Genomic DNA, 56489 nt, shown 5'->3' with positions numbered 1-56489 from the left:
AAAGGGGCCTGGGGCGTGGTGGATGTGGCGGACTGCATTGCCGCCTGCCAGCATATGGTCAAAACCGGACGGATTGATCCGGCCCGAATCGCTATTCGGGGTTCCAGTGCTGGTGGCATGACGGTGCTGGTGGCGCTGGCATCCTCGTCTCTCTTTGCCGCCGGGGTCAGCCTGTATGGCGTGACAGACCTGCGTGCACTGGCGCAGGAGACCCATAAATTTGAAGCACGCTATCTGGATGGACTGATTGGACCGTGGCCAGAGGCCGAATCGGTCTATCTGGCGCGCTCTCCTCTTTCCGTGGCGGCGCGCATCCGGGCCCCCGTTCTGCTGTTGCAGGGTGCGGAAGATCAGGTGGTTCCCCCTGCTCAGGCATACGCTATGGCCGATGCCCTGAAGGCAGCAGGCACACCTTGCATTTTGCACGAATTCCCTGGTGAGGGGCACGGTTTTCGGCAGGAAAGCACCATTCGTAAGGCGTGGAAGGAAGAGCTGGCGTTTTATGGCCAGGTGTTTGGTTTTCAGCCTCAGGGCTAAGCGGCGGGGTGACCTGTCTTAAATGTGATCACCGGTTGTCTCTTCATCTGGAGCCGGAGGGCGTGGTACCCGTTGAAGCAAGAAAAAAGGCCGGTTCCCCTTTCAGGGAATCGGCCTTTCTTGTGTCTCAGGCAATGGAGGTGTGACGCCTGAAAGCCCTTAGAATTCCGCGTAACGCGGAGAATAGGTCAGGCTCTCAATCCATGCCCGGATATCTGTTGGGCGGTCCACCGTGGCGGCCCCTTTTTCAAAAATGAACTCCGCAATACGGGCTGCGGAGGTGATGGACACTTCCAGAATATCGCTCTGCGGTGGGAACAACCGTCCACGTTCCTGAGAAATGGGGCTGACCTGATCGGCCAGAGCGCGGGCCGCTTCAATGACCATTTCGTTGGTAATCACGTCCGGACAGGTTGCGTAGACTGCCAGCGCCAGCGCGGGGAAAATATAAAAATTGTTGGCCTGGCCGGGGTAGAAGGTCTTGTCGTTCAGCGTGACTTCCGGGAACTGGATGCCTGCCGCAAAAAGCGCGCGCCCGTTGGACCATGTATAAGCCTGCTCGGCCGTGCATTCCGCGTTGGTGCCCGGCAGGGAAAGGGCAAAGATTACGGGGCGTTCATTCAGGGCAGACATGGCTTCCACCACGTCCTGCGTAAATGCGCCGCCTGCGGTTGAAACCCCAACCAGAACCGTTGGCTTCACGGTTTTCACCATCGCCAGCAGATCTTTCGATGCAGGCATGGTCTTGGCGTAGCGGGCCTGCTGTGGGGAGAGATCCGTGCGGGATGTTTCCAGCAGTCCGTTCACGTCCATCAGCGTAATGCGGGAAATGGCATCTTCTTCCGAGACACCTTCCAGCTTCATGGCGGAGACGAGCATATCTGCCGTGCCCAGCCCTGAAGAGCCAGCACCAAGGAACAGGATGCGTTGCTCAGCCAGCGATTCGCCCTTGATTTTGAGGGCCGTGATCAGCCCGGCCAGCGTAACGGCTGCCGTGCCCTGAATGTCATCATTATAGCAGCGAATCCGATCCTGATATTTTTCCAGATACCGGATGGCGTCCGTGCCTTTCCAGTCCTCAAAGTGGATCACGCAGCGCGGGAACACGGCGCGCACCGCCTGAATGAATTCTTCCACAAATTCATCCAGAACCTCTTCAGACGGCGGCTCACGCCGCAGACCCAGATAAAGCGGATCAGCGCGAAGCGCCGTGTTGGTCGTGCCAATATCAAGCTGAATGGGCAGCAGCACATCAGGCGGCACGGCACCGCAGGCGGTGTACAGATGCAGCTTGCCAATGGGGATACCCATGCCGTTTACGCCGATATCGCCCAACCCCAGAATGCGGCCGCCGGTGGTCACGCAGATGGCGCGTACATCCGTGACCGGCCAGTTGCGCAGCACCTCTTCAATCCGGCCCTTCATTTCCAGGCTGATATACATGCCACGTGGGCGCCGATAGATGTGGCTGAACTGCTTGCACACTGTTGCCAGCGTGGGAGCGTACACAATCGGCACAAACTTGGCCGGGTTGGACATCAATACGCGGAAGAACAGGGTTTCGTTCTGGTCACGCAGGCCGCTCAGATAAATATAGCGTTCCAGATCATTGGGCTTGGCATCCAGATGCCGTTGCACCCGCTCCACCTGCCTGTCCAGACTTTCCACATGCGTTGGCAGGAGACCTTCCAGACCATAAAGGCGGCGTTCTTCCGTTGTAAACGCCGTGCCTTTGTTAAGGCGTGCGTCATTGAGGAGGGACATTCCCCGGGCAGGAGGCGGTGTGGTGCTGGGCATGGAAGACCTTTGAAAAATGGAACACAAGGCCCGCTTTATAACGCTCAAAAGCGCGTGACGGGCAGCGGCTTTGTCTCAGGGAACGTATCAAATATCTGAAAGCTGCCGGTTGAGTTTTTCAAGATAGAGCTATGCTTTTACAGGAACAGTAAAATCGGTTTTCAAAACGGGCACCGGCAGCAAAGTCTTGGCGGCTCAGATGGCCTGCTGGCAGAAAGGGAGGACCGAAAACAAAAAAAGTGGCCACAAGGGCCACTTTTTCAGGAAATCCAGAAACTGGAACAATACCAAATCAGAGCTTTTCAACCTGATTATATTCCAGATCAACCGGCGTAGACCGCCCGAAGATGGAGACGCTGACTTTCAGGCGACCCTTTTCTTCGTCAATTTCTTCAATCACGCCATTGAAGGAGGTGAACGGACCATCCGCCACGCGAATCTGTTCACCAACTTCGAACGTAACAGCCGAACGCGGATGCTGAATGCCTTCCTGCGTCTGCTTGATAATCCGTTCAGCTTCTGCTGCAGAAATGGGGGTCGGCCGATTTCTGGTGCCCAGAAACCCCGTAACCTTGGGCGTATCCTTGACCAGATGCCAGGATTCGTCCGTCATTTCCATTTTCACCAGCACATAGCCGGGGAAAAACTTGCGTTCAGCGTTAACTTTCTGGCCGCGGCGCACTTCAATGACTTCTTCTGAAGGAACCAGAATCTCGTCAATGTGGTCTGCCAGACCCTTCTGCTCAGCCTGTTCGCGAATATGCTGCGCAATTTTCTTTTCGAAGCCCGAATAGACGTGGACCACGTACCAACGTTTGGCCATGTCGTTTCCTCAGCCTCCCAGTCCGAACAATTGACGCACGCCAAGACCAATCAACTGGTCAACGACGAAAAAGAACACCGATGCCATGCCTGCCATGGCAAGAACGGCACCTGTTGTAATGAGAGTGGCGCGGCGTGTGGGCCATGTAACCCGTTCGGCCTCGGCACGCACATCACGCAGAAACTTACCGGGACTGACCGACACGAACCATCCTCTCTCCGCTGACTGGCCCGACGCAATGCGGGCAGACAGTGCAGCCTGAAAAACTCTTCAATTCTGTCAGGAAACGCCGCATGCGCAGCAAACTTTTCCAGCCAGCATAAACTGGCAGGGGTGGAGGGTCTCGAACCCACAACCTCCGGTTTTGGAGACCGGCGCTCTAGCCAATTGAGCTACACCCCTGCAATGCGACTGCCGTCACTACAGGCCGAGCATAACGGAAACCCGTCAGCCTGACCAGCCGTGCGCGGCCCTTGCAGGAGGCGGAACAAAATATGTTGTGAGGATAAAGTCAAGAGGCAGAAGACGATAACCTGCAAGATGGTGCAGATCAGGCACAAAAAACCGCATGAACGGGGGCTTGCAGGACAGACGGATTTTAGCGTAAAAGCATCGCCACGGAGTGCGGGCATAGCATAGTGGTAATGCAGTAGCCTTCCAAGCTACCGAGGAGGGTTCGATTCCCTCTGTCCGCTCCAAGCTTTCCCCTACATGTTATAAAAACTGCCATTTCAGCCCTCTTAAAAGCGGCATGAGAATGGAACAGTTTTCTTGCGTCTCGCCAGTGGGCGATATGGGGCAGAAATTTTTTTCAAAAATATGAAATTCTAACGTCACGCTGTTTTTGTGCTCCTTCCGGTGTGCCGTTTTGTGGATTCGGGGCGCGTCGTTTATTTTCTAGAAAGAGTGGGCCGGCTCTGATGTCAGGTGTGTGCGGTATTACGGATAGGGTCTCCGTGCCTCAAAACGTGCGCCATATTTCTGCATCGCTCATTCCGCTTTTTTCTCGGGCTTTGCGATGAGAGGATTCGTTTTTCCTCCCTTGGGAGCCAGAAAACGGCCCCGATCTTAAAATTAGAGTTAAGCTGCCAGTTGCGTGGTGTGTTTCAGCATGCTAGAGGCCGCGCCGACGCATGCTTGTGGTTCCTGACGGACCAGAGGCGGAGTCATGACGTGGAATGCCGGCGCGCACAGAAGGAAAGAGCCTAAAAAGTGGTGGCCTCGGGCGTAACGACAGCACAACCGGTTGCTTTTGCTGCCAACGGTCTTGAAGGCCGTTATGCAACTGCGCTTTATGAACTCGCAGCAGATCAGCAGCAGCTTGACGCAGTGCTTGATGAAGGGGCGGCTCTTGCCCGCCTGATTGATGAAAGCGCGCCGCTGCGCACTGTTCTGGCTGACACACGGCTGGATATCCTCGTATCGCGCAAAGCTGTTCTGGCAGCTCTTGAAGCGCAGGGATTCAGCCAGATCATCAGAAATTTTGTTGGCGTTGTGGCTGATAACCGCCGCCTGCCTGTGCTGCGGCGCATTCTGGCCTCGCTGGATGCGCTGGCGGCGTCGCGCCGTGGTGAAGTGGTGGCCGAGGTGGTAAGCGCCCAGCCCCTTTCCACACCGCAGCGCGCCCAGCTTCAGGTTCGCCTGGCAGAGGCTGGTTATTCCCGCGTTACAATCCGTGAGCGTGTCGACGCTTCCCTCCTCGGCGGTCTCGTCGTGCGTGTGGGGGCTAAACTTTATGACGCCAGTCTTCAGACCCGCCTGTTTCGTTTGCATTACGCCATGAAGGGAGCCGCGTGATGGAAATCCGTCCCGCAGAGATTTCGGATATCCTCAAGCAGCAGATTGCTTCGTTCGACAAGGAATCCGATGTTGTCGAAACCGGCACTGTCCTGTCCGTAGGGGATGGTATTGCCCGTGTGTTCGGCCTGCAGAATGTCATGGCGGGTGAGCTCGTTGAGTTCCCGTCCGCTGGCCAGAAAGGCATGGCGCTGAACCTCGAAAGCGATAACGTTGGTATCGTGATTTTCGGGGATGACACCAACATCCGTGAAGGCGACACCGTCAGCCGTTCCGGTGTTGTGGTGGAAGTGCCCACCGGCAAAGGCCTGCTGGGCCGCGTTGTGGACGGTCTGGGTAACCCGATCGACGGCAAGGGTCCGCTGACCAACGTTGAAATGCGTCGCGCTGAAGTCAAGGCTCCCGGCATCATGCCGCGTCAGTCTGTTAGCGAACCGATGCAGACCGGCATTAAGGCCATTGACGCACTGGTGCCCGTTGGCCGTGGCCAGCGTGAACTGGTGATTGGTGACCGTCAGACTGGTAAAACAACCATTCTGACCGACACCATCCTGGCGCAGAAGACCGTCAATGATGAAGGCGACGACAAGAAGTCCCTTTACTGCATTTACGTAGCAGTTGGTCAGAAGCGTTCCACAGTGGCGCAGCTTGTGCGTCTGCTGGAAGAAAAGGGTGCGCTGCAGTACTCCATCGTTGTGGCTGCCACGGCGTCTGATCCGGCTCCGCTTCAGTATCTGGCACCGTATTCTGCCTGCGCCATGGGCGAATATTTCCGTGACAACGGCATGCATGCCCTGATCTGCTACGATGATCTGTCCAAGCAGGCTGTGGCTTACCGTCAGATGTCCCTGCTGCTGCGTCGTCCGCCGGGCCGTGAAGCTTATCCGGGTGACGTGTTCTACCTGCACTCCCGTCTGCTGGAACGCGCTGCAAAGATGTCCGACGCCCACGGCGGAGGTTCTCTTACCGCTCTGCCGGTGATTGAAACCCAGGCTGGTGACGTTTCCGCTTATATCCCGACCAACGTGATTTCCATCACCGATGGTCAGATCTTCCTGGAAACCGATCTGTTCTACCGTGGTATCCGCCCGGCCGTAAACGTTGGTGGCTCTGTGTCCCGCGTTGGTTCCGCCGCGCAGATCAAGGCCATGAAGCAGGTTGCAGGCAAGATCAAACTGGAACTGGCCCAGTATCGTGAAATGGCAGCGTTCTCTCAGTTCGCGTCAGATCTTGATCCGGCTACCCAGAAGCAGCTGGCACGTGGTGCCCGTCTGGTGGAACTGCTGAAGCAGCCGCAGTCTTCTCCCCTTACGGTGGAAGAGCAGGTTGTGGTGCTGTATGCCGGAACCCGTGGCTTTATTGATGGTATCGCCGTTGATAAGGTTGTGGCATGGGAACGCGCTCTGCTGGGTGACCTGCAGAATGCGGGCAAGGATATTCTTGAAGCCATTGGCAAGGATCGCCAGTTGACCAAGGATACCGAAGCGCGTCTGACGGAATATCTGACCACCTTCAACCGTAATTTCGGCTGAGGGAGCAGGAGCATTCATGGCTTCCCTCAAGGAACTCCGCGCCCGGATCGGAAGTATCAAGTCGACACGGAAGATCACCAGCGCGATGAAAATGGTCGCGGCCGCAAAACTGCGCCGCGCTCAGGCTAGTGCTGAAGCTGCCCGTCCGTACGCAGCGGCCATGCGCCGTATGCTGGCCGAACTGGCAGGCGCTGCGAAGGGGGAAGAAGGCGGTCCACGTCTTCTGGCCGGAACAGGGCGTGATCAGATCCATCTGCTTATTCCGATCACCAGTGATCGTGGGCTGTGCGGTGGCTTCAACGCCAACGTGCACCGCCTGACACAGCAGACCATCCGTCGGCTCCAGTCCGAAGGCAAAACTGTCAAGCTGCTGCCTGTTGGCCGTCGCGCTCTGAACTATTTCTCGCGTGAATACAGTGATCTCATCATTGATAAGGTCAGTGGCGTCAGCGGGAAGGACGTGCCGTTCTCAGCCGCAACTGATCTTGGGAACAAGATTAATGCGCTGCTGGAAGCAGGCGAGATTGATGTCTGCACGCTTGTTTATAACAAGTTCCGCAATGCCATGACGCAGGTTCCAGCCTGCCAGCAGCTTGTGCCGCTGGTGATGGACGATGCCGCAACCGCAGCAACTGCTCCGGAAGCTGCAGGTGACGTGGCCCAGTACGAATTTGAACCGGATGAAGCAACGCTTCTGGCAATGCTGCTTCCGAAAAATCTGCAGGTTCAGATCTACGCATCGCTGCTGGAAACAGCCGCAGGCGAGAACGGAGCCCGTATGACGGCCATGGACAACGCCACGCGGAATGCAGGCCGGTCCATTGACAGTCTGAGCAAAGTCTATAACCGGACCCGCCAGACAAACATTACTAACGAACTGATCGAAATCATCTCGGGCGCACAGGCTGTCTGAGCCCGCTCGTTTGCCCCGCAGGAGCTGACCCATGTCGGATACCACAACCCAGACCCAGGCCCCTGCGGCCACGAAGACCAATGCTGTTGGCCGCATTACCGAGATCAAAGGGCCGGTTGTTGATGTGCAGTTCGAAGGTGAACTGCCGAAAATCCTCAACGCCCTTCACGTAAAGCTGGGTGATCAGACACTGGTGCTTGAAGTGGCCCAGGAAATTGGCGAGCACGAAGTGCGCTGCATTGCCATGGACACCACCGATGGCTTGGTGCGTGGTGCCGAAGTGCTGGACACCGGCTCTCAGATCTCCGTGCCGGTTGGCCCGGAAACGCTTGGTCGTATCCTGAACGTCACCGGTGACCCGATTGATGAAAAGGGCCCGATCAAAACGGCTCGTCGCGCCCCCATCCATCGTGATGCGCCCTCTTTTGAAGAACAGGCTGCTGCTTCTGAAATCCTGATGACCGGGATCAAGGTGGTTGATCTGCTCTGCCCGTATCTGAAGGGTGGTAAGGTTGGTCTGTTCGGCGGTGCCGGTGTAGGCAAGACCGTTATCATTCAGGAACTGATCAACAATATCGCCAAGGCGCACGGTGGTGTGTCCGTGTTTGCTGGTGTTGGTGAACGTACCCGTGAAGGGAACGACCTGTATTACGAAATGCAGGACGCTGGCGTTATCAAGCTGGGCGAAGACAACGCAACCGATGGCTCCAAAGTGGCGCTGGTGTTCGGTCAGATGAACGAACCGCCGGGTGCACGTGCTCGCGTGGCGCTGACGGGTCTGACGCTGGCTGAATATTTCCGTGACGAAGAAAACCAGGACGTTCTCTTCTTCGTGGATAACATCTTCCGCTTTACGCAGGCTGGTTCTGAAGTGTCCGCTCTGCTGGGCCGTATTCCGTCTGCAGTGGGGTATCAGCCCACGCTGGCCACGGAAATGGGTGCGCTGCAGGAACGTATTACGTCCACCAAAAAGGGTTCCATTACGTCCGTTCAGGCCGTGTATGTCCCTGCCGATGACTTGACCGATCCGGCTCCCGCAGCAACCTTTGCCCACTTGGATGCTACAACGGTGCTGAACCGTTCCATCGCTGAAATGGGCATCTACCCGGCTGTTGATCCGCTGGATTCCACGTCCCGTTCTCTGGACCCCGCCATTGTGGGTGAAGAGCACTACAACGTGGCGCGTGAAGTGCAGCGTATTCTGCAGACCTACAAGTCCTTGCAGGATATCATCGCCATCCTTGGTATGGATGAACTGTCTGAAGACGATAAGCTGATCGTGGCGCGTGCTCGCCGCATCCAGCGCTTCCTGTCTCAGCCGTTCCACGTGGCTGAAGTGTTCACAGGCGCACCGGGCAAGCTGGTTTCTGTGGCTGATACGGTTCGTTCCTTCAAAGCCATCTGTGCCGGTGAATATGATGACCTGCCGGAAGCCGCCTTCTACATGGTTGGCACTATTGAAGAAGCCGTCGCTAAGGCAGAAAAACTGAGAGAATCGGCCTGATAGCCGATTTCGGGAAGGAGCACATCCATGCCGATCCAGGTCGAGATTATCAGCCCTGAAAAGGTTCTGGTGTCGCGTGAAGTAGATATGGTGGTAATGCCGGGTGCGGAAGGTGATATTGCCGCCATGCCCGATCATGCCCCCATGATGCTTCTGCTCCGTGGTGGTGTTGTGTCACTGTATGAAAATGATACGGTGACAGACCGCTTTTTTGTAGGCGGTGGCTTTGCTGACATGACAGCAACCCGCTGCACCATTCTGGCAGACAAAGCTGAGCCGGTAAGCGCAATCTCTATTGATAACGCAACTGCTCAGTTGGAAGCTCTGACGGAAGCATGGGACAAAGCGGACAAGAGTGATATGTCCCGGTTGGACGTGCTTCAGGATAAAATCCTGGCGGTCCGTGCTGAAATTGAAGCAGGCTCTTCCCACTCTGCCTGATATGTTGGTCAATAGGGTCTGTTGAAGTCCAAAATAAAAAGCCACCTGCTATCAGGTGGCTTTTTTTATGCGCAGACTTTTCTACCAGAGAACAAAATGAGGGAGCAGTGCCTGCTGCTCCGCCCCGCCTCACAAAAAGATCTTCCGCGATATCCTTTTGTGAGCCTCTTTTAGAAGGGGGGGATAGAGGCTCAAAAGCAGGCAGGCCTGCTGGGCCTGCACCTGAAGGTGCTAGCATATCGCTGAGATACTACCGGTATCGAGCACACAAATGTGCCTTTCAGCGATAAAACTTCTCCACTGCCATCCTTCTTTCAGGTCCTTCCTCTGCGGATATTTCAGATTGTCTTCTGTGGGTAGATCTAGCCGCGACCGCGATAGGTGGGAACATCCTGCGAGGGAATCCAGACATCTGCCGGGGGTGCGCCTGTCTGCCAGAAGACATCAATGGGAATACCACCACGGGGGTACCAATAGGCCCCAATGCGCAACCAGACGGGCGAGAGCAGATCAACCAGTGTTGTTGCAATCTGCACAGAGCAGGCCTCATGAAACGCGCCGTGGTTTCGGAAGCTGGTCAGGAACAGCTTGAGGGATTTGCTCTCCACAATCCACTGATCTGGCACATAATCAATGACCAGATGCGCAAAATCAGGCTGGCCCGTCACGGGGCAGAGGGACGTGAATTCCGGTGCGGTGAAGCGCACCAGGTAGCGTTTGTCAGGGTAAGGGGCTGGCACACGTTCTAATACAGCCTCTTCCGGGCTGGTGGGGGCGGGAGTGTGGCGTCCCAACTGGGTGAGGGCGGCGCTGCCGTCGTCTGGGCGGGTCATGATAACTCTTCCTTGTGTCTCAGATAGCTCTGGATGTCGAAGCTGTAAGCCGTTTCGTCAAGCTTTTCAGGCATGGCAGCCGTGGGTCTGCTTCTTTTTCTTCTCAGGTTGTGTATGAAGGTCTTATGGCCAAATCTTCAGCTCCTTCCTTCCCACAGCCCCGCCTTGTTTCCACAACACAGGATCTGGCAGACTCACTCATCCGTTTACGGGAAGAGCGGTTTCTGACCATTGATACCGAGTTCATGCGGGAACGCACATATTGGCCGGAATTATGTCTGGTTCAGATTGGCGGCGCCAATGATGTTGTCCTGATTGATACGTTGGCGGAAGGGCTTGATCTCGCGCCGCTGGCGGATCTGCTGGCAGATGAAAGTGTGCTGAAGGTTTTCCACGCTGCACGGCAGGATCTGGAGATTTTCCTGTATCTGTTTGATGCCTTGCCAACGCCTGTGTTTGATACACAGGTGGCTGCCATGGTGGCAGGTTATGGAGATCAGGTGGGGTATGACAGCCTTGTAGGCTCCCTGACTGGCCACGCCATTGATAAAAGTCACCGGTTTACGGACTGGTCCGTCAGGCCCCTAACGCCCGCGCAACTGACCTACGCAGCCGGTGATGTCACCTGGCTGCGTCTTGTTTACGAGCGGTTGGTGAAAAAGCTGGAGCAGGAAAAGCGGCTGGAATGGGTTTCTGCCGAAATGGCGGAACTGGCTGACCCAGCGACATTTCGCGCTGACCCTGAAAAACAGTGGGAACGGCTGCGTGCCCGTACTGGTAACCGGCGGATGCTTGGTATTCTCCGGGCCGTGGCGGCGCTTCGTGAGCGGGAAGCCCAACGCGTAAACGTACCACGTCAGCGTTTGCTGAAAGATGAAAGCCTGCTGGAAATTGCGGCAACCGCACCTGCTACGGTGGACGCTCTGGCGCGTGTCAGGGGTATTTCGCGTGGGTTGGCTGAAGGCCGAACCGGTCAGGGACTATTGGAAGCCGTAAAGGCCGCGCAGGCATTGCCTGATTCAGAACTGCCCCGCCTGCCAAAAGGCCGAAGCAAGGATGCGCCGCGTCCGTCCGCTGCTCTTATGGCTTTGCTGAAAGTGCTGTTGACCACCTGCTGTGAAGATCATGATGTTGCGCCTAAACTTGTGGCATCCATGGATGATCTTGAAGCGCTGGCACTTGATCCGTCCGTGCCCAACCCTTTGCTGTCAGGCTGGCGGAAGCGCGTGTTTGGTGATGCCGCTCTGGCCCTGCGCAATGGAGATATTGCTCTGGCCGTGAAAAAGGGAAAAGTAGACCTTATTCCGTGCGAGTCTTCAGCGAAGTAAAGAACGCCTTAAACGGCCTCTCCGTGCTGTCAGGCTAGCTTGGTGAAGACCCAAAATTGGTTTTGCCGTAAGCAGGCTGGCCTGCTTACGTGCCACACGACAAATGGTGTGTAAGCAGTCGGACTGGTGCCCCCGTTTGTCACTGAATGTATTGGATTTTCGTCTCTCAGGGCAACGCAGCGCGCTGTTAAGCCCCACGCTTGTCAGCGTCTGAAATTTTTCAGTAGCCGTCACCTGTCGATACGTTGAACAGTCTCTCTGATTTTTTCAGAAAGTCTCTTGGGGTGCTGGTTCTGGCGATGTGACACTGTTCTCAGAGACTGTCCACAAAAGCAGTCTCTGAGAACCAAAGGGAAAGGGTTTTTAGAAACCCATTTCCTGCCAGATGTTGGAGAGCGGGCGCGCGCCAACGTGTGAAATGATTTCAGATGCGGCAACGGATGCCAGTCGGCCACATTCGGGCAGTGTCCGCCCAGATGTCAGCCCGGCCAGAAAGCCTGCTGCATAGGCATCACCAGCGCCAGTTGTATCGACCACCTGGGTGGGGACAGGATCAACTTTGGTGCGCTGGCCGTCATGAATGATCACGCTGCCAAGGCCGGAGCGGGTCAGGGCGGCGAAGGTTGTGTCCTGCTCGGTGTGGCGGGCGGCTGTATCAAAATCTTCCGTTTCATACAGAGCACAGATTTCATCTTCATTGGCGAAGAGAATATCAATGTGCCCGCGCACCAGATCCAGAAAAGCTTGACGGTGGCGGCCAACGCAGAACGGATCGGAAAGAGTGAGCGCAACCTGACGGCCATTCTGGTGGGCGAGGGTTGCTGCGCGGCGGAAGGCTTCCTGCGCATGGGGCGGATCAAACAGATACCCTTCAAGATACACAATGCTGGAGGCAGCAATGGTTTCCTGAATGACGTCATCGGGTGTGAAGTAAGTGCAGGCGCCAAGGTAGGTTGCCATGGTGCGCTGGCCATCAGGCGTTACCATCACAATGCAGCGTGCCGTCGGCAGGTTTTCGTAAGTGTGGCCATCCAGCGGGGCCGAAGGAAATGTAATGCCGTTTTCACGCAGATCCTGCGCAAACGTATCTCCCGCCTGGTCCCGTGCTACTTTACCCAGATAGGCAACGCGTGCGCCAAACTGGGCGGCGACCACACAGGTATTGGCAGCCGAGCCTCCGCCCATAACACGTTCCGTTTTTAGCGTGGCTGTCAGGGCATTTGCACGGTCCACGTCAATCAGCGTCATGCTGCCCGGTGTCAGACCTTGCTGTTGCAGAAAGGAAGGTTCAACATTGGCAAGGATGTCCGTAATGGCATTGCCAATGCCCAGAATGTCGTATTTCGTTTCAGAAACGGTCATGAGCGTGTGTGTTTTCCTGAAAAAAATGAATGAGTCGGCTTTTTCGGTAGCCCGCTGCCATAAAAAGGGCAACAGGCAGCCTTAAGGGATGCTTGCCGCTCGGCCTGTCGGCTGTATAACAATTTGGAATGCCAGCTAGACGGATCGATGCGGGCAGTTACACGATCAGTAAAACCGCTGTCATAAAATGGCAGCCAGCATGGCGGGGGTGTTCTTGTTCAGAAGACGCAAACCTGAAGAAACCAAACCAGCAGCACCCGGCGCGGGTCAGAATGCCAGTTCGTCTGACAAGGCACGTCCGACCAGTGCGTTTGGTACCATTTTTCCTCCCACTTCTCCAGCCGGCTCACCCACACCTGCTTCCGGCAGCGGTGCGGCTCCGGCTTCCCGTCCTGATACAGCAAAGGAGACCCCTATGGGTCGTGCGCCACTTCCTCCCGGTTCCCCGCTTTCCCCCGGTTCTTCCGTGCCTCCCATTCCGGGTGCTGCCGCGCGCGGCCTGCCGCAGCAGGTACAGCCTAAAAAAGACGTGCCCGAACAGAGAACCCTTGTGGTTGGTCGCGGCATCAGCGTTCAGGGCACTGTGCAGGATGCTGAACGTCTGGTGGTTGAAGGCACTGTTGAATCCAGCATGATCACCGCCAAGGAACTGAGCGTCATGCCTGGTGGCCTGTTCCGCGGTGGTGTGGAAGTGGAAAACGCAGAGATCGCCGGTACGGTTGATGGGTCTCTGACAGCCCGTGGCAGCCTGACGCTGCGCGCAACTGGCCGCCTGCTGGGCAAAGCCGCTTGCCGACGCCTGAAAGTGGAAGATGGTGGTCAGATTACCGGTCAGCTTGAAATGCTGAGCGATGATGCAGCATCCAAGCCTTCTGTCTCCGCGCCAGAAAAGAGCGCCAGCGCAGAAAGCTGAGTGGTCTGAAAAGACCAAGCCCTCATCTACCGGAGTAGTCTGCCGGTAGATGAGGGGGCGCTACCCGTTGATCAGGCCGGGCGCGCCAGAGAGCAGACATGCTCCCGAAAGATCAGGCGACGTTATCGCGCCGGTCGCGTAGTTTGACATACGCAATCTGTGCGTGTTCCGCACAGTAAGGTTTGCCCGGCAGCGGCACTGCTCCACAAAAATGAAAACCCGGTGTTCCCGGATCGCCAATCGGCCAGCAGCAGGACGGACCACGCCGTTTCTGGGGCTCAGGGTCGGAAATACGCTGAGGAACCGGCTTGGGTTTTGCCGGAGCACGCGGAGCCACAGGTTTTTCAACTTTGACCGGTTTCGGCTGAACAGCCGCCGGAGCCGGCGTGACGGGTGCGGGTGTTGGCGTAGGGGCTGCGGGCTCCGGTTTGGCGGCAATCGGTGCAGCTTCTGGGGTAGCGTCCACAGCATCTGTTTTTGCAGCAGGTTCTGCTGCGGGAGCAGATGTTGCCACGGACGGTTTGGCACCCTCGGCTTCCGGCTTCTTGACACCACGCCGAATGGGAGACGGGCGCGGGGGCAGCCCCAGCCGGTGTGCTTTGCCCACCACCGCGTTTTTAGTGATGGAGAGCCGACGGCCTATTTCTGCCGTTGAAAGACCTTCCGCCCAGAGCTCTTTGAGCCGGGAGATTGTTTCCTCGGTCCACTCCATTCACAGGCACCTTTTTTACATTGTCATCGTACAAGGAAGCAGCCTGCTTCCAATTCGGCGCATATTAGGGCGAGCGCAGGGGTATCTCAAGGACAAAGCCGTATAATCTTGCGCTTACCTGCCGAAATGCGTTTGAAAAAGAAGGTCTTCTCTCTTTTGCCGCATCTCTATTGATGGGCGGCTACAACCCGGCAGGCTGCCAGATCCCATGCCGCACACCCTACAGATTTGAAAAAGACCGGCTTGCTGGTGGGGGGCGGGTTGCCAAAGGCCGCCGCAAGAGGGGTCACATCCTGCCAGTTGACGCCTGCCTGAATAAGGTCTCCGGCTTCCGTTGGCGCGCCAATGGGGTCATCCACATAGAGCAGGCTATTTTGAACAATGTTCGGACCCACCTCAATCATCTCCGGTCTATAGGCCCCTACGCCTATTACCAGACATTTCGGGTCAGCGGGCGCATCATACAAAATGGCGGTGCTGGAGGTCAGGGTCAGAACCACGTCAAACGGTCCATCATGCGCGTCTTCCGGTATAAGCGGGAAGGACGGCGTGCTGTGCTGTCGGCAGAAGGCTTCTGTCCGCTCGGGCGAGCGGCCGCGCACGGCTACGGTGGCGTGCGGGTAGAGTGCTGCCAGAGCGTCCGCATGGGCAATGGCCTGAGCACCCGTGCCAATCATCAACACATGTCTGACAGGCCCGCGGGCCAGAAGCCTGATACCCAGCATGCTGATGGCGGATGTGCGGCGCATGGTGACCGTCGGACCATCCAGAGAAAACAGGAAGGTTCCTGTTCTGGCGTCTGCGCAGGTGACAACACCCTGAATGGTCGGGCGGTCCGTGCCCGCGTTCTCCGGGCAGATGGTCAGTATTTTGGTGACGAGAAGATCCCTGCTGGCGGTCGGCATGCTCATCAGCAGTCCCGTGCCATCTGGTGCAGGCACGCTTAGCCGTTCCGGGCAGCGGATCAGCCCTTCAGCATAGTCCTGAACCGTCTGGGCAAGAGTGTCCACCAAAGCGGGATAAGGGAGGAGAGCGCGTGTTTGCGGAGCGGAATATTGCTTCATGCAGGGAACTTTCGGTCAGGAACGCCAGAAGAGTGTACACTTGGTGGCGGAGAGGAAGGATCACTTCTGTTGCGAGTCCGATATGTCTTGCTGTGGTGTTGTCAGCATTTGTAACCCATGGGGTAATGGTTCTGCCAGTATCTGAAGCCAGTGGTAACGGCAGCGCGACATGACGGTCCGGACCGGGTCTGGTAGGGATTAGTGTCTGGTAATGATGGGCACCAAAGGGAGCACGCAGCATGGATGTAAGAGCGGCGGTCGCGTTTGCGGCAGGCAAGCCTCTGGAGATTGAAACGGTTCAACTGGAAGGCCCGCATGCGGGTGAGGTGCTGGTTGAAATCAAGGCCACTGGCCTGTGCCACACGGATAAATACACCCTCTCCGGCGCGGACCCTGAAGGTCTGTTCCCTGCCATTCTGGGGCATGAAGGCGCTGGCATTGTGCGCGAAGTTGGGGCCGGTGTGCGGCATCTCAAACCGGGCGATCATGTTATCCCGCTCTACACTCCCGAATGCCGGGAATGTAAATCCTGCCTGTCCCGCAAGACGAACCTGTGCACGGCCATCCGGTCCACGCAGGGCAAGGGGCTGATGCCGGATGGCACGTCCCGTTTTTCCTTCAAGGGTCAGCCTATCCATCATTATATGGGCTGCTCCACGTTTGCGAACTACACTGTTCTGCCTGAAATTGCGCTGGCCAAAATCCGGCCTGATGCCCCGTTTGACAAGGTCTGCTACATTGGCTGTGGCGTTACCACGGGTATTGGTGCTGTGCTGTTTACCGCCAAGGTTGAAACAGGCTCCACAGTGGTGGTGTTCGGCCTTGGGGGCATCGGGCTGAATGTGATTCAGGGTGCCAAAATGGTGGGCGCGGACCGCATTGTGGGGGTGGATATCAACCCTGAGCGTGAAGCCATTGCCCGCAAGTTCGGCATGACCGACTTCGTAAACCCGAACGATCTTGGACCGAACGGCGACATTGTCGGTCACTTGATTGAACTGACAGATGGCGGTGCGGACTATACGTTTGAATGTGTGGGTAACCCCACCTTGATGCGTCAGGCGCTGGAATGTGCGCACCGTGGCTGGGGTGTTTCCACCATTATTGGGGTGGCGGGTGCCGGGCAGGAAATCAGCACGCGGCCGTTCCAGCTTGTTACCGGTCGGCGGTGGATCGGCTCGGCTTTTGGCGGTGCGCGTGGCCGAACGGATGTGCCGAAAATTGTTGATTGGTATATGGAACACAAGATCAACATTGATGATCTGATTACCCACAAACTGCCATTGGAACAGATTAACGAGGGGTTCGATATGATGGCAAAGGGCGAAAGCATTCGCACCGTTGTGGAATATTGAACGTTATAGGAAAGAAAAAGAATTTTCCGGGAGAGGACAGGCACCAGATACGGTGTCTGTCCTTTTTTATTGTCAGACCTCGTTTTCTTAAATCAGAGAGTGTCAGAAGAGCGAAGCCTCAGTTGGGGCAATGTGTGTCTGAAAATGGAGTGTGCCATACCTCTTCCGCGTCACAAGCTGCTCAAACGTTGAGGTGAGGCACGTTCTGAAAACAAAAATGTGAAGAATGCGGTTTTCAGGGCTTTGGCAGAATCTCCAGAACTAGCTCTTTCGGGCGGCATAAGCATGCCCCAAGGGGAGTGACAACAATAGGCCGATTGATCAGTTCCGGGTGGGCGGCCATGGCGTCCAGAATGGCTTCATCGGAAATGTCTTCATTGGCCAGACCAAGCTCTTCATACAAAGCGCCTTTCTGGCGGAGAAGCCCGCGCGGGGTCAGGCCTGTCTGCTTGACCAGTTCTTCCAGCTTTTCCCGGCTGGGGGGCGTTTTCAGATAAAGCACAATCTCCGGGGTGATCCCGGCATCCTGTATCATGCCCAGCACAGTGCGGGAGGTGCCACAGGCGGGGTTGTGGTATATGGTTACAGTCATGTCGATATATCCTGTTCTGACAAGGTAAGTTTGGAAAAAGGGAAAGTTTTTACAACGGTAGGGGGCGGTTATCGGCAATGGCTTCCATGGCCATGTAGGATGTCACGGTATCAATATCTATTTTCTCAATAATCTTGCGGTAAATGGCATCAAAGGCATTCATGTCTCGGGCAACAATTTTCAGCATGTAATCATATTCCCCGGCAATACGGTAAAAATCGATAATATTAGGGATAGATAGAACAATTTTCTTAAAGTCATCCAACCAGCTTTGTGCGTGATGCCGTGTTTTGATCAGCACAAAAACGGTTAGCCCTAGTTCTGTCGCGGCCCGATTGATACGCGCTGTCTCGCCTTGCAGAACATTGGTGGCCCGCAGATGCTGTAACCGCCGCCAGCAGGCGTTTTGAGACATACCGGCCCGTTCCGCCAGATCCCGTTGGGAGAGCGAGGCATCCTGCTGGAGCAGCCGCAACAGGGTGCGATCAAGATGATCTAGTTTCTGGTCCATAAGCGATCATATGATCTGATTTTCAGCGCATCAAGCATGAAAAAGAGGAATTTTCCTGAGGCCCGCCATTCTATTCTGGGGCTACACCGTTCCCCAGAAAAAGGCAGAGAAAGCACCATGATGTCTGGCCCAGAGTTTCTTTTCTCCCGTTTTGCCGAAAATTTACGTGGGGCAGATGTCGTCACCCGTTTGCGGGAGGATGTGATCGGTGATGGTCTGCCTATTTCCGGCCCATTTGGGGTAAGGCCACTGGTTTATGCGGATTACGTGGCTTCTGGCCGGGCGCTTGGAATTATTGAAAAAACCATCGCGACAGACGTTCTGCCCTATTACGCCAACAGCCATACGGAGGCTTCTTTCTGCGGGCAGGTCATGAATCGTCTGCGTCTGGCTGCCCGCCAGACAATCGCCCGCCTGTGCGGTGCCGAGCATGGGTACGCCACCATTTTTGCGGGGAACGGCGCAACGGCCGGGCTGAACCGTCTTGTGCATTTGCTGGGGGTAAACCGCGCAGTACAGGCAGGTGAAAGGCCGTTGGTTGTGCTCGGCCCGTATGAACACCATTCCAATATTCTGCCATGGCGAGAAAGTGGTGCGGAACTGGTGGAACTTCAGGAGGCGCCGAATGGCGGCCCAGATTTGCAGCAGCTTGAAGCGTGTCTGGCAAAAGCGGGGCCTCACCGTCTGAAAATAGGCGCATTTTCAGCCGCATCAAACGTAACAGGTATTATAACAGATGTAGATGCTGTCACGGAAATATTTAAACGCCACGGTGCTCGGTCTGTATGGGATTATGCCGGAGGCGGCCCTTATATGCCAATAGACATGAAGGCCGGTACACGGTGGGAGAAAGACGCCGTAGTGGTTTCGGCCCATAAATTTCTTGGTGGTCCCGGCGCATCAGGCGTGTTGATTGTGCGGGAGGCTGCCGTGGATGCAACAAATCCGTCATTACCGGGTGGCGGCACGGTCAGATTTGTCTCGCCGTGGGGGCACGACTATTCGGGCAGCATCGTCGCGCGGGAGGAAGCAGGCACACCCGATACGATCGGAGATATTCGGGCAGCACTCTGCTTTCTGGTGAAAGACGCAATTGGTGATGCCTATATGGCCAGCCGCAATGCAGCCTTATATCAGCGTGCCCGTGAAAGCTGGCAGGCGAACCCGCATCTGCAACTCCTGGGCAATCCGGATGCCAGCAAGCATCTGCCCATTTTCTCATTCCGGGTAAAAGATGATGCTGGCAGGGTTGTGCATCATCAACTGTTCACACGCATGTTGTCTGATCTGTATGGCATTCAGGCACGTGGGGGGTGTGCTTGCGCGGGACCATACGCGCACAGAGTGCTCGGGATTGGACAGGAACAGTCCCGCGCGTTGCTGCAGGCCATTCAGGCCGGGCAGGAGCTTGAAAAACCCGGCTGGGTGCGCCTGAACTTCAGCGTGCTGATGGATGATGCCAAAGTGGCGTATATTATCAATGCCGTAAATGAACTTTGCATACAGGATGATACGGTGGCAGCCAGTTATCGCTGTGATCCCGCAACAGCCCGCTTCCGGTATCAGGCAGCGGTTGCGGCTGAATAGGCTGATGGTGGCAGCCATGCGTCATTGGTATTGAACTCCATGCGCCTTATGTTGTTGTGATAGCAGACACGCCTCACTCCATCCGTTGTGTCGTGTGATGGATGGCGTGATGGTACCTGTAAAGATCACAAGATTTAAGGGAGAAGCTGGCATGCAGTTTGATCTGTCAGGCCTTAAGGCCATTGTTACCGGGTCTACCGCAGGGATTGGTTTTGCCACAGCGCGCGGTTTGGCTGTTGCCGGGGCGGAGGTTGTTATCAATGGGCGTAAGCAGGATGCGTGTGAAAAAGCAGCAGCAGCGCTTCGCAAAGTAGCACCCAAGGCGAAAATAGAAGCGTTTGTAGGGGATTTGAGCACGTCGGAAGGGTGTGATGCGCTGGTCTCTGCTCATCCCGCCTGTGATATTCTTGTCAATAATGTGGGTATTTTCGGCCCGAAGGATTTCTTTGAAACCCCGGATGATATCTGGGAGCAGTATTTTCATATCAATGTCATGTCCGGGGTGCGGCTGTCTCGCGCTTATCTGAAGGGTATGGAAAACAAGAAATGGGGACGTGTAATTTTCATTTCCTCTGAATCCGCGCAAAATATTCCCCAAGACATGATTCATTACGGGTTTTCCAAAACAGCGCAGCTTGCTGTCTCTCGTGGGCTTGCAAAGCGCATGGCTGGCACGGGGGTTACGGTCAATTCCGTTCTGCCCGGTCCTACCATGTCAGAAGGTGTGAAAACCATGCTGGAGCAGGAAGCGGAAAAGACCGGAAAATCTGTTGATGAAATCAGCCATGGTTTTGTCATGCAGAACCGGCCTTCTTCTCTCATCCAACGTTTTGCGACGGTTGAGGAAGTGGCGAACATGGTCCTGTATGTGGCATCGCGGGAATCGTCCGCTACCAGTGGCGCAGCCCTGCGGGTTGAAGGCGGAATTCTGGAAACAATCTTCTAATTTTTCTGGATAAAAATTTCAGAATATTCCTGAAAATTGAAGCCTGTTTTTCTGTTGCTCAGATCAATGAAAACAGAATTCATAAAAATCTGTGCAACAGATGCCGCTGTTGATCGTTGGAAATACCGAACCGCTATGAAACGGACCACCCGGCACACTGGCCGGGGTCTGCCTGGAGCTCATTTCAGAGGCTCTGTTGGGCAGAATGTCCGTCCCACCTTATCAGGGAGGAACGATATGACCGCCTCAACAACGGAACAGCTGAACTCTGTCATGACCAAAGCTGCGGATACCCTTACCGCGGCCACAACGGATACCTCTGGCCTGTTTTCGGCTCTCGTGCAGTATCTGGAGCATAATGGAAACACTGGGGAACACGAACTGCGCCAGAATGCGCAGATCCACGGCCTGCATGATCAGGTAAAGCAGTGGGAACAGGAACGTCGCCCGGCAGCTACAACGGAAGACGTGGTGACAAAACTCCTGCCAGCGCATGCGATTGAAACACTGGCAAAACAGAGTGGCTTGTCAGAGAAAGCCACCATCAAGGCGCTGACAGGTGTGCTGCCCGCTGCATGCCATAAGGATCACGCAGACGGAAAAAGCGCATAAATCTGCTAAACGCCTGACCCCGACGGGAGAGGGGGTCTTCCCTCCTGTCTCTCACATCAAAACGGAGTTCTGATGGCAAGCACCTCTACCGGGTGTTTTCCCTCAGGCTCCGTTTTTTTGTGATGATGGGGAGGTCGCTAAAGGCGAGCAAGAGTTGTTAGGCCAAAGGCACCATGCGCAAGGATGATGAACAAAAGGTGACGAATGCACGGAATAACGGCACAACCTCCTGAGGGGCTGTTTGAAAAATCGGCAGATGACGGTTGGAGGCGAGAAGGCCAGCAGATCCGCATGACAGATTTTTCAAATAGCCTCCTATGCAATGATGACGCATGAGGATGATGTGCAATGTGGTGGCCCGGATTAAAGCAATGGTGCAATCGGTTTAAAACTGCGGATGGTGTGCGCGGCTGGGTGAGGGATGGCTTTGCCGGGCTTTCTCTGGCTTCCATGAATATTCCTCAGGTGTTGGGGTATGCGCGCATCGCGGGCATGCCTGCGGTCACCGGGCTTTATACCGTTTTGCTGCCACTGGTGGCATTTGCTGTGTTCGGATCATCGCGGCATCTGGTGGTGGCGGCAGATTCCGCCACAGCAGCTATTTTTTCCAGTGCGCTGTCTGAAATGGCACAGCCGGGGTCCGCCCATTACAGTGCGCTTGTCAGCATGGTTGCCTTGCTGTGTGCCGGGTTTCTTCTGGTGGCGCGGTTGTTCCGGCTGGGGTTTCTGGCTGATTTTCTGTCCCGCACGGTTCTGGTGGGTTTTATGGCGGGGGTCGGCGTTCAGGTTGGTATTGTCATGCTTTTTGACATGCTCGGCCTGACTGCGCACACCCACCATCCCCTCTATCAGATCGGGGAGCTTCTGCGTGGCCTTCCCCACGCTGTGCCACAGGCTCTCCTGTTTTCAGGTGTGGTGAGCCTCGGCCTCTTTCTCGTTAACCGCTTTGTGCCACACCTGCCATGGGCTCTGCTGGTTGTGGGGGGCAGCATCTGTGCAAGCTGGTTCTATCACCTGCAGGCGTATGGGTTTGAGGTGGTCGGGCCTGTGTCTGGTGGTCTGCCAGCCCTGAGTCTGCCCTGGGTCGGGTGGGATGACGTGCTGGCCCTGCTGCCGGTGGCAACATCCTGCGTGTTTGTAATGATCGCGCAAAGTGCTGCAACATCCCGTGCCATTGCAGATCAGTTCAATGAAACGGTTGATGAAAATGCTGACATTCTTGGCCTGAGTGCCGCGAATGCAGCGGCTGCTGTAAGTGGAGCTTTTGCCGTAAATGGTAGCCCCACACAAACGGCCATGGCGGTCAGGGCAGGGGCACGGAGCCAGAGGGCGCAACTTGTGTTTGCTGCCATAACAGTATGCGTTTTACTGTTTCTGACCAAACCGCTGCAATTTTTGCCGCGCTGTGTGCTGGGGGCGATTGTTTTCAATATTGCCATGGGCATGATCCAGTTGCGCACGTTGGGGCACATCCGGCGGGAAAGCCCCGGCGAGTTCGGTCTGGCCGTGATTACGGGGTTGACGGTTGTGGGGTTGGGCGTGGAGCAGGGCATCTTTATTGCCATCGCTCTCTCGCTTTTTCGGCATGTTCGTCATAGCTATCTGCCACATACCATGATTCTGAAAGAAGATGCGCAAACAGGCGCTATGGAGGCCCAGCCTATAAAAAGCGGTGTGCAGCCGGAAAACGGTGTTGTGATCTATCGTTTCTGCGCGGACCTGTTTTATGCAAATTGTAATCGGTTTGTCGAAGATCTGCGGGTTCTGGCAGAAACATCTCATCCATCTGTGCGGTGCATTGTGATTGACGCAAGCGCCATAACAGATGTGGATTATTCAGCCGCAGTGGCTGTACGCAACATTCTGACCATACTGCAACATGACCATATACGTGTGATATTTGGGCGGGTCAGTCCGTATCTCAGGGCAGATATGGACAGGCATGTGATTTCAGATGTTCTAGGAAAAGAGAATATCTTTTCACAACTGCATACAGCTTTGGCAGAGGCCCGCCTTCATGCCGCTGGCTAGGACAGGGGCATGAAGGCGGCAGCTTGTGAGGCTTGATTGTGTTAGAACAGATGTATCTTATGGGAAAAACTTGCGTCCGAAAAGATACGCAATGCAATAAAGCGCAAGATATACAAAAGGAATAAAAAGAATTACCCCTTCAAGATCACCCATCATGATTATACCTCCTTATCAGAAGAAGAATCCATTTGCGCATCCAGCAAAATGGCGCCTGCGCCGGAGATGAGGATGATCATCACGGTGCCAATTACCCAGGAAAAATACCACGGGCCCTGATCTCCTACAAAAACAGCAAACAGAAGAGAGATAACAAGAACAATGGCCAGACCAGCCATGCGGAGAAGAGACATGGTGGGCTCCTTCAGTAGCTATGGGAATCATGGATGATATCCGCCGTGCGTACCTTGCCGCGCATGACGTAATAGCACCAGGATGTGTAACACAGGATAATCGGCACAAAGATCAGTGCCACCACCAACATGCAGGTCAGGCCATACGCGCTGGCGGTGCTGTTCCATATGCTCAGGCTTTGGTCTGGAACGGTGGTGGATGGCATCAGAAACGGGAACATGGCGGCGGCAACTGTGCCAATAGTCCCAATCCAGCAGCCCAGACCGCTCCACCATGCCAGAATGGCCTTCTGGGCGCGAACAGCCAGCACACCTAGTGTCATGCTGGCAAAACCCAGAACAGGAAGCAACCACAGGACCGGGTGGGCCGCGTAGTTATGCAGCCAGCCACCTGCCAGTTGCGCAACATGTTGTCCGTGCAATGGGTTTGCAGGCATGGCCGGATCAACCGGGGCTGTTAGAACAAAACCTTTCATGCGGCTGATAAACAATCCCCCTATGGCAAACAGCATTATTGCCAGAAGCCCCCCGCGCTGGGCGTAGGTACGGGCACGGCTGTAAATCGGGTTTTCAGACCGCATCATCAGCATCACGCCCCCCTGATAGACGCTGAGGGAGACAGACATCAGCCCACACAGAATGACAAACGGATTCAGCAGATAGGAAAGAAATGAACTATCCTGATAGTACTGGCCGTTCCAGCCAAAATGGTAGCCTACACCTTTAAGAATGTTGCCAAAGGCTGCACCGTAAATGAACATGGGTAGAAAACCTGAGATCAGGAAAACCCAGTCCCAACTGGCGCGCCAGAGCGTGCTATCTGCTTTTGAGCGGTATTCAAAAGCGACAGGGCGCAGGATCATGCTGAATAGCAGCAGGATCATGACCACATAGAACACGGAAAAAGATGTGGCATACAGGGTGGGGAACGCAGCAAAAATCGCGCCGCCGCCAAGAATGAACCACACCTGGTTGCCGTCCCAGTGCGGGCCGATAATGTTCAGTGCCGTGCGGCGTTCACCATCATTGCGGCCCACAAAGCGCAGCAGGGTGCCTACGCCCATGTCCATTCCCACCATCAACCCCAGGCCGATGAACAGAATGCACAGGAGTGCTGCCCATATCAGTTTGAGAAGTGCGTAAAGTTCCATAACGGATTTTCTCTCTCATTACCCTTTAATGGGCTGCTGCCGGAGTGGACGCAGCACCCCCAAGGTGCAGATGATCGGGTGAGGTCTGAGGGGTATCATGCGCTTCCGGCCCAAGGCGTGCGAACTTGAACATCAGGTACAGTTCTGCCGCGATAAAAATGCTGTAAAGCACGGCAAATCCGGCCAGCGAGAACAGCATGTAAGATACACTGTGCGTAGAGGCAGACAGGAACGTGGGCAGCCTGTTGAACACCGTCCATGGCTGCCGGCCTGCTTCTGCGGTAATCCACCCGAACTCAGTCGCCAAAATGGGCAGAGGGATGGACCACAGGCAGAGGCGCAGCAGCAGCCTGTTACGTTCAAGCCTGTTCTTGAGGCTGACATAGGAGGAAATGGCAAACAGCGCGAAGAAGTACAGCGCCAGAAACACCATCAGGCGGAAAGCCCAGAATGTAACAAAAACATTCGGCAAGATATCCGGTTTTGTTGCCTCAATAACCTGAGGTAGCGCTTCGGCTGAAAGGGTAGTGACATCTTGGCCCGGTGCGTGACGTGTGGCCAGAAAACCAAAGCCCATATCGGCTTCATGCGCCCGGAAAACATCCAGATCAGCCTGCTGGTGGGTCTCGCCATACCGCCGCAGGGCGGAAACGGCTTCTATGCCCGATTGAATACGGGGGCCAGCAGCATCTTCCAGTTCATGCAGGCCGGTGATGGGAGTATTGAAATCATGCGTAATCAGTGGAGTAAGAACAAACGGAACACCGATTTCAAAGTGGTTTTCCTGTTTTGCATCATCAGGAAGCGCTGCCAGAATCCACGGTTCATATGGCGGTTTGCTGGTGTGCCACAGGCCTTCGATCGCGGCGATCTTGGTGGGCTGTTTTTCGTAATCCATGCGGCCCAGAACATCGCCCAGCGTAATGACGGCCACAGTGGAAATAATACCGAACAGTGCCGCCATACGGAAGGAACGCGCAGCAAACTGTTTGTGCTGGCCACGCAAAATGTAGAACGCGCTTATACCCATGACAAACAGCGCGGCGGATACGTATCCGGCAACGGATGTATGCACAAATTTGGACTGGGCATCCGGGTTGAAGACGACATGCACAAAGCTGTCAAACTGCATGCGCATGGTATCGGGGTCAAAATGTGCACCTTCCGGCACGTTCATGCTGGCATTGGCAATCAGGATCCACAGTGCGGAAAGGTTGGAGCCCAATGCCACCAGATAGGTTACAGCCAGATGGGCCTGTTTGCTTAGCCGGTCCCAGCCAAAAAACATCAGACCTACAAAGGTTGATTCCATAAAGAAGGCCATAAGCCCTTCAATGGCCAGAGGCGTGCCGAACATATCTCCAAAAAAGCGGGAATACATGGACCAGTTGGTGCCAAATTCAAATTCCATGGTGATACCGGTGGCAACACCAATGGCAAAATTGATGCCAAACAGTTTGCCCCAGAACTGGGTCATTTCTTTATAAATCTTGCGGCCAGTGACAACGTACACTGTTTCCATGGCGGCAAGCATGAAGGTCAGCCCCAGTGTGAGGGGTACGAACATGAAGTGGTAGAGTGCAGTCAGCGCAAACTGAAAGCGCGAAAGGTCAACAACAGTGGGGTTGATGAGGTCCATTTTAAAAGCCCTTGGTTCAAGAAAAATCATGAAGTTTCAGAACTAGGTCATGCTCTTGCCTCCTCTGCAGGGTGAAAGGCTCCGTTTTCTATCCGGATAGCTCTATCCATGAATGGCAGGACGGTACGGCGGTGTGTGATGCACAGCAGTGTGGCATCCGGCCGAGCCTTCAGCAGGCTTGTCATGAGCGCATTCTCTGTTTCGGCATCCAGGCCTTCTGTTGGTTCATCCAGAATGAGCCATGGCGTTTTGCGTAACAAAGCTTGAGCAATGGTCAGACGTTTTGCCTGCCCGCCAGAAAGTTTAAGTCCGTCGTTCCCTATCAGCGTATCCAGCCCCTGCGGGGTCTGGGCCACAAACGCATGCAGTTGTACAACGCGCAGCGCATCTTGCAGGTCAGCTTCAGTGGCGTGAGGGGCGGCGAGCAGCAGATTGTCCCGCAGGCTGCCGTTGAACAAGTGAAAATTCTGCGCCGCCACACTTATGTTCTGCGCCAGTGTTTCAGTCTGAAAGGTAGATAGATCCATGCCAGAAAAGGAGATTTTCCCTTCCTGATAAGGATAAAACCGAAAAAGAAGGGAAATCAGGCTGCTTTTTCCACTCCCTGATGGACCAATCAGCGCGACCCGCTCCCCCTGCCGAATGGACAGGCTGGCTTTATGCAATATCCATTGGTGTGTTTCGGGATAGCGAAAGGAGACATTGTCCAGTTTGAGGTTATAGGGTGGCTGCACCTGAGCGGGTATGGCCGGGGTTGGAACGAGAGGAGAAACCGCGCACGCAGCGTGGAGCCGGGTAGTTGCCAGGCGGATGCGCCCCCACGTCTGCCGTGCGGCAGGTAATGGCGCCAAAACATCAAACGTAGCCAGACTGCCCAGAACCAGCATGGGAACTTCTGGTAAGGAAAGTGCGTGATTTTGAAAGGCTTTAACAGATGAGGCCAGAACAGCGAGCGTTGTTCCTGTGGCGCAGAGTGTGATGATGCCCCTGGCCGCGCCTTCAAGCGCAGCCAGTTTGCGTAGTGCCGCCATAAGGGCGTGTTGCTGGTGAAGGATATGCTCTTGCTGCCGTTCTGCTGCGCCAAGCGTAAGATAGTCACCCAATGATTGCAGTGTTTCTGCCAGATCGGCCTGCTGCACGCCGTGTTCCGTTGCGACACGGGCCAGAAGAGCATCAGACAAACGGCCCGTCACAAATGGAACGGCCACACCACACACAAGGCTCGCAGCGATTAACCATACGGCTGCGGTTTTTAAGAAAACGGCTGTTATACCAATAGCAACGGCACAGCAGACACCCGCTCGAACAAAAGGAAGAAGCGTGTCCGTGTAATACTGACCCATCTGATCTGTGTCTGTCACAAAACGGGAGAGTAAATCGCCACCACGTTTGTCATTCACGCCAGCAGGGGCCAAGGGGGCCAGTTTGCCATAGGTCCATGCCCGTAATGCACCAATCAACTGCAGGGCCGTGTCATGTGTTACCAGCCGTTCAGCATAGCGAGACAGAATCCTCAGGGTTGCGAAAAAACGCACACCTGCTGCAGGAAGCATCATGTTGAAGGCCTGCTGTGCGGCCATTCCTGCGGCTCCGGCAAAGGCGGCTCCCGCCAGCAGCCAGCCAGAGAGAAACAACAAACCAAAGTTGGCGAGTGCCGCCACGCAGGCGAGAAACAGGCCAAGCGCCAGCCGCCAGCGCATAGCTCCAGTAATGGGAAGGAGGCTATAGAACTGTCTCATGCTGCGGCATCCTTCGGGAACACGATGTTCTCAACACGGGCATTTTCAATGTGCAGAATCTGGTCTGCCTGCCGGACAAGTGCTGGATCATGGGTTGCCACAATGACAATCCGGTTTGCCGCACACTGGCGAATGGTCTGCGCAATACGGTGTGCGCTGTCGGTGTCCAGATTGGCGGTGGGCTCATCCAGGCAGAGCACCTCCGGGTCGCGCAGCAGAACACGGGCCAGAGCAAGCCGTTTGATCTGCCCACCTGACAGAAGGGTACCACGTTCACCTACCATGGTTTCAAAACCGTTTGGCAGAGCCTCAATAAAACCCAGCGCATCTGCCTGTCTGGCTGCTGCGCGCAGACTGTGCATGTCTGCATCAGGATTGGCCAAGTGTAGATTGTCCGCCACTGTGCCAAAAATCATCAGCGGGCGTTGTGGCAGCCACCCCGCACACCCTTGGGGCAGGGTAAGAGGGTGTCCGTGCATGTCTAATGCCGTTATGTTGCCGGACTGCACGGGCAGAAAACCCAGCAGCACACGCAGCAAGGTGGTTTTTCCGGCACCACTTTCGCCAGTCAGGACGGTCAGTTGGTTGCGTGAAAATTTGCAGCACACATCATCCAAAGCTGTAGCTGTAGCTGTAGCTGTAGCTGTAGCTGTAGCGTAGGCGGCAGAAACGTGCTGGCATTCTAATGCCGTAATCGCGCCGTGCGTGCCTGAGGCATTCCGAGGTTGCAGGGAGTTCGCCTCCAACTCCGGAACTGCAAAGATCTCTGCAATGCGGGCTGCGGCGGCGGTCGCGTTCTGCCGGGCGTGGTAGCTGGCGGAAAAAGCCCGCAGCGGCATGAAGTATTCTGGCGCCAGAAGCAGAACCAGAAAGGCAGACCGAAAATCAGCCGTACCATTCAGCAGGCGCGCCCCGAATATTACTGCGACCAGTGCAATGGACAGGCTTGCGAAAAATTCCAGTGCTGCTGACGTAAGAAACGCAACTTTCATGACAGAAAAAGTGGCACGACGATGTGCTTCTGCCATTTCACGCATGCGGGTGATACTGGCCTGTGTCTGACCGAACAGGCGCAAGGTACCAAGGCCCCGCAAGGAATCCAGAAAGCTGGAACCCATTATCACCAACTGTACCCATTGCCGGTTCATGATGACCTGCGCGCTGTAACCGATCAGAGCCATGAAAATGGGAATCAGAGGGCCTGTGCAGGCCAGAATGGCGAAGCTCCAGCCATCCAGATGAAACACCATGGCTAGAATAAGCCCCGGCAGGACAACCATCATGGCTGCGCGTGGAATATACTGCGCAAAATAAGGCTCCAGCGCTGCCGTGCCTTCAGTCATGGTGGTGACGATCTGGCCTGCAGGGAGGGCGGCACACCCTACGGGCCCCGCGCGGAACAGATGCCGGAGCATATCCCGTTGTACAGAAGCGCTGATGCGCAAACCGGCTTCTGTGCCTGCCATATCCGCCAACCATTGCAGCAGCAGGCTGCCCGCACACAGCGCACCAACCTGCACCAAGGTGGGATATGTGCTGGCAAGGGGATGCCCCTTGAAGGTCAGATCATCAACGGCATGGGCCAATGTGGCCAATTGCAGCACAAACAGCACGCAGGAGGCGCCACCCAAAATGACGGCAGCCACCAGCCAGCGTGTGGCACGGCGTGCCAGACCTGCAGTTTGCCAGTCTGTGTGCTGTTGTGTGCGCATCGGGAAAACCTGGTTGCAACAGAAAGTGCTGCGAAAGACGATCAACACTTAATGAATTAAATTAACAATCATAAAAATATTCATGAAACAATTAAGTGTCAAGCAGATGCCCAAGAGGCAGCCATGCTGTTCTGGAGGGGAAAAGCCATGACTAAAATGATGTTTTTTAGAAAATCTCTTTGGTATCTAAGGGTTGCGCCAATCAGGCAGCACAAAAAAAGCGGCCTTATGGCCGCTTTATCAGTTAATGATTTTTTTAAAGTGAGAGTGCTGGAGCTTTAAAGAGCGCGCAGACTTTGCCAGATCATGTAAATGGCCACGCAGAAAATAACGCCAGCAAAAAAGGTCGTCAGGCTGCCGGTGGAGCGGGCCATGGAGCGCGCGGTGCGGGTACCTGCCACACTGCCTATGGCGCCGCCTACAATAAATAGTGCCGCCAGATTCCAGTCTATATAACCAGACATCATGTAGCTGGCGGCTGTGCTCAGGCCAAATGCGGCTACTGCAACAAGGGATGTTCCAACAGCGTTGAGAATGGGCATGCCGGTTGAGGCTATCAGGCCGGGTACAATCAGAAAGCCACCACCAATGCCAAAAAAGCCGGATAATACACCCGTGCCCAGACCAAAGCTGGCAACTTTTGCGGCATTATCCCGGTTGCAGCTTGCGCCGGGGCATCCCAGATTGCGGCGACCGCGCAGCATAAGAATGCCAACACCAATCATGAGCACGGCAAAGCATAGTAAAAGGCGCTTGCCATCCACGGCTTTGCCTGCGGCGGCCCCTACAAATGCGCCTATAATTCCGCAGGAGGCAAAAATAGCGGCGCATCGCCATTTTACAGTGTGGGCGCGGGCGTGCTGGGCCAGACCCACCAGTGCGTTGATGGCAACGGCCAGTGCACTTGTGCCAATGGCCACATGCGGGTTGGAAACACCCACCAGATAAACCATGAGTGGCACAGCCAGAATGGAGCCGCCGCCGCCAATCAGGCCCAGTGTAAACCCCACAAGCATGCCAGAGAAAATTTCCAGTCCGGTATGGAGAAGGGGATCTGACATGGTGAGTATTTCTGGCCTGAAAAACTGGAAAAAGCAGAGAAAAATTTAGAGTCTGTTTCAAAAGCCTGAAAGGCGAAGGCGGCCAGAACTTTTTTAAGTAACCTATTCACAGGGAAAAGGTGCCTTGCCTGACCGACCTCGGGGCTTTTGACGTGGCCTCTTACATCTTGTTGATGGGAATCTTGATGTAGCTCACCCCGTTCTCTTCGGGTTCTGGCATATGGCCGCCTCGTATGTTCACCTGAACGGACGGCATGATGAGGTTGGGAAGCGAGAGTTTTGCGTCGCGCGTGGTACGCATTTTCACAAAATCGTCTTCCGTTACGCCGTCATGCACATGCACGTTATGAGCCCGTTCCGCGCCGACGGTCGTTTCCCACGCAAATGTATCACGTCCCGGCGCCTTGTAGTCGTGGCACAGGAAGAGGCGCGTCTGCTCCGGGAGTTTGAGTAGGCGATGAATGGAGCGGAACAGCATGCGTGCATCGCCACCGGGGAAGTCTGCTCGGGCTGTGCCATAATCCGGCATGAACAGCGTATCCCCGATAAAGGCGGCATCCCCGATGATGAAGGCCATATCCGCGGGTGTGTGGCCTGGCACATGCAGGGCTATGGCATCCAGTGTGCCCACCTTGAACCGGTCACCATCATGAAACAGTCGTTCAAACTGGGAACCATCGCGAGCAAATTCGCTTCCAGCATTGAAGATCTTACCAAAGACATTCTGCACTGTGACAATATCAGCCCCAATGCCCAGCTTGCCGCCCACCTGTTCCTGTAGCCATGGGGCGGCGGAGAGGTGATCTGCATGGGCATGGGTTTCAAGTTGCCATTCCACATGCAGCCCCTCGGTGCGGACATACTCCACAATCTTTTCGGCGGAGGCGTAGGACGTGCGACCGGAGGCTGCTTCATAATCCAGCACGCTATCAATGATCGCCGCGGCTTTTGTGTCCGGGTCATGCACAACGTGGCTGGCGGTGAAGGTGGCTTCATCAAAAAAGGTTCTGATAACCGGTTTGGGGCCAGCACCGCGCTCGGTCATAAGGATCTGGTCTGTTGCGGCGGCGAGGGGTGCGTCCGTCATCGGTAGCCTCCGTGATTGTTTATCATTTTATATAAACATGTATATTCATTTTCATTAAATGCGAAACCATCTTGCGTCAAGCAGAACAATCCGCTTAGAAACACATCATGAGCGACCAGACCTTGGAATCCTGCCCGCTGTACCATTCGCGGGCCATTCTTCAGATTGGTGATGCGGTGCCAGATTTTGTGGCGCGCACCACGCAGGGCGAATTGACCTTCAGTTCCTTGCGGGGGCACTGGGTCATGCTGTTTGCGCACCCGGCTGATTTCACGCCGGTCTGCACCAGCGAATTTATCGCCCTTGCGCGGGCCGCGCCACAGTTTCAGGCTCTGAACTGTGCGCTTGTCGGCCTCTCCGTTGATAGTCTGCCGTCTCATCTGGCGTGGGTTGAGGCCATACGGGAGCGGTTTGGCGTTAGTATTCCGTTCCCCATTGTGGAAGATCCTTCCATGTCCATCGCCCGCGCGTATGGCATGCTGGACACAACGGCCCAGAGCAGTGTGACGGTACGTGCCGTTTACGTGATTGATCCGGAAGGCATTGTGCAGGCCGTAACCTGGTATCCTCCAACCGTTGGCCGTTCCGTAAAGGAATTACTGCGGTTGCTGAAGGCGCTTCAGCAGGTAGCGCAAGAGGATGTGCTGACCCCGGAAGGCTGGCAGCCGGGCGAACCTGTCATGTATCCGGCAGCGCAGACTCAGGATGCCGTGGCCGAGGCAGGGCCTGCGTGGTTTATGCCGGTCAAGCCGGAGAAAAAGGGATGAGCCCACTCTCCCTTGATGAAGCAAAATTGCTGGTCGAGCGCCTGAAGCTGTTTGCTCAACCGCAGCGTTTGCTTATTCTGGATGCCTTGCTGACAGGCCCTCTGGCAGTGAGTGAACTGGAAAGCCAGACCGGAATCGGTCAGCCTACACTCAGTCAGCAATTGGGCACATTGCGTCGGGCAGATATCATTGTGCCGCGTCGGGAATCCCGCACCATTTATTACAGCCTGGCCAGTGAAGATGAAGTGCTGAGAGCACGTGCCCTGATTGGTCTGTTGCGGGGAGATCAATCGACGTTGCCGCTGTTGCAAAGTATTGCGGCAGGAAAAGAGAGCGCCCCCAAAAAAAGAGGGCTTACCGAAGGCGGAGCACGGTTTGCATTTATCCGCCCGCCCTCATCTGCAGGTAACTAAACTCTAAGCCTGTCATCGGTGGTTACGTGGCAAGCGTAGGAAAGTCACGCCATCCGTCAAGGCAACGCCTGACACGGAGGGTGCCACAGAAACCTTTATTCGCTTGAGGTGTTTGATCTGCAACTCTTTTGTAAGGAGATGCAGAATGCGTCGGTTACTGGTTGTGATTCTTGCCTTATCTGCAGTTGGTCTTTCTGCAACGGCGTGCAAGCCGCATAAACGGACATTTGGGGAAAAAGTGCAGGATACGTTTGATCCCCCCAAAGGCCCGGCTGAAAAAGCTGGCCGCACGCTGGATCGCGCTACAGACAGCAAATAGCTGAATCACCCAAGGCTGAGAATGGTCGGGCGTGGCCAAGCTTTGCGGCCCGCGCCCGTCTTTTATTGATGCACGACCACGCAGGTGATTAATAAAAGCGTGCGAAAGTCGTGCACTCAAGTAATCATTACTAAAGAAATTCTGAAAACAGAAGTTCTTTAGAAGTCAGGTCGATCTTCCTGATAGTTATCTTTAAGCGCAAAGAGAGTGTTACTGAAATACATTGCTATGAAGCGCTCATCAAACTCTTGAGGAATTTTCAGGTTTTTTTGGCAGGTGGACCCATTTGCACTGTCAGAACCATGAAAGCAGCGCATGAATTCTACTGTAAAGGCTGACGCTGCCTGGATTAAAGCAATCTCAATTTCTGGGCTGATTTTTTGCGTCATGATGCATATCCCAAAAGTATATTGAGCAATCAGAACTTTTAAAGAAATAGGGTGACCTATCTTTTTTCAAGTTACAATAGACCTAACGGTAATGTTAAAATTCGAAATGTAAATAAGTTTGATTGTTTCATGCTTGCATCGGGTAATTTTGGCACGGAAGGCGGGAGGAAGAATGGGTATGCCCGAAAAGGATAAAGCTTTTAAAAAGGAGCAGATATCTGTCACCTTTACAGATACTCTGTTTCCGGAAATCCGATCATCCGGATAATGCCCCGAAACCCTTAGGTCTGGATGGGCGCTGACTGAACAGGATGCAACGCCTGTTCTAGAGCGTGTCGTCAGTTAAGTAGGATAATGATTGAAGCGAACTGCACGGCTGCGAGGAAGGTCGATTTCAGCTTGTCGTAGCGTGTTGCGATAGCACGGAACTGCTTGAGTTTATTGAAGAACCGCTCGACAAGGTTCCGTTCGCGGTAGAGAGCGAAGTCGGTTTCCCGTTGGGTTGTTCTATTGCGTTTCGGCGGGATGACCGGAGTAATCCCGCGCTGTGTCAGCCGATCAATCAGTCTGTCCGCGTCATACGCCCTGTCGGCGAGGAAGGCATCCGGATCGATGTTTTCCAGCATCGGTTCCGCCTGGCTGATATCCGCATCCTGCCCCGGTGTGATGCCGAGTTCCACCGGATTGCCCAGAGCGTCGCAGATGGCATGGATCTTTGTCGTCAACCCGCCTCGTGATCGTCCGATGGCCTGATCCGCGCCCCTTTTTTGAGGGCTCCGGCACTATGCTGATGTGCCCGGACAATGGTGCTGTCGATCATCATGTATTCATTGTCGTGATCCGCGGCTAGATGGCGAAAGATCCTCTCAATAACACCGCTTTCACACCAGCGGCGCAGACGCCGATGCACGTTTTTCCAGTCTCCGAAACGGGCAGGAAGATCACGCCATGGAATGCCTGCGCGATAGCGATACAGCACGGCCTCCACGAACAGGCGGTTGTCCGCTGCTGTGCCGCCGACATGACCTTCACGACCGGGGAGAAGGTCTTTTATCCGTTCCCACTGATCGTTGCGTAAACCGTAGCGCCGCATCTGTTGCTCTCCCACAAAATCGGGAAAACAGTCAGCACAGGACGCCACAAAGTACAACCCTCACGTGCCATACTCAGCGCTTAACTGACGACACGCCGTAGGCTTTTCAGCCAATTTTATGGGATTCGAATGGAATTTGAGACAGCAGGAAACTGCCTGATTATGTGCTCTGGTGTCCGCGGCGGACTCTTTCATGTCATGATAAGTAATTGAATTACGTTATTATCATAGAGAAAATTTTTTCTCATTACCCCCAAAATTACCCCAAATCAGATTTGACCTTTCGGGCACGGAGTCATGCCGATATTTTTAAGGCAAATGTGTTATATTAAGCAATTCATTCAAAAAGACTTACGTATATCCATACGATCCCAGCTATTGCGAGTCTCTGTCTGCATGAATCCCTCAGATCTCCATAGTGGATGGATACCGTAAGTTAAAGCAAAAGCGCTGCTTACTGGTTTCTGTTTTTGTTGATTTAAGTTTTTGTTTTATTTACATAAAATACCTGTTGTGAACTTTTTGGTGCTATGTCATGATTGAAACAGAGCCTTCAAATTTATCAAAAACAATGTATGCGGTTTATTTTGTTGTTTCCATTCTTTTTTTGTTTCCGATCACTTATTTGTATGGAACAGAATTAATTGATTATGTTAACAAATATGCGAAAACAATTTCTGCGACATCTGGTCTCTACTCTGCTGTCTATTGGTTGTCATCAGCTAGAAACGAAACAAAAAAAATATATAATTCTTGCGCAGCTCTATTGAGTGCTGCGACTGTAGCATTTGGAGCTATAAACATCCCTAAAAATTGGTTTTATGCAGATGGGATATTGGGGGTATCCCTTCTTTTGTTTGGAATTTCTATGGCTGTTACAACATTTTTTGTTCTTTTTTTTCCCGACACTAGGGATTCTTTATTGGGGCGAAAAGATGCCTAGATATAATATTCCCCTAGGAAAAATTCTTCCGCCTTAAGTGTAAAGCGTCCAGTTCGGTTCTGTTGACAAAAGACGGTAGCAACAGTTTTACGGCTGCGAAGCTAAAAAAGGCAAAGAACGATTTTTTTTGTCTTGTCATAGCGTGTGGCGATACTTCGGCACTGTTTCAGCTTGTTGATATCCGCTCGATACGGTTGCGATCCCGATAACGACGGAAGCCGCAGGAGATATCCTCTGTGCGGTTTGAACGCGGCGGGATAACAGAAAAAATACCTCGAAAAAGCAGTTGGAATGTTCTAAAAATCCTACCTTTCTAATTTTTCTTATGAAACATTTCATTGTTACGTATGCATGTCAGAGTATTGATTGAGGTATAACTGTTTATATTGACAGGGAAAATTAAATTTTCTTTAATTTATCAGATAACATTACGAGAAGAAATATGATGAAATTTGATACCATATCGACTGGCGTTTTTGCAGTTGGACGAATTACTCCTAATGGGACGCAGTTATGTGGAACAGGATTTGCTTTAAATAAAGAGGGTCTGTTCGCAACGGCATCGCATGTCGCTGGCGAAAATGACCAAGGGCTTTGCCTTGCGTTTAAAGTGCTTCCATCTATAAATGAGTATCAAGATACGAGTGACACTTTAGTTAAATGTATACCTTGTAAAATACATCAAGTGGATCCATTTCACGATTTGGCCATCCTTAAAGCAGACACTACATTGTGTTCGAATATCCGGATTGGAGGGACAGACCAGTCGCTTGTAGGGGACAATTTATCCATTTTTGGCTTTCCTCATGCGGATCATGGGCGAATGGTTCTTACCCAACAAGACACGGAAATTGGTGCTAAGATATTAATCTCTGCATCTGGTATTAAATCAAAACATATTGTTCTCAATATTCAGTCTCGTCCAGGCCAGTCTGGTAGTCCGGTTTTTAACAAGTCGGATGGTAAGCTAATAGGTGTAATTGTGGGATCCTATGCACCTGGAGGTGGAGGAAATATTTCTCTTGCGGGCGTTGATCCCCACACACTTCACCAAACTACTCATGCAGTTTCTGCTGAATATCTTTTGGGAATGTATGAATCATGATTAGTAAAATTGAAGAGATTTTTCAAGCAGATTCTTCTGGGTGGATTGATACCCTCCCCATGTACCAACGCACTATCGTCAATACCTTATTGTCAGACGGAAAGTCCTATGACGATGTGGCCCAACTATGGCTATCAGCCTCAGCAGATGATACTTACCCATTTTCAGCGTCAAAGCCAGTTCTAGACAAAGGTGGATTTCTTTCTAGTATTAAAAAAGAAGTTCGGTTATATATTTGCGGTGATGAGAAGTATAAAAAGGAGCGTGATGGGCTTTTTGGTGATAAAGGAGTAGCTAGAACTTATGTTGTAAGTTCAATGGCTGTGGCCATTTCACCACATTTAAGCGTAGCATCTGCGCTGATTTCTCCCGTTATTGCGCTTACTCTTGCGAGTGTTGGGAAAATAACTCTGAGCGCGTGGTGCGACTTAAAGTAATAAATTTTAAATAAAACAAAATACAAAAGACGTTTTTATAAAAATTGACAATTTGGTTTGGTATGGTTTTTCAAAATCAGTGTTTTTGGATTTTATGAATGCCTACTCGATCATTCTCAAGTAGGTCTGTAGCGCATGCTTTGGTGAATAAATGCGCTACAGATAGAGGAATTTATCCTCAAATTAGCCAGCCTGCACCGCAGCATTAGCCGTATCCAACTGCTGGCGGGCAAAGTCCCACTCCTCGGCAGTCGGCTCACGGCCTTCCTTTAGCGGCTTCAGCAGAGCCGTGATATCTTCCACAATGGTTGGGCCGTTCTGGATCAGTGCTTCCACGGCCGAGATGGCAATCTGAGTATAGTTCATCTTCTGTCTTTCTTGGTTTTCCGCCAATTTTTGCGGATCATGAAAGGGGGTCGGTATTAGTGGACACCCTTGGCAACCATCTTCCCGCTGCCGGGAAAATGGTCAGTTGGCAGTCGCCGGCAGCAGCTTGCGGGCTGCATCAAGCGCGGCCTGAGCCACCTCAACAGCGGCCTGCGGCAGCGGATCACCCTTGGCGGCCGCATCATCCAGAGGGGCGATCAGGTCATGCGCCTTCTGGAAGGCTGGTTTGAGCTTGGCAACCACGGCAGGATCCGCAGCCACGTTGTGCTCATAGTCGGCCGCCATCTGGGCAGCGGCGGAGTAGGACAGGCTGAGACTGTAAACTGCCTGCTTACGCTGGATGAGCTGATCACCGCTGCATGCCACCAGACTACCGGACAGCCCGATCAGCAGGAGCAGACCAGCAGCGCCAGATCCGATTCCGCTGGCCTTTTTGGCCGGCGCGCTGGCGGCAGCCTGCTGCTGGACCAAGGCAGATGCGGCGGCCGCAAGCAGCGCCCCACCCGGCACGGTATCGGATGCCACCTTGATGGCGGCCGGACCAATATCCTTGTGGGTGGTGAGGGCATGCACAATGGCAGCCAGACCATCCCGATCTGCCGAGAGTTTTGCCAGGATTCCGCTAGTGTCGGACACAGCCAACAGCGGCAGGGATGCAGCCAGCAGGGCAATGGAGGTGCCTTCTGGCAGCGCGCCAAACCAGTCGGCAACGCCCGTGCCAAGGACAAGCCCCAGCGCAATGAGGGTGGTAGGCTGGCGGAGATAAGCGCCGATTTTTGCGAGTTTCATACGTCTTCCTTCACGCGGCTCAGTTCGGCCGCGTTGAGATCATCAGTGGGATTGGAGGGAGTGGGACTGGACGGCACGGAGGATCCGGCACCGGTTGCCCCGACATAGAGATGCCATTCGGCCAGTCTGCGTCTGGTCAGACCAGGCACACGGACCAGATGGCCGTTGCGGTGCATGTGATCCCACAGCAGCAACTGCTCTCCGGCCGCGATGGTCTGGCCGGAATTGAGCAGGCGCAGCAGCGTGGATCCGGTGATGGCTGACGTGCCCAGATTGTATTGCCAGTCCAGGAGCGCTGCCTCCTGATTGGGCGTGATCCGTATATGGATCAGCGCCCGCAATTTGGGCAGCAGGCCCGTCAGCGTGGAGATCAGCAGATCCTCTGCCTGCTGTTTGGTGATCGGCCGCGTGCGGGCCGTAACGGCGGACCCGTTGGCCAGGCAGCGGTTGCCGTAGCCGATGGTCCAGTAACCGGCCGGACAGACGTACGGACGCAGGGACAGGCCTTCGTATTCGCGCGCCAAAGCAGCCGCGAGAGCGATGGAAGCATTCATTTGGATTTCCGGGTATAAAAAAACCGCCTCAGCGGGCGGTCTGTTGATCTGGATCAATGCAGATACACAAAGACACCAACATCTTGGGTAACGGGTGTGGGAACCCATTACTGGAAGAGACGAGGAAGCAGGGCAGCGGCTATACCGCTGCCCTGCTTTTTTGCATTTTGCATGTGCGTGCTATGATTACGACGAGTGATCTTTCTCACTCGATTCTGTCTACCGTGCCTTGAACGGCAGGAAGGTCCTCCTTCCTGCCGTTCATGCTTACGGCGCGCTACCCCAACCGAGCAGATGCATGATGCCCTGCACGAGCCCCCAGCCGACACCAATACCGCCGGTGATCAGGAACTGCCTCCAGCCGCGCATGGTCTTCAACTCCGCCTGAATGGTGGCGATGCCGCTCTTGATGCTGGCAACGTCTGATTTCGTTTCCGTCTGATTGGCCTTGGCCAGAGCCATATCGCTCTCAAGGATCCGCACACGACCGTCCATCATGGCAAACTCACCCCGGCCGATAAGATCACCGGGCGGATAATTGGTATCAGGCATCTGGGCCCTTTCGGCAGACATAAAAAAAACCGCCTCACCGGGCGGCAGAAACAACAGCAGGACGCTGCATCAGCTCATGATGGTTGCAGGCCTGTCCGGCAGTTTTGTGCTGGTGGTGTCCGTGCCACCGGCAATGGAGCGGATGGCTTTGACATAGGCCTGCATATCGGCCGTGAAGGTTTCGCCCATAGCTGAGGCCATGGAGGCCTGCATGGCGATCCAGCCGGAGATCTCCGAAGCGGCCTGTTTAGCCAGCGGAATCACAACGGCAGGTGCTGTATACTCCACCAGGGTGCCGGTGGCATGATCCCACACGTAATCCTGCAAGCCGGTGCTGGCGGAATCCTGTCGTGCCTGCCACTGCTCTTTTGTAAGCGCATGCAGTTCCGAACTATCCGGCAGCGCGCTGATGTCGCTGTAACCCCACGCATCATAAAAGCAGGCAGGTGTTCCGCCGTCGCAGTAATACCGATCAGGATGCACCAGCGTTCTGGACGCCGCATCAATGGAGATGTTGAACGCGCCACGCGCCGGAAAAGCACGCAACAGAGCCACCTGCGCCGCCGTCAAAGCGACGAGTTCACCTGCTGCCGGGATAGAGGCCAGATCGGTTATGGCCCGGCCCATGCTGTCCCGCAGACCCCACACGTCATAAACGGGCAGCACAAGCGTATGATCCTCACTGATCCTGCCATAATATTGGGCAGGGTAAGCCACTTTCAGAAGGTCTGAAACCGCCAGTGTTGTGTCAACCATTACTCTTCAATCCTCAGAAATAGCCAAAAACAAGGAATGTGTATTGCGTGTTTCCACCCGTATCCCATTCCGACATCTGAAACTGGCCGCCTGTTGCCCCATTTGTTTCAACACGCAACGGCCGGACACCCTCGCTCCCCGAGCTGAACTGCAAGGCGAGGACGCCCACCAGTGTTTTGAAGGCCTGCGGGATTGTCACCCAGACGCCGTTTCCAACCACTTTGGTAAAAACCTGAGCACGCAAATTCTTGTCCACAAACGGCAGGCTGTTCTGAAAGGTGCCGTTTGTCACGTAATCCGTCGGGATCTGGCTCACGAAAGCCACGTCACCCTTGGAGGACTGGCCGATGCCCCCATCCGGGTTAAACCACCAATACTGCTGGGCTACCCCATTCCACTCCTGGACAAGGACACCGGACGCGGTGGAACCATCCCCTACCTTGTCCTGCGCAAAAAACTGAAACCCTGCCCGCGAATTGGTATAGGTCCGAAAAGCGGGGGAATAATTGTAAACACCGTTTGTCAGATTGGGGTCGTTAAAGGTTGAGAGTGCCCCCCGCATGGTGTCGCCCGCGCGGTTTACCTTGGCGGCATCCAGCCCTGCTACAGCATTCACGCGGGCCGTCACCTCAGTATTAACCGCCGCGTTGGTGGCGTAATCGCCTGCTGCCTGCAAGTTGGTAAAACCGCTGCCCGTATGCAGCCAGGGCACGCCGGTTTGTTTGTTGATGCCAGCACCATCAACACGGATGTTGGTGCTGTCATTTACGGATTTGATGTACCGCCCTTCTGCATCGGCTGCGCCCAGCGCCTGCCGCTGTGTCCAGTCCGTGATGGATTTGACGATCAGGTGGCCGTCTGCCTCTAAAATCGGCACATATTCAGCCGGGATTTCGTTATAGACTTCCACCGATCCGGAGAAATTCAGTGCCGATGCGCTGCCGCTTGTGGTGCCGATGATGGTGGTGCGCGAGAGCGTGCTGGGCGTGCCGATGGTCAGCGTGCCCACACCCCATTCAGCGCTAGAGCCGTCATCAGCAAAATAGAAAACGGTGCCCCCATTCGGGAACGCGGCGGAGAAGCTGCGGCGCGCGGTCTCTGGCCCGTTGAGGGTAAAGCTGCCCGTACCGGGCGCTGTGGCTGTCTCCAGCACATAGTTGCCAAGCTGTGGTGCCATTACAGGCGCTCCGTAAGGGTTAAGGTCAGGGCATGCCGGTCAGCAGCGCCAAAGGGATTGGACAGATCACCGCCGCTCAGCCCGCCAAACAGCGCCTTTGCGGCAAGGTCTGCCGGACTGGCGGATGGATCCGGCAGCAACAGGATGTTCTGCCCGGTGGCGGCCGTGCGCAGGATCTGGTCCAGGACAATGGCGTCCGCATCGCCATAGGATTGATGGGCGATGCTCAGCTTGCGCTGATACCAGCGGGCCGAGACAAACTCAGTGCCACCCAGGGTTGTGACACTATCCTGCCCCAGCGTGCGGTCTGCCGTGCTGTCCGTGCTGTAATTGCGCACCGGCTGCCAGATGGGGCCAGCATAGGCCAACGGGATCGACAGAAACCCATCCGGATTGGCGGTATCCGTAATCTGGATGGTAGCCGTATCGCCCGTAACAGCCGTTGGCGCCACCAGCAGGATCTGCCCATTCGCTACCGCCTGCGCCGTGCCCTGCCAGACCGTGTTGCTATCTGACAGGACGGTGACGGTGATCTGGGCCGTTGCTGTCAGGTTGGTCCGGAACAGGCCAAAGGCGCGCCAGGGGCCGGCAGGCGGGTGGCTGATGGTGAGCGTTGCCGCCGTGCCTGGCACCCGCCAGCCAAGGCTGGCCGCCCCCTGCTGGTTGCGCAGGTTTTCGACAGGCAACGCCGAGACCTGCGCAGAGGCCGTGAGCGCCGCGTCCAGCACGCGGTTCTCCCAGCCCAATCCACAATTTTCCATTTTTATCCGTCTTTAAACGAGGATCTGAAAGGTGACGGTCTGATCCGTGGCCTGCATGTGCTCACTCACCACGCGGGCGAGCTGCCTGTCTTCCAGCCCCGGCGCCGGCGCGGAGATGCCGATGACATCCCCCAGATCAATCCCCCAGGCGAGATCCTGCGGGATGGTGACAGCCCAGAGCCGCCGCTGCGTGCCCCACAATGCGCCATGCAGTTTGGCAATGGTGGTGGCATCCGTCTGGCGGGCCAAGGCCGTGGTGACCAGTGCCGGATCATTGGGCACCCGCCAGCGGCTCTTGATATCCGGAGACCACCAGATGGCGGCCCGATCCGCCACCGCGATGATGGCCTGCCGTGCGGCCGGAGCCTGCGGGTGCAGATTGGATCCAGTGGTCTGCACCGTGAAATTATGCTGCCAGCCAATGCGCCAGCGCCATGTTGGCGGATCCAGCGAACTGTCCAGCGTGGCGGCTGCAATCTCCGTGATCACATCCGCATTCAGCTCGGCGGCCGGTGTCTCGGCCGGGTCCGGCGCTGTCAGCAGGATGGGCAGCAGCGTGCCGGTGCGGGTGGGCACCAGGGTGATGCACAGCCCGCTGAGCAACGTACTGACCGCCTGCTTGCCGGTGATGGTCTCCGAACCATCCCAATACCAGCCACCCGGCCAGGGCGCGATCGAGGAGGTGGCAGGCCATGCGGCATCAAGATAGGCCGCAGGCATGACCAGATCCTCCAGCAGCATCTGCCGCAGGATATCCAGCACGTTGGCGGGTGCAGCCCCGGAGCGGAATTTCCCCACGGCGTCCACCGTGATGCCATAGACCGGCTTGGTGCCCAGCCTTAGCCAGGTGCCAGCGGAGCCGGTCTGCACGGTGTAAGTGCCGGGGCTGGGGCTGGCGGCATAGATATCCGCCACCGTGCCAGCCGAGGCGATGCCACCCGGATACCCGCCCTCATACAGCGCCGTGACCGAGGCCGGGCCGTCCGAGATCTGATAGACATAATTGACGCTATCAATCAGCACCGGCGTGATGTTGCACACACTGCCCCGGATCCGGGGCATGCCCTTGCCCGCCACGTTGCTGTCTCCATCCAGCTTGCCTGCCCCGCCATAGACGGAGACAGGCATGCTGCCCTCAAGCCAGTAGGTGGCGTCCAGCAGATCAATGGCCACGGATGTGCGGTCCGGCCGCCAGCTCCTGCCCAGACCGGCAAACACAGGCCGCAGGCTGGTGCTGGCAGGATCTTTCCACACCCGCCGCACCCCATCCCAGATCTTGCTGCCGGTGTGGATCCGCACCGGCAGATGATCATTGACGCGGGTGGTCAGCAGGCTGTCCAGCACGCCATCAGGATTGGCCAGCGTGATGGACCCGGCCGAGAGCGCACCGCCCATGGCGTCCGCCGTGAGGGTCAGCCCCCGGTCCAGCGCAAATGCATCCGTCACATAGGGCGGATACGGCGTGCCGGACTCATCCACATAACCCACATCAGAGTAGCGGATGGTGTCCGTAGCCTCTGGATTGTGGGCACGGCGACGCAGGGTGCCGTGCGCCCGTGTGCCGTGGCCATAGGTGGCCGCAAGCGTGCCAGCGGCAGGCTGGACAATGTCCAGTTCTACCGTGCGGATCACTGCCATTTTATGCTGCCTTTTGTTGCTTTGCGCCTACGGCCTGCATCAGGATCAACCGTTGCAGGGTCGCGTTCATGGTCTGGATGGACTTGTTGACCTGGAGCGTTGCGTCCACCTGCTGCGCTGCCAGTTGCTTGGCCAGGTTGGCGGTGAAGGTGTCAGCCCCCAGATTGCCGATGGCCTGCAATTTGGTCAGCATGTCCTGATAGGCCTTGGCGTAATCCGTGCCAGAGCCCAGCCATTGCTGATCAAGAGACAGAGCCGTCTGCGATTCAGACTGGAGGCGCGTCAGCGCATCGTAATCCCCACCCATGGCTGCCTGATAATCCGTGTCAAAATTATCATTGGCCAGTTTGTACTGATCCTGCACGGACAGGGGCGAAGCATCGGACGTGCCCAGACCCTGCACATAATCAGCAAGGTTTGAAAACGCAGACTCCACCGAAGATTGTGCCTGGGAGAGATATTGCTGTTGCGCCTCCGCCGCCTTGTCCTGGTAGGATTGCTGGATCTGCAACCGTTCAGCCGCCTGGGTTTTTTCCAGATCTGCCAGTTGGTCCTGATAGGTCTGGTTGGCGGCAAAACTATCCCCCAGAAAGCCACGCCAGTTGTCCTGCAACTGCTTGATCTCCTGCGCGGCACTCACCTGCTGATTGAGCAGGTCAGCACCCTCCTGATCCCCTGTTGCGGCCATGTAACGGGCCTGCACGGACTGGTCAGACTGGGCCAGCGTTGTGCGCTCGTTATCCAGCATCATGGCCGCAATGGCGTTGCCTTTATCCAGCAGTGCCTGAGCATCCAGCCCGTACGAGGCGGCCGTGTTGGCGGCATCCTGATACTTGGCCTTGAGATCATCCACCTGCTGGATCAGGCTCTCGGAACCTGCCGCCGTGACATTGAGGAGCCCTGGCATGGTGGTGCCCACAAACTCCTTGATGGCGTCAAACTTGGTTTGCAGGTCATCCGTGCTGAGGGTCTGACCATCCAGCGTGCTCAGCGCCGTGGCCATGTCTCCGGTGTACCCGTTGAAATGATCCACGGTGACATGAGAGGAATCATCAAACTTGCTGACCGCCACGCCCATGGCATCCAGCGTGTCTGACAGTTCCTTGAGGGACTGGATATCCTGCGTATATTCCGAAACGCTGGAAAACGAGGATGGCATGAGCTGCTGAAGCGCCTGGTTGAACGTGGCGTCAGAACTGCTCAGCTTGATGTCTGGCAGGATATCTTCAAGTGTCTGGTTCGATTTTTTCCCCCTGTAACGCTTAGCATAGACCTGTCCGGCCAGACCATCATCCACAGATGCGCCGGTCAGCGACAACGTCTGGTTGATGGTATCCAGATCATCCTGCAAACCGGACGTGATGCTGTCCGTGTTGCGATGATTATGGACGTTGGTGATCGAGAGCAGTCCATCCAGACCGGAGACGTCATCAATGGTGTAATGGTGTTTTCCACCAAAGAGCGAACCGAGAAGGCCACCACCAGCCCCACCGATCAGACCGCCCAGCACGGTACCGATCACTGGCACAAAGGAGCCCACAATGGCCCCGACACCGGAGCCAATGAGAGAGCCAATGCCCCCATCTGTGCCATGACCGATCTGACTGGTCAGCGAGCCGATGGAGAGACCGGCGCCGAGGCCGCCGAGAAGACTCCCTATCGTTCCATTGCCACTTCCGCTGCTGCTCCCGAAAATCTGGGTGCCCATCAGCTTTTGTGTGAACGTCTGTTTCTGGCCGATGCTCAGACCAGAAACGGTTGGAGACCAGTCACTCTGATATTGGGAGGCCTGGTTGCGGACATTCTGCTGTTGCTGGACGGACAGACCGGAAAGATAGCCGCCTGCACCTGAATTTGCTCCGGAGAACAGGTTGGATAGATCTGACAGTGTTGTCCGTGTGCCGCCATCAATGCTGTTAAGAAGCGGATTGATCAGGGCAAATTTTGCCACGAGAGAAACGGCCTGCGTTTCGAGACCTTGGAGCATGCTTTTGAAGGACATGCCCGATGAAGTGCCCTGCAAAAAGCCCTGTGTGACGCCATCGAAAAGCTGATCTGACATATTTTCCAGCCCCCCAGTGACGTCCTGCAGGACTTCTTGCTGGTGCTGGTAAGCAGCCGTTGCGTCAGAGAGCGCATCAACACTTTGCAAGTATTTCTGCACGGACTCATCCTGCAACGAATTGCCTTTTTGCAGTTGCTCCTGCTCCGCCTGCATGCGGTTGATCAGCTTGGTGCGGGCATCCGCATTCATGCCGATCGTGTCGGTCTCTGTCTCCAGCAGTTCGACCTGATTGTCATTGGCGTAAGTCTGTTGCGCCAACTGGACCTTTTGCTCAGTAGAATACTGCGCATCGAGTGCCTTTGTCCGCTGCGCAACGGCGGCCGCAAAGGCCGGACTGCCCTGCTTGTAGTGATCCAGCGCATCCGTATAGGCTTGCACGTAATTGGTTGCATGTTCCGCAGCAGCACCACCTTTGGACCAGGCATCCGCAATCTGCCCCTGAAGGGACGTATTGCGCTGCATCACGGCTGTGCCGGTTGTGTATTCCGCCGCCAGAGTGCGTGCAGCAGCAGCCTGCACAAGGGCTTTCTCGCTCGCGGAGGCCAGGCCTCCGGAAAGTTCACGTGCAGCATCATCCGCCTGCTGGGACGCCTCCACCATGGCTTTGTCATACCCTGTCAGCGCCGCCGCAGACTGGGCAGCCCGATCCTGCTGCTCAATCAGATCTGCAAACGGCCCACGCAGGCCGGCCAAGGCAACATTGGCCGCGGTGAGCTGGCCATTGAGGTTACGCATGTCGGTGGCATATTCTTCATCACCGATCTTTCCAGCCGCATGCAGTTCATTCAGGTCAGATACAGCAGTTTTCAGACCTTGAATTTTGCGTCTCTGGTCATCCAACTGGCCGCTGAGGCTACTGTCAGAACCGATTTCTGCATCCACAGTCTTTTGCAAATCTGCCCAATGAGCAGCAAGGCTGGTGACTGCCGCATCCTGTGCTTTTAAGGATTGAGTAGACGGCACATTACCAGAAGTGTCATTTGTTCCGCGGACACCCCCCGTAGCGTTGGTATTGGTGGGCAAGGAGAACTGCGGGTCAGCCGTATTTCCCTGTGCCATGAGGTGCGACAGATTGGTGGCCCCCAGCAGGTTCAGGCCACCCTCTACTCCCCCTTCCAGCTTTCCACCGACCCACGTCATGCCGGAGGCTACGGAATCCCAGATGGATTTGGTGGCTGTTTCAACCTTGGGCGCAATCTGTTCGATGAGCTCAATCAGCCCTGTGAGCCCTTTGATCCCGGCCGTGGCCATACCGACAATGCCATCCCCCATATGCTGAAAGGAAGAGACCACGGCATCTCCCACACCGCCGGTTTCGTCTTTCAGGTTTTTCAGAGACGCCTGGAACGGTGTGAGCGCCTGCTCTTCCGCGTTATTGGTGGTCTGTTCCAGCACTTTGATAACGCTGTTCAGTGCGCCAGTGCGATTTCCTGCCTCCTGCATATGCTGGACCATGAGCACCAGACCGGCGTTGAAACCCGGCATACCCTGCTGGGCAAACTCTTCCGCAGCCTTGGTAGGATCCTGCAAGGCGGCTGCCATGGTCTTGGCGGCCTCCGGTACGGTTTCGCCCATGACGGCCGCCAGATTGCGGGCGTCCGTCATGTACCGCTCAATCTGGCTGCTATCCACGGTTGGGACGGACACAATGGTCTGCACGGCCGTGCGACTGTCTGACAGGGAGAGATCACTGTCAGATTCATGCAGCGTGCGGGCCGCTTTTTCCGCAGTATCCGCCATATCAGCGTAATCCGTGCGGGTGGCCCGCAGATGGGTGCTGAGTTGCGTGAGTTGGGACTGCTCGCTCTCGGCATAGGAGCCGAGTTTGTAGATGGCCGCACCTGCTGCGCCGGCTGCCAGAGCGATACCGGCCGGACCGACAAGCAGACCGCGCACGAGCTGGAGGCTGTTGCCAAGGCCGCCCATGATCTGGACGGCATTGGGCACCTGATAGAACGCAGCCTGGAGCGGGTTGCCCCCCGCCAGGATCTGATCAAAGAATTTGTGCGCCTCATCCATCAGGATGCCAATCTGGTATCCCTCCAGCTTTGTGGCATTGGTGCTTTTGGACTGCACAAGCGTCTGCTCTTCCAGCGCCGTTGTCAGTTCATCGGCTGCGGCACGGGCCTGCTTTTCCAGGTCAATCTGCTGCTGGAGCGCATCCACACGCGCCTGCTGGGCCGCTACGCCATAGTTGGCATCATCATCGGATAGACCATTGGCCGTGGCAGCGCGGGCCTGAACCTGCATCTGCTGCAAGCGATCCTGCGCCGTTTCCAGCCGCAGGGTCAGCTTGGCGACTTCATCCCCCGCAGAGGCGGCCATACGCAGGAAACTTTTGACGGACGTATCCATCCCGGCAGACAGGCCAGTGACAGCAGCGTTCTGGGCGTCAATCACCCGAGACGTACTATCTCCCAGGGAGACCATGGCGCTGCGGCCTTCTGTCAGCTCACCATTCCATGCTGCCTGGGCATCTGCCGCTGCATGGGCCTGCCGCTGCGCCCGGTCCATCTGGATGGTAACGCGCGAGATCTCGGCATTGATGTTTTCCAGCTCGGTGGCCGTGCCCTCTGTGCCCAGACCGGACGCACCTGCGTTGCGGGTGGCATCCAGAAGCTGACTGCGTTTTTCCGTGAGCAGATCCAGCTCTTTGCCGAGCTGATTGACACGGGAGGCGGCAGTGGTGCTCAGGCCGTTGAAGGCATCCGATGCCGCACCAACGCCTTCAGCCAGCGCCCGTGTGGCCTTGCCCCCCGATGCGCCCATTTCGGCCATGGAGCCACAAACGGCCTCTGCCTTGCCCTGCAAGGCATCCATATTGCGGGCCGCACTCTCGGTACCATCGGCAGTCTGATCGGTAACATGGATGATGTTATCAATCTCATTGATCTGCTTGATGGTTGCCATTTTACTGTCCTGGCTCGGTAAGAATTAAGGTGGGATAGAGCATCTGCTGGCCAGCCTGCCGATCTGCGCGGTTGCTGGCGTAGGCCGCGTGCTTGCGGCTCCATGTTTTCGCTTTTTTGTTCCAGGACATGCCGGATGCGATGCCAGCCTGCCTGAGGACGTAAGGGATGGGCTCACCACGGGCATCACGGCCGCCCTGGAGCGGCTTGTAAGCCTTGTCCGCCCTGATGCTGCCAAAGCGGCGTTGCGTGGCCTGACGGACCGCCTCCACGATGCCTGGTGGCACACTGACACGCATGCCGCCGACTTCAATCTTGCGGGCATAGGGCATGGTGTTGACGATCCAGACCGTGCTGCCCTTGGGTATTTTTGCGGGAGCCTGCTGCCAGGCTATGCCATCCACCAGGATGACCCAGCTATCCCGATACGCACCGCTGCGAACGGGCGAGCGCTTGCGGCACTGATCCAGCGCCCAGTTGGCGGCCTGTGCCAGGGCGCTGAAAACGTAGACGACAAGACCGCCTTGCAACATGGCGGTTTCTTCTGCGGCATCGCGCTTGCCGTCCACGTAGGTGGTGTAAACCGGAGAGGCGCTGCCCTGCGCGATAAGATCATCCCGGTTCTGGCGGCATTGATCGGCCACCATCTCATGCAGCGCCGTGCTGGAAAGCGCCTTGGCGGTGTTGAGGTGGATCTGCTCACGCAGGACATTCGACCATCTCATTTGCCAAGGCTCCTTTTCAGTTTTTCTGACCAGTGCGCGATAAACACCGCATCCATGGCGATGAGGCAGCGATCCAGCAGCGCCATTTCCGCCTTGCTCAGATCATGATGACCTGCCCACGCCAGCACGGCGCGCCAGGGGATGGCCGTTGGCCTTCCCTTGATGATCATGCCGCCCATGGGGACGGAAAATCCCTCAGCAGGCCACTGACGTTCCGAGGAGAGCCGGTGCCAGGCGCGCCAGATCCAATGCCATTCCGGCAGGGGATCAACGCGGGCTTCATCACCTTCCAGCTCCGGCCAGATGTCCTCATATTCCGGGTCACCCCAGACCAGCCACCATCTGAGGGCGCGGGTTAGTTTCCCTCAGCCTTCTCCACCTGCTCGGCTGCACCCGTGTTGACCAGGGCAGCCGCGTCCCAGCAGGCATCCGCCAGATTGCGGTAATCCGGATTTGCCAGGAGGTTTTTGAACTCTTCCAGCGTGACTGGAACGGTTTCCGCATCATCACTGTAAAGGCCATCAACATTCACGATCAGAAATTCTGACAGCAGGCCGCTGTTGATCTGGCGACGCACAGCAAAGGGGATACGGCTGACATCATTGCGGAATTTCTGGGCGGCCTGCGCCAGACGGCGTGCCTGGGCATCGCGGAAGGCATCGGTGAAGCCGCGCACGGTGATCTTGAGGCCCGGATACTGCTCAACAGGGACAGTCACACCATCGGCAATGGCGGCGGAATCAATCTTGATGTCGGAAAGACGAGCCATGAGGGCTTACTCCACTAAAAAAAGGCCGCTCAGTGGCGGCCTGTGAGGATGGAAAGAAGAAAATTCAGAAAGAACGCAGACCGTCAGGACGTTGGCGTGATGCGCGTAATGGCGAACGTGCCGCCGCCCGGCAGCGGGTTGCCCGTGACGGAAATGGTGGTGACAATGGTAGCATTCTTGCCGCTGATCGGGTTTTTCGGGTTGAATATCCGGCCATTGAGGAGAGTGAACTGATAGCCGTAGCCATCGCTGCCCTTGATACTCACGGAGACCTGCCCTTTCTGACCGGCCTGCCATGCCAGAAATTCGGTATAATCCTTAAAGAAATACTCGATATCCATAGAGGCCTTGAGCGCGCCAAACTGGATGCCGCAGGCCCCGACATGCCCCATGCCAGTATCCTGCCCGGAGCCATCACGCGCCAGGGTAATGGTGGCGGACTGGATGCACCCGGCTGGAGACTGGCCAAAAATGGAACAGCCCAGAAAACCGCCAACCACATCCATCAGCGGACTGGTGGTTGCCGCATTGACGGCGCTGGAGACATCCACGGTGGTGACGGTCATGTCTGAGCCGATAAAATCAATCTGGACGGTAGGAACCTGACCTTTTTGCAACTGGATCTGGACCTGATTGACCATGTTCCCGGTAAAGACCTGCCATTCTCCGGCAAGCTTTTTCCGGATAGTATAGGTTTTGCCAAGACCACTGTTAGTCACCCCGTTGTAGATGATCGACATGCTGGCCGAGGGGCTGATTGATCCAATGGCAGACAATGCCCCCGCTTGGAAAATGAGGGTGGAACCGGCATTTTTACCGATAACCACTGCATACAGATCGATATTGTTGGCCGGGTCCAGTATGCGGACATAAGCCCCAACTGGCACGCTGCCAAAAACTGACAGCGACGTGCCAGCATTACTTGCCCAAATGGTGGGCAAATTTCCATTGCCCGGATCCACCTGCTGCACGGTAAATTTCCCAGGGCTGGGCGTGATAGCCGCCAGAGAGGTAAAATCCGCCCCCAGCACACCCGCAAGGAAATCATCATAGGTGCCGTAGGAGAGCACGCCGTTGACGCTGCCGCCGGTAGAGCGGCCAGTCAGAACTGTTTCGGCCACCTCTGGCAGATTGTTGATTTCGTCAGGCGTGGACGTACTGTCCTGCGCAGCGAGACTTTCTCCCGTTAACCGCAGACGCTGATACGTACCGGCCGGTGCGATGTTGTAGGTGACTTCCTGCGCGTAATCGACAGGGCTGGTGTTGGTCTGCTCACCGGCCGCATAGCCGGTTGTGGCACCCGTAGCCATTGCGTTGCTCCAATAAAAAAGGGCCGCACTGGGCGACCCTTGAGAAAAACAGAGATGTGAGGTGGCGGATTACGCAGCCGGGGCGGCTGTGCCACCAGATACGACGGAGCCACCATCAGACGGCGCGGACCCGCTGCTGGTTGTGCCGGAGCTGACCGTGCTGGATCCTGTGCTGCCCGTGTCAGGCTGGGTGGCCGCAGGCGCTGGCTTGGCATCCGTAGGGATCAGGCCCAGCCGGTAGCCAAAAAACTTTTGGAGCGACAGACACATGCCCGCAGCATCAGCCCCAATGGAGGCAAATACCTGCCCATTAGCCGAAAACTGGCCTGCCGCGCCGTCCGGCTGGGCCAGCACGTTATATTGCTTGCCGTTTTCCGCATCCGTGGGTGTGGTGGCAGACGGTGTGCCGGAGATCATCTGGTACGGCCATACACCGGTGCGGCAACCTGCCGGAGCAGATTTTTCCGCCTGGGTGACGGCATCAGACGTGCTTTCAGCCTCAAGCTCGGTGCTGCCCAGAGCATACAGGCCGGTATTGGCTCCGGTTTCATAGAGAGCAAAATACTTCATGTGAGGATATCCTGAAATTCATAATCTATGCCGAGAGAAAACCGGACACGGTTTCCGTCCTGGTCAAGATCGGGTGGGTCAAAACTATGGCCGTGATAGTAGAGACCAACTGGCAACCATGCGGGCCGGATGGTTTCGGCCTCTTTCATCACGGCGCGGAACGCATCTGACATGGCCTTGCGGCTGGTCAGGGCCGTAAGTGTGCCCGTGCCGCGCGGCACCATGAGGTGCAGCCAGACCGTGCCATCCTCCAGGTTGACGGGCTCACCGGCTCCGGCACGGTCTGACGTGCTGGATGCTGTTTCCATCAGCCAGTAGGGGCCTTCTGGCACGGATTGTTTCTGGGCTGCTGGATCCAGAAGCTCCCGGCCGTCTGCCTGCGCGGCTGCCAGGGCGATGGCCCAGGCACTGGACCATACTGCTGGTGAGGTCATGATATTTCTCCGCCCGCCGCTATGAGCGTCCAGCCGCAGAGGGTTGGACCGTCATAAACCGGCGTGGCATCCGTCAGGGTGTAGAGCTTGGGGCCATCCCTGAGCCGATCCATGGCCGCAGGTGAGCCGTAGCCGGAGGAGGCAAGCTCATCGTTGGTGATCTGGCAGATAAAGGAGGCCTTGACCGTGGCATCCATGATGTCAGCCGATTGGGCTGGGGGTGCGTATCCCTGCACAGTGACTGAGGTGTTGCCATCAACCCGCCTGAGCACCATCTGGCGGCCCTTGGCGCTGATCTGGCGGCGACGGCGTTCTGTGCGGTAGCTCACCGGATACCGCCAGACCGATAGCCCGCCAGCAGGTTAGCGGCATCCTGCGGCAGGCCCCCCGTGCCAGAGGCTGCTGCCACCCATGACGTGGACCCGACACCCTGCTCTGATTCTGATTTCAGGTTTGGGTCTCGGTCTCCACCATGCCAACTGGCGGCAGCCGTGATACGGATGGCCTGCTGGATCTCCAGCGGGATGGTGCCCCCGGTGCCATCCGCTCCTGGCGGGCTGTAGCCTGCCGTGTAGGTGATGACATAGCGGGCTGGATGCCAAAGAGCGGGGCCACCATCCGGCGGATAGAGCATGCCGCAGGAGGTATCCATGGCCCCAAACACATTGGTCAGATCATCACCGCCCATGGCTGTGCCGTTGATGGACACAACCTTGAGCGCCGTGACGGGATACCGGCCCAGCACCAGGCTGATGCGGGGCTGATCCTGCCGCAGATCTATGATGTCCCGCCAGTCAGACGACAGGATAGGGCGGCCGATATAGGCCAACACAGCGCTTGAGGCCTCCAGCAGCCTGCGGTTTAGATCCGCATCCTGTGTATCGTCCGTGATCTTGAGGTCTGATTTGAGGTCAGACAGGGAGGCAAGCGCCACCAGTTGAGCTGGTGCGCCTACCCGTATGGTATGAGACATGGCTTGCCCCCGGTTTGAGATTAGCCGCCCGTGCCGCCAGTTGTGGCGGCTTCTCCGCTCGTTGTGGTGGTTTCAATCCCTGTGAAATCGCCATTGATCAGGGCTTCGGGGCGGTAAACTGCAAGCGCCAGGCGCTCTTCCGCCAGGATGGTGACCATGTTTTTCACGAAGTTGTCCCGGTCTTCTGTGGAGATGGAAACCGTTGCGTTTTCGCGGTCAAAGATCTGGGCGGCAAGACTGAATGCCCCGGTCATGAATTTGCCCTGCGCCATGGCAAGACTTTCCGCGACCGGAAGCCCCCAAAGGACCGGACCTGTCAGACCCAGCGGATTGGCAAAGACATAACGGAGCTGGGCATCCTTGGTCAGCTCAATGCTGGCCCAGTCAGTCGGGTTCAGGATGTGACCTGTTGCCGGATATTCCGCCAGAGTGGTCTGCAACATGGCAAGACGCAGACGGTCAATCATGGTCTCATCCTTGATGGTGACACCGGCAGGCTGGGCATATTTGATGGACTGCGCCATCAGGCCCTTGATTGTGACTCCTGTGCCGTCACCGTTCAGCAGCGCATCATCTTCCTTGAGGCCCAGGCCAATGCGCAGCCGCCCATCAATGTAACTCTGGAGCATTGGCGCGTCTGCCAGGATCTGCTTGGACGCCATGATGAAATGCGCGACGGTGCGGACCGGCAGACTTTCCAGACTGAACGTAATGTCAGACTGCGGCTTGGGATCCTTGGGGTCTTCAGCAACAAAATCGGCATTATTGGTAAAGCCGGTTTCTCTGACGTAATCAATCGAACCGGATCCGGTAGCGCCGGGCATGAGCAGATTGCGAATAACCAGCTTGCGGGTGGGCTGCTGGATGATCTGCGGCTGTCGATCCGCCACAACCAGACCCGTGGTGCCGGATGTGCCGGTGGAACTGGCGGAGGTGATATTCTTGACTTCAATCTGCACGGTACCTTTCCAGCTACTACCGCGCTCCATGGCAGCCTTGACCTCATCGGACGCAACAAAGCGCTGACCAATAGACTGGGCGACCTGATCATTCTGGCCACCACCCCGTGCGCCCTTCTGTTCCATCTCCGTGACGCGAGCGGACAGTGCATTCATTTCCGTCAAGGCTTTGTCAGCAGCCGCTTTGGTTTCTTTGGTGACCTCACCAATATTCTTAATTTCTGTTCTGGAAGTCTCTGCAAATTTCTTGACCTCATCTGTTGCACTCTTGAGGTCTGCAACGGCGGCTTTGTATTCGGCTTCGGTAGACATGGCTTTTCCCATAAAAAAAGCCGCCTCATGGGGCGGCTGGTGGGTGGAAAATGTGAAATGGTCAGGACAGAGAGAAACTGCCCAGACCAGGGGGCAGCAAACCGGATGGCTCCGGCCTGATGCCAATGGCTGCGCGCAGGCCCGACACCACGGACTTCAATTCCTCCGGCATCAGGGCGGCAGATTTCTTGCCGCTCATTATGTCCCGCATGCTGGCAATCTGGCTTGTCTGCGCCGTGACGATAGAGCGCGCCAGGGCAACGGCTGGAGCACTCTTGCCGTGCGCAATTTCGGCCTGCGCCATGGCAATGGCGCCCTCATGGTGCGGGATCATCATGGCCAGAAAATCATGATCAGGATCTCCGGTCAGGGAGGCATCAGACATGCCCCGCATCATGTCTGACATGGCCTGATCCAGTGCCTTGTCAAAATCAGACTTACTAGCAGGATTGCCCATGGCGGCTTTCAGGCCCTCTGGCATACGAGAGCCAGTCAGCGCCTCATATGCATCCTGCAAATGGGTCAGCAACTGCTGGCGTTCATCCGCCGTTGGGGCATCATTACCCTTGAGCGATGCCTGATAGATCTTGAGGGCGCTTGCCACCGCCTGGATGGCGGCTGTGGCCTGGATGGTTGCCTTGTATTCGCCCCCAGACCGGCGCTTGAGCTCTGTGACACGCGCCAGGGCGTTGCTGGGATCATCCACAAGGCTGACCTCAAACAGATTGGCCTGTTTGATCTGGCGCTTGGGGCCATTGGGATCTGTCAGCTTGACGGAGCCACCCTGCGGCACGCTGTAACCGATGGACAGGCCACCCAGCGCACCATCCTTCACACGCTCATAGAGCAGGCGTCCGGCATCTGTATTGGTGCCGCTGATCTTGCCTTTGACGTGCAGGCCCTTACTGTCTTCCGCCATCTCGCTCCAGATGCCAGCAGGGACGCCATCCCCACCAAACACGCCGTGCATGACGTGCATGGGCAACGTTCGGCCCTGAGCCTTGCGCTCGGCAATGGAGTGGGCGAACGCGCCGGGCATGATAACATCCCCATGGGAGTCCGTATTGCCAAAGACAGCGCCATACCCCTCCACATGGCCGTTCGCTCCGGCATCGCCAGCGGCAAACTTGACCTCAAAGGGGACGGCGCAGATTTCCATGCCGTCTATCATTCGTCAGGATCTCCTAATGTGCCGCTCTGTTGCGGTTTTGGTGCCGGCAAAGCAGGGCCGTTGACCGGCTTTACCGCTGGCTGGACGGCAACCACGCCAACATCCGTGAGTGGTATCATCTGCGCCTGGACGGTGAGCATGTCGCCACCAGGGAGCGGGGGCAGACCTTCTTTCTCACGCACTTCGTTGCGGGTCTTGATGCCGTTCTGGACCTGCGTGGCCTCCAACTGAGCTCGCGCCTGGCTGTCTGCCCGCAGCAGGGCATCTACGTTGTGCTTGGCAA

General features: G+C 55.9%; 57 protein-coding genes and 2 tRNA genes (2 of these 59 cut by a window edge). 20 read left to right on the top strand and 39 right to left on the bottom strand.

Annotated elements, in window-relative coordinates; all coding sequences use genetic code 11:
- Positions 1–537, top strand: partial view of a S9 family peptidase gene (locus ASN_RS06400; protein WP_231948413.1) — the 3' portion only. Its footprint begins 1485 nt before the window's first position; the window shows 537 of its 2022 coding nt (coding positions 1486–2022); the start codon falls outside the window, past its left edge; it ends in the stop codon at positions 535–537.
- A gap of 159 nt (positions 538–696) precedes the next feature.
- Here the strand turns inward: ASN_RS06400 and ASN_RS06395 are convergent, their stop codons facing one another.
- From ASN_RS06395 to ASN_RS06380, 4 genes are all read right to left on the bottom strand, one after another.
- A complete protein-coding gene (locus ASN_RS06395) occupies positions 697–2334 on the bottom strand; it encodes an NAD-dependent malic enzyme (protein ID WP_058987625.1) in 1638 nt (545 codons plus the stop codon).
- A gap of 292 nt (positions 2335–2626) precedes the next feature.
- A complete protein-coding gene (nusG, locus tag ASN_RS06390) occupies positions 2627–3157 on the bottom strand; it encodes a transcription termination/antitermination protein NusG (RefSeq protein ID WP_006557411.1) in 531 nt (176 codons plus the stop codon).
- A gap of 9 nt (positions 3158–3166) precedes the next feature.
- Entirely contained in the window at positions 3167–3361 is a 195-nt protein-coding gene (gene secE / locus ASN_RS06385; protein WP_006557412.1) for a preprotein translocase subunit SecE, read from the bottom strand.
- A 121-nt stretch (positions 3362–3482) separates the two neighbouring features.
- A tRNA-Trp gene (locus tag ASN_RS06380) sits at positions 3483–3559 on the bottom strand.
- Between the two features lie 222 nt (positions 3560–3781).
- Here ASN_RS06380 and ASN_RS06375 point away from each other — a divergent pair.
- From ASN_RS06375 to atpC, 6 genes are all read left to right on the top strand, one after another.
- Positions 3782–3855, top strand: a tRNA-Gly gene (locus tag ASN_RS06375).
- A 514-nt stretch (positions 3856–4369) separates the two neighbouring features.
- Entirely contained in the window at positions 4370–4954 is a 585-nt protein-coding gene (gene atpH, locus ASN_RS06370; RefSeq protein ID WP_006557415.1) for an ATP synthase F1 subunit delta, read from the top strand.
- Positions 4954–6486: a F0F1 ATP synthase subunit alpha gene (atpA, locus tag ASN_RS06365; RefSeq protein ID WP_058987623.1), complete on the top strand. Its 1533-nt coding sequence runs from the start codon at positions 4954–4956 to the stop codon at positions 6484–6486. Before atpH ends, atpA begins: the two co-directional genes overlap by 1 nt.
- 16 nt (positions 6487–6502) lie before the next feature.
- Positions 6503–7399, top strand: a complete 897-nt coding sequence (locus ASN_RS06360) for a F0F1 ATP synthase subunit gamma (RefSeq protein WP_035380622.1) — start codon at positions 6503–6505, stop codon at positions 7397–7399.
- 31 nt (positions 7400–7430) lie between these two features.
- Positions 7431–8903, top strand: coding sequence for a F0F1 ATP synthase subunit beta (atpD, locus tag ASN_RS06355; protein ID WP_006557418.1), 1473 nt, complete (start codon positions 7431–7433; stop codon positions 8901–8903).
- A gap of 27 nt (positions 8904–8930) precedes the next feature.
- On the top strand, positions 8931–9344 hold the full coding sequence (gene atpC / locus ASN_RS06350; RefSeq protein ID WP_006557419.1) for an ATP synthase F1 subunit epsilon: 414 nt from the start codon (positions 8931–8933) through the stop codon (positions 9342–9344).
- A 362-nt stretch (positions 9345–9706) separates the two neighbouring features.
- Here atpC and queF read toward each other — a convergent pair whose 3' ends face one another.
- On the bottom strand, positions 9707–10177 hold the full coding sequence (gene queF / locus ASN_RS06345) for a preQ(1) synthase (RefSeq protein ID WP_006557420.1): 471 nt from the start codon (positions 10175–10177) through the stop codon (positions 9707–9709).
- Between the two features lie 125 nt (positions 10178–10302).
- Here queF and rnd point away from each other — a divergent pair, with 125 nt between their 5' ends.
- The gene (gene rnd, locus ASN_RS06340; protein WP_035380707.1) at positions 10303–11505 is read left to right on the top strand and encodes a ribonuclease D; all 1203 of its coding nucleotides are present in this window, start codon (positions 10303–10305) and stop codon (positions 11503–11505) included.
- A 363-nt stretch (positions 11506–11868) separates the two neighbouring features.
- Here rnd and ASN_RS06335 read toward each other — a convergent pair whose 3' ends face one another.
- Positions 11869–12867, bottom strand: a complete 999-nt coding sequence (locus ASN_RS06335; protein WP_039903343.1) for an adenosine kinase — start codon at positions 12865–12867, stop codon at positions 11869–11871.
- Between the two features lie 199 nt (positions 12868–13066).
- On the opposite strand from ASN_RS06335, the gene ASN_RS06330 reads away from it, so the two are divergent.
- Positions 13067–13780 carry a bactofilin family protein gene (locus ASN_RS06330; RefSeq protein WP_227004943.1) on the top strand — a complete coding sequence of 238 codons (714 nt, stop codon included), beginning with the start codon at positions 13067–13069 and terminating at the stop codon, positions 13778–13780.
- A 112-nt stretch (positions 13781–13892) separates the two neighbouring features.
- Here the strand turns inward: ASN_RS06330 and ASN_RS06325 are convergent, their stop codons facing one another.
- Together ASN_RS06325 and ASN_RS06320 are read right to left on the bottom strand one after the other, a co-directional pair.
- Positions 13893–14492, bottom strand: coding sequence for a GcrA family cell cycle regulator (locus tag ASN_RS06325; protein ID WP_058987621.1), 600 nt, complete (start codon positions 14490–14492; stop codon positions 13893–13895).
- 167 nt (positions 14493–14659) lie between these two features.
- Positions 14660–15556, bottom strand: a complete 897-nt coding sequence (locus ASN_RS06320) for a delta(1)-pyrroline-2-carboxylate reductase family protein (RefSeq protein WP_058987619.1) — start codon at positions 15554–15556, stop codon at positions 14660–14662.
- 239 nt (positions 15557–15795) lie between these two features.
- Here ASN_RS06320 and ASN_RS06315 point away from each other — a divergent pair, with 239 nt between their 5' ends.
- Positions 15796–16911: an S-(hydroxymethyl)glutathione dehydrogenase/class III alcohol dehydrogenase gene (locus ASN_RS06315; RefSeq protein WP_058987617.1), complete on the top strand. Its 1116-nt coding sequence runs from the start codon at positions 15796–15798 to the stop codon at positions 16909–16911.
- A 235-nt stretch (positions 16912–17146) separates the two neighbouring features.
- Here ASN_RS06315 and arsC read toward each other — a convergent pair whose 3' ends face one another.
- Positions 17147–17503, bottom strand: coding sequence for an arsenate reductase (glutaredoxin) (gene arsC / locus ASN_RS06310; protein ID WP_058987615.1), 357 nt, complete (start codon positions 17501–17503; stop codon positions 17147–17149).
- Positions 17504–17552: 49 nt separating this feature from the next.
- Positions 17553–18014: an Lrp/AsnC family transcriptional regulator gene (locus ASN_RS06305; protein WP_006557429.1), complete on the bottom strand. Its 462-nt coding sequence runs from the start codon at positions 18012–18014 to the stop codon at positions 17553–17555.
- A 117-nt stretch (positions 18015–18131) separates the two neighbouring features.
- Between ASN_RS06305 and ASN_RS06300 the strand changes: the two genes are divergently transcribed.
- From ASN_RS06300 to ASN_RS06285, 4 genes are all read left to right on the top strand, one after another.
- Positions 18132–19601, top strand: a complete 1470-nt coding sequence (locus tag ASN_RS06300) for an aminotransferase class V-fold PLP-dependent enzyme (RefSeq protein WP_231948412.1) — start codon at positions 18132–18134, stop codon at positions 19599–19601.
- Between the two features lie 151 nt (positions 19602–19752).
- A complete protein-coding gene (locus tag ASN_RS06295; protein ID WP_058989188.1) occupies positions 19753–20547 on the top strand; it encodes an SDR family NAD(P)-dependent oxidoreductase in 795 nt (264 codons plus the stop codon).
- A 237-nt stretch (positions 20548–20784) separates the two neighbouring features.
- Complete coding sequence (locus ASN_RS06290; protein ID WP_058987612.1) at positions 20785–21159, top strand: YidB family protein; 375 nt, start codon at positions 20785–20787, stop codon at positions 21157–21159.
- Positions 21160–21507: 348 nt separating this feature from the next.
- On the top strand, positions 21508–23190 hold the full coding sequence (locus ASN_RS06285) for a SulP family inorganic anion transporter (protein WP_058987609.1): 1683 nt from the start codon (positions 21508–21510) through the stop codon (positions 23188–23190).
- Between the two features lie 158 nt (positions 23191–23348).
- Here ASN_RS06285 and ASN_RS06280 read toward each other — a convergent pair whose 3' ends face one another.
- The 7 genes from ASN_RS06280 to ASN_RS06250 form a co-directional block, all read right to left on the bottom strand.
- Positions 23349–23540: a hypothetical protein gene (locus tag ASN_RS06280; RefSeq protein WP_058987606.1), complete on the bottom strand. Its 192-nt coding sequence runs from the start codon at positions 23538–23540 to the stop codon at positions 23349–23351.
- 11 nt (positions 23541–23551) lie between these two features.
- Complete coding sequence (cydB, locus tag ASN_RS06275) at positions 23552–24691, bottom strand: cytochrome d ubiquinol oxidase subunit II (protein ID WP_058987604.1); 1140 nt, start codon at positions 24689–24691, stop codon at positions 23552–23554.
- 25 nt (positions 24692–24716) lie between these two features.
- Positions 24717–26330 (bottom strand): cytochrome ubiquinol oxidase subunit I, encoded by a 1614-nt coding sequence (locus tag ASN_RS06270; RefSeq protein WP_058989186.1) that lies wholly within the window; start codon positions 26328–26330, stop codon positions 24717–24719.
- A 47-nt stretch (positions 26331–26377) separates the two neighbouring features.
- Positions 26378–28069, bottom strand: a complete 1692-nt coding sequence (gene cydC / locus ASN_RS06265; RefSeq protein WP_058987599.1) for a thiol reductant ABC exporter subunit CydC — start codon at positions 28067–28069, stop codon at positions 26378–26380.
- A complete protein-coding gene (cydD, locus tag ASN_RS06260) occupies positions 28066–29781 on the bottom strand; it encodes a thiol reductant ABC exporter subunit CydD (RefSeq protein WP_058987597.1) in 1716 nt (571 codons plus the stop codon). The genes cydC and cydD overlap by 4 nt, the downstream gene beginning before the upstream one ends.
- Positions 29782–30059: 278 nt before the next feature.
- Complete coding sequence (locus tag ASN_RS06255; protein WP_058987596.1) at positions 30060–30842, bottom strand: sulfite exporter TauE/SafE family protein; 783 nt, start codon at positions 30840–30842, stop codon at positions 30060–30062.
- Between the two features lie 160 nt (positions 30843–31002).
- Positions 31003–31929, bottom strand: coding sequence for an MBL fold metallo-hydrolase (locus tag ASN_RS06250; RefSeq protein ID WP_058987594.1), 927 nt, complete (start codon positions 31927–31929; stop codon positions 31003–31005).
- Positions 31930–32036: 107 nt separating this feature from the next.
- On the opposite strand from ASN_RS06250, the gene ASN_RS06245 reads away from it, so the two are divergent.
- The 3 genes from ASN_RS06245 (at position 32037) to ASN_RS19890 (ending at position 33428) form a co-directional block, all read left to right on the top strand.
- Positions 32037–32696, top strand: coding sequence for a peroxiredoxin (locus ASN_RS06245; protein ID WP_058987592.1), 660 nt, complete (start codon positions 32037–32039; stop codon positions 32694–32696).
- On the top strand, positions 32693–33109 hold the full coding sequence (locus ASN_RS06240) for an ArsR/SmtB family transcription factor (protein ID WP_006558048.1): 417 nt from the start codon (positions 32693–32695) through the stop codon (positions 33107–33109). Before ASN_RS06245 ends, ASN_RS06240 begins: the two co-directional genes overlap by 4 nt.
- Positions 33110–33254: 145 nt before the next feature.
- Entirely contained in the window at positions 33255–33428 is a 174-nt protein-coding gene (locus tag ASN_RS19890; RefSeq protein WP_162829219.1) for a hypothetical protein, read from the top strand.
- 158 nt (positions 33429–33586) lie between these two features.
- On the opposite strand, the gene ASN_RS06235 is transcribed toward ASN_RS19890, so the two are convergent.
- Both ASN_RS06235 and ASN_RS18630 read right to left on the bottom strand, forming a co-directional pair.
- The gene (locus ASN_RS06235; RefSeq protein WP_058987589.1) at positions 33587–33817 is read right to left on the bottom strand and encodes a hypothetical protein; all 231 of its coding nucleotides are present in this window, start codon (positions 33815–33817) and stop codon (positions 33587–33589) included.
- Between the two features lie 338 nt (positions 33818–34155).
- Positions 34156–34910, bottom strand: a protein-coding gene (locus ASN_RS18630) for an IS5 family transposase (protein ID WP_099048343.1) whose coding sequence is annotated in 2 segments (ribosomal slippage) — positions 34156–34580 and positions 34580–34910 — 756 coding nt in all. Because the reading frame shifts where the segments join, the coding sequence is not laid out codon by codon here.
- Between the two features lie 535 nt (positions 34911–35445).
- On the opposite strand from ASN_RS18630, the gene ASN_RS19570 reads away from it, so the two are divergent.
- From ASN_RS19570 to ASN_RS18615, 3 genes are all read left to right on the top strand, one after another.
- Complete coding sequence (locus ASN_RS19570; protein ID WP_157765130.1) at positions 35446–35853, top strand: hypothetical protein; 408 nt, start codon at positions 35446–35448, stop codon at positions 35851–35853.
- A gap of 442 nt (positions 35854–36295) precedes the next feature.
- Complete coding sequence (locus tag ASN_RS18620; RefSeq protein WP_197603338.1) at positions 36296–36958, top strand: S1 family peptidase; 663 nt, start codon at positions 36296–36298, stop codon at positions 36956–36958.
- Positions 36955–37395, top strand: a complete 441-nt coding sequence (locus ASN_RS18615) for a hypothetical protein (protein ID WP_082666604.1) — start codon at positions 36955–36957, stop codon at positions 37393–37395. Before ASN_RS18620 ends, ASN_RS18615 begins: the two co-directional genes overlap by 4 nt.
- A 183-nt stretch (positions 37396–37578) precedes the next feature.
- Here the strand turns inward: ASN_RS18615 and ASN_RS06220 are convergent, their stop codons facing one another.
- From ASN_RS06220 to ASN_RS06125, 20 genes are all read right to left on the bottom strand, one after another.
- Positions 37579–37761: a hypothetical protein gene (locus ASN_RS06220; RefSeq protein WP_231948411.1), complete on the bottom strand. Its 183-nt coding sequence runs from the start codon at positions 37759–37761 to the stop codon at positions 37579–37581.
- A 102-nt stretch (positions 37762–37863) separates the two neighbouring features.
- The gene (locus ASN_RS06215; RefSeq protein ID WP_058987585.1) at positions 37864–38571 is read right to left on the bottom strand and encodes a hypothetical protein; all 708 of its coding nucleotides are present in this window, start codon (positions 38569–38571) and stop codon (positions 37864–37866) included.
- A complete protein-coding gene (locus ASN_RS06210) occupies positions 38568–39125 on the bottom strand; it encodes a lysozyme (RefSeq protein WP_058987583.1) in 558 nt (185 codons plus the stop codon). Before ASN_RS06210 ends, ASN_RS06215 begins: the two co-directional genes overlap by 4 nt.
- 267 nt (positions 39126–39392) lie before the next feature.
- Complete coding sequence (locus tag ASN_RS06205; RefSeq protein WP_167541301.1) at positions 39393–39698, bottom strand: hypothetical protein; 306 nt, start codon at positions 39696–39698, stop codon at positions 39393–39395.
- A 48-nt stretch (positions 39699–39746) separates the two neighbouring features.
- Complete coding sequence (locus ASN_RS06200) at positions 39747–40433, bottom strand: hypothetical protein (protein WP_058987579.1); 687 nt, start codon at positions 40431–40433, stop codon at positions 39747–39749.
- Between the two features lie 13 nt (positions 40434–40446).
- Positions 40447–41610, bottom strand: coding sequence for a hypothetical protein (locus ASN_RS06195; protein WP_058987577.1), 1164 nt, complete (start codon positions 41608–41610; stop codon positions 40447–40449).
- On the bottom strand, positions 41610–42371 hold the full coding sequence (locus ASN_RS06190) for a hypothetical protein (RefSeq protein WP_058987576.1): 762 nt from the start codon (positions 42369–42371) through the stop codon (positions 41610–41612). The genes ASN_RS06195 and ASN_RS06190 overlap by 1 nt, the downstream gene beginning before the upstream one ends.
- Before the next feature lie 12 nt (positions 42372–42383).
- A complete protein-coding gene (locus ASN_RS06185) occupies positions 42384–44009 on the bottom strand; it encodes a hypothetical protein (RefSeq protein WP_058987575.1) in 1626 nt (541 codons plus the stop codon).
- 1 nt (position 44010) lies between these two features.
- Positions 44011–48984, bottom strand: coding sequence for a phage tail length tape measure family protein (locus ASN_RS06180; protein ID WP_058987573.1), 4974 nt, complete (start codon positions 48982–48984; stop codon positions 44011–44013).
- A 1-nt stretch (position 48985) separates the two neighbouring features.
- On the bottom strand, positions 48986–49708 hold the full coding sequence (locus ASN_RS06175) for an HK97 gp10 family phage protein (protein ID WP_058987572.1): 723 nt from the start codon (positions 49706–49708) through the stop codon (positions 48986–48988).
- The gene (locus ASN_RS06170; RefSeq protein ID WP_231948410.1) at positions 49705–49887 is read right to left on the bottom strand and encodes a hypothetical protein; all 183 of its coding nucleotides are present in this window, start codon (positions 49885–49887) and stop codon (positions 49705–49707) included. The genes ASN_RS06175 and ASN_RS06170 overlap by 4 nt, the downstream gene beginning before the upstream one ends.
- A gap of 176 nt (positions 49888–50063) precedes the next feature.
- Entirely contained in the window at positions 50064–50477 is a 414-nt protein-coding gene (locus ASN_RS06165) for a hypothetical protein (protein ID WP_058987568.1), read from the bottom strand.
- An 83-nt stretch (positions 50478–50560) separates the two neighbouring features.
- The gene (locus ASN_RS06160; RefSeq protein ID WP_058987566.1) at positions 50561–51787 is read right to left on the bottom strand and encodes a phage tail tube protein; all 1227 of its coding nucleotides are present in this window, start codon (positions 51785–51787) and stop codon (positions 50561–50563) included.
- A 69-nt stretch (positions 51788–51856) separates the two neighbouring features.
- Positions 51857–52357 (bottom strand): hypothetical protein, encoded by a 501-nt coding sequence (locus tag ASN_RS06155; protein ID WP_058987564.1) that lies wholly within the window; start codon positions 52355–52357, stop codon positions 51857–51859.
- Positions 52354–52791, bottom strand: coding sequence for a hypothetical protein (locus tag ASN_RS06150; RefSeq protein WP_058987562.1), 438 nt, complete (start codon positions 52789–52791; stop codon positions 52354–52356). Before ASN_RS06150 ends, ASN_RS06155 begins: the two co-directional genes overlap by 4 nt.
- On the bottom strand, positions 52788–53120 hold the full coding sequence (locus ASN_RS06145) for a hypothetical protein (protein WP_058987560.1): 333 nt from the start codon (positions 53118–53120) through the stop codon (positions 52788–52790). The genes ASN_RS06150 and ASN_RS06145 overlap by 4 nt, the downstream gene beginning before the upstream one ends.
- Positions 53117–53764, bottom strand: a complete 648-nt coding sequence (locus tag ASN_RS06140) for a head-tail connector protein (protein WP_058987558.1) — start codon at positions 53762–53764, stop codon at positions 53117–53119. Before ASN_RS06140 ends, ASN_RS06145 begins: the two co-directional genes overlap by 4 nt.
- Positions 53765–53784: 20 nt before the next feature.
- The gene (locus ASN_RS06135; protein ID WP_058989184.1) at positions 53785–55035 is read right to left on the bottom strand and encodes a phage major capsid protein; all 1251 of its coding nucleotides are present in this window, start codon (positions 55033–55035) and stop codon (positions 53785–53787) included.
- Positions 55036–55096: 61 nt separating this feature from the next.
- Entirely contained in the window at positions 55097–56206 is a 1110-nt protein-coding gene (locus ASN_RS18610) for an HK97 family phage prohead protease (protein WP_082666603.1), read from the bottom strand.
- A protein-coding gene (locus tag ASN_RS06125) for a phage portal protein (RefSeq protein WP_058987556.1) crosses the window boundary here: on the bottom strand, positions 56203–56489 show its end. 1039 nt of this gene lie beyond the right edge of the window; 287 of the gene's 1326 nt are visible here — the last part of the coding sequence; the start codon falls outside the window, past its right edge — the gene reads right to left on this strand; the stop codon is at positions 56203–56205. The genes ASN_RS18610 and ASN_RS06125 overlap by 4 nt, the downstream gene beginning before the upstream one ends.

The sequence above is a fragment of the Acetobacter senegalensis genome, from assembly GCF_001499615.1.
In the GTDB taxonomy this organism is placed as follows: Bacteria; Pseudomonadota; Alphaproteobacteria; order Acetobacterales; family Acetobacteraceae; genus Acetobacter; species Acetobacter senegalensis.
The sequence above is the reverse complement of the archived record's forward strand: the minus strand, read 5'-3'. Positions and strand labels throughout refer to the sequence as shown.

Excerpts from the sequence above, each read along its gene's own strand:
- ASN_RS06395 (WP_058987625.1), bottom strand. The coding sequence starts at position 2,334 with ATGCCCAGCACCACACCGCCTCCTGCCCGGGGAATGTCCCTCCTCAAT.
- nusG (WP_006557411.1), bottom strand. The coding sequence starts at position 3,157 with ATGGCCAAACGTTGGTACGTGGTCCACGTCTATTCGGGCTTCGAAAAG.
- atpA (WP_058987623.1), top strand. The coding sequence starts at position 4,954 with ATGGAAATCCGTCCCGCAGAGATTTCGGATATCCTCAAGCAGCAGATT.
- ASN_RS06360 (WP_035380622.1), top strand. The coding sequence starts at position 6,503 with ATGGCTTCCCTCAAGGAACTCCGCGCCCGGATCGGAAGTATCAAGTCG.
- atpD (WP_006557418.1), top strand. The coding sequence starts at position 7,431 with ATGTCGGATACCACAACCCAGACCCAGGCCCCTGCGGCCACGAAGACC.
- atpC (WP_006557419.1), top strand. The coding sequence starts at position 8,931 with ATGCCGATCCAGGTCGAGATTATCAGCCCTGAAAAGGTTCTGGTGTCG.
- queF (WP_006557420.1), bottom strand. The coding sequence starts at position 10,177 with ATGACCCGCCCAGACGACGGCAGCGCCGCCCTCACCCAGTTGGGACGC.
- rnd (WP_035380707.1), top strand. The coding sequence starts at position 10,303 with ATGGCCAAATCTTCAGCTCCTTCCTTCCCACAGCCCCGCCTTGTTTCC.
- ASN_RS06335 (WP_039903343.1), bottom strand. The coding sequence starts at position 12,867 with ATGACCGTTTCTGAAACGAAATACGACATTCTGGGCATTGGCAATGCC.
- ASN_RS06330 (WP_227004943.1), top strand. The coding sequence starts at position 13,067 with ATGGCGGGGGTGTTCTTGTTCAGAAGACGCAAACCTGAAGAAACCAAA.
- ASN_RS06325 (WP_058987621.1), bottom strand. The coding sequence starts at position 14,492 with ATGGAGTGGACCGAGGAAACAATCTCCCGGCTCAAAGAGCTCTGGGCG.
- ASN_RS06320 (WP_058987619.1), bottom strand. The coding sequence starts at position 15,556 with ATGAAGCAATATTCCGCTCCGCAAACACGCGCTCTCCTCCCTTATCCC.
- ASN_RS06315 (WP_058987617.1), top strand. The coding sequence starts at position 15,796 with ATGGATGTAAGAGCGGCGGTCGCGTTTGCGGCAGGCAAGCCTCTGGAG.
- arsC (WP_058987615.1), bottom strand. The coding sequence starts at position 17,503 with ATGACTGTAACCATATACCACAACCCCGCCTGTGGCACCTCCCGCACT.
- ASN_RS06305 (WP_006557429.1), bottom strand. The coding sequence starts at position 18,014 with ATGGACCAGAAACTAGATCATCTTGATCGCACCCTGTTGCGGCTGCTC.
- ASN_RS06300 (WP_231948412.1), top strand. The coding sequence starts at position 18,132 with ATGATGTCTGGCCCAGAGTTTCTTTTCTCCCGTTTTGCCGAAAATTTA.
- ASN_RS06295 (WP_058989188.1), top strand. The coding sequence starts at position 19,753 with ATGCAGTTTGATCTGTCAGGCCTTAAGGCCATTGTTACCGGGTCTACC.
- ASN_RS06290 (WP_058987612.1), top strand. The coding sequence starts at position 20,785 with ATGACCGCCTCAACAACGGAACAGCTGAACTCTGTCATGACCAAAGCT.
- ASN_RS06285 (WP_058987609.1), top strand. The coding sequence starts at position 21,508 with ATGTGGTGGCCCGGATTAAAGCAATGGTGCAATCGGTTTAAAACTGCG.
- ASN_RS06280 (WP_058987606.1), bottom strand. The coding sequence starts at position 23,540 with ATGTCTCTTCTCCGCATGGCTGGTCTGGCCATTGTTCTTGTTATCTCT.
- cydB (WP_058987604.1), bottom strand. The coding sequence starts at position 24,691 with ATGGAACTTTACGCACTTCTCAAACTGATATGGGCAGCACTCCTGTGC.
- ASN_RS06270 (WP_058989186.1), bottom strand. The coding sequence starts at position 26,330 with ATGGACCTCATCAACCCCACTGTTGTTGACCTTTCGCGCTTTCAGTTT.
- cydC (WP_058987599.1), bottom strand. The coding sequence starts at position 28,069 with ATGAGACAGTTCTATAGCCTCCTTCCCATTACTGGAGCTATGCGCTGG.
- cydD (WP_058987597.1), bottom strand. The coding sequence starts at position 29,781 with ATGCGCACACAACAGCACACAGACTGGCAAACTGCAGGTCTGGCACGC.
- ASN_RS06255 (WP_058987596.1), bottom strand. The coding sequence starts at position 30,842 with ATGTCAGATCCCCTTCTCCATACCGGACTGGAAATTTTCTCTGGCATG.
- ASN_RS06250 (WP_058987594.1), bottom strand. The coding sequence starts at position 31,929 with ATGACGGACGCACCCCTCGCCGCCGCAACAGACCAGATCCTTATGACC.
- ASN_RS06245 (WP_058987592.1), top strand. The coding sequence starts at position 32,037 with ATGAGCGACCAGACCTTGGAATCCTGCCCGCTGTACCATTCGCGGGCC.
- ASN_RS06240 (WP_006558048.1), top strand. The coding sequence starts at position 32,693 with ATGAGCCCACTCTCCCTTGATGAAGCAAAATTGCTGGTCGAGCGCCTG.
- ASN_RS19890 (WP_162829219.1), top strand. The coding sequence starts at position 33,255 with ATGCGTCGGTTACTGGTTGTGATTCTTGCCTTATCTGCAGTTGGTCTT.
- ASN_RS06235 (WP_058987589.1), bottom strand. The coding sequence starts at position 33,817 with ATGACGCAAAAAATCAGCCCAGAAATTGAGATTGCTTTAATCCAGGCA.
- ASN_RS19570 (WP_157765130.1), top strand. The coding sequence starts at position 35,446 with ATGATTGAAACAGAGCCTTCAAATTTATCAAAAACAATGTATGCGGTT.
- ASN_RS18620 (WP_197603338.1), top strand. The coding sequence starts at position 36,296 with ATGATGAAATTTGATACCATATCGACTGGCGTTTTTGCAGTTGGACGA.
- ASN_RS18615 (WP_082666604.1), top strand. The coding sequence starts at position 36,955 with ATGATTAGTAAAATTGAAGAGATTTTTCAAGCAGATTCTTCTGGGTGG.
- ASN_RS06220 (WP_231948411.1), bottom strand. The coding sequence starts at position 37,761 with ATGAACTATACTCAGATTGCCATCTCGGCCGTGGAAGCACTGATCCAG.
- ASN_RS06215 (WP_058987585.1), bottom strand. The coding sequence starts at position 38,571 with ATGAAACTCGCAAAAATCGGCGCTTATCTCCGCCAGCCTACCACCCTC.
- ASN_RS06210 (WP_058987583.1), bottom strand. The coding sequence starts at position 39,125 with ATGAATGCTTCCATCGCTCTCGCGGCTGCTTTGGCGCGCGAATACGAA.
- ASN_RS06205 (WP_167541301.1), bottom strand. The coding sequence starts at position 39,698 with ATGTCTGCCGAAAGGGCCCAGATGCCTGATACCAATTATCCGCCCGGT.
- ASN_RS06200 (WP_058987579.1), bottom strand. The coding sequence starts at position 40,433 with ATGGTTGACACAACACTGGCGGTTTCAGACCTTCTGAAAGTGGCTTAC.
- ASN_RS06195 (WP_058987577.1), bottom strand. The coding sequence starts at position 41,610 with ATGGCACCACAGCTTGGCAACTATGTGCTGGAGACAGCCACAGCGCCC.
- ASN_RS06190 (WP_058987576.1), bottom strand. The coding sequence starts at position 42,371 with ATGGAAAATTGTGGATTGGGCTGGGAGAACCGCGTGCTGGACGCGGCG.
- ASN_RS06185 (WP_058987575.1), bottom strand. The coding sequence starts at position 44,009 with ATGGCAGTGATCCGCACGGTAGAACTGGACATTGTCCAGCCTGCCGCT.
- ASN_RS06180 (WP_058987573.1), bottom strand. The coding sequence starts at position 48,984 with ATGGCAACCATCAAGCAGATCAATGAGATTGATAACATCATCCATGTT.
- ASN_RS06175 (WP_058987572.1), bottom strand. The coding sequence starts at position 49,708 with ATGAGATGGTCGAATGTCCTGCGTGAGCAGATCCACCTCAACACCGCC.
- ASN_RS06170 (WP_231948410.1), bottom strand. The coding sequence starts at position 49,887 with ATGGGCGGCATGATCATCAAGGGAAGGCCAACGGCCATCCCCTGGCGC.
- ASN_RS06165 (WP_058987568.1), bottom strand. The coding sequence starts at position 50,477 with ATGGCTCGTCTTTCCGACATCAAGATTGATTCCGCCGCCATTGCCGAT.
- ASN_RS06160 (WP_058987566.1), bottom strand. The coding sequence starts at position 51,787 with ATGGCTACGGGTGCCACAACCGGCTATGCGGCCGGTGAGCAGACCAAC.
- ASN_RS06155 (WP_058987564.1), bottom strand. The coding sequence starts at position 52,357 with ATGAAGTATTTTGCTCTCTATGAAACCGGAGCCAATACCGGCCTGTAT.
- ASN_RS06150 (WP_058987562.1), bottom strand. The coding sequence starts at position 52,791 with ATGACCTCACCAGCAGTATGGTCCAGTGCCTGGGCCATCGCCCTGGCA.
- ASN_RS06140 (WP_058987558.1), bottom strand. The coding sequence starts at position 53,764 with ATGTCTCATACCATACGGGTAGGCGCACCAGCTCAACTGGTGGCGCTT.
- ASN_RS06135 (WP_058989184.1), bottom strand. The coding sequence starts at position 55,035 with ATGTCTACCGAAGCCGAATACAAAGCCGCCGTTGCAGACCTCAAGAGT.
- ASN_RS18610 (WP_082666603.1), bottom strand. The coding sequence starts at position 56,206 with ATGATAGACGGCATGGAAATCTGCGCCGTCCCCTTTGAGGTCAAGTTT.